This is a genomic window from Phenylobacterium sp. (assembly GCF_030679875.1).
GTDB lineage: Bacteria > Pseudomonadota > Alphaproteobacteria > Caulobacterales > Caulobacteraceae > Phenylobacterium.
The window spans coordinates 109,987-164,618 of sequence record NZ_JAUXSP010000029.1 but is presented as its reverse complement, the minus strand read 5'-3'; the positions used below and the strand labels follow the sequence as shown (position 1 = coordinate 164,618).

Annotated in this window: 54 protein-coding genes, 1 tRNA gene and 1 riboswitch (2 of these 56 only partly in view); of the genes, 26 read left to right on the top strand and 29 right to left on the bottom strand. The window is 67.5% G+C overall.

The window, feature by feature from the left end; all coding sequences use genetic code 11:
• Both uvrA and Q8K84_RS16795 read right to left on the bottom strand, forming a co-directional pair.
• Positions 1–352, bottom strand: partial view of an excinuclease ABC subunit UvrA gene (uvrA, locus tag Q8K84_RS16800; protein WP_305283887.1) — the 5' end (the start) only. The gene continues 2,540 nt to the left of window position 1, outside the view; only the first 352 of its 2,892 coding nucleotides appear in the window; it begins with the start codon at positions 350–352; its stop codon lies off the left edge, out of view.
• Positions 353–457: 105 nt separating this feature from the next.
• A complete protein-coding gene (locus Q8K84_RS16795) occupies positions 458–1,663 on the bottom strand; it encodes a dipeptidase (RefSeq protein ID WP_305283886.1) in 1,206 nt (401 codons plus the stop codon).
• 206 nt (positions 1,664–1,869) lie between these two features.
• Between Q8K84_RS16795 and Q8K84_RS16790 the strand changes: the two genes are divergently transcribed.
• On the top strand, positions 1,870–3,447 hold the full coding sequence (locus Q8K84_RS16790) for an ABC-F family ATP-binding cassette domain-containing protein (RefSeq protein WP_305283885.1): 1,578 nt from the start codon (positions 1,870–1,872) through the stop codon (positions 3,445–3,447).
• Here the strand turns inward: Q8K84_RS16790 and Q8K84_RS16785 are convergent.
• The 5 genes from Q8K84_RS16785 to Q8K84_RS16765 all read right to left on the bottom strand — a co-directional run bounded on the left by Q8K84_RS16785 (position 3,444) and on the right by Q8K84_RS16765 (position 6,573).
• Positions 3,444–3,887, bottom strand: coding sequence for a PaaI family thioesterase (locus Q8K84_RS16785; protein ID WP_305283884.1), 444 nt, complete (start codon positions 3,885–3,887; stop codon positions 3,444–3,446). The genes Q8K84_RS16790 and Q8K84_RS16785 overlap by 4 nt on opposite strands.
• Positions 3,887–4,381, bottom strand: a complete 495-nt coding sequence (locus tag Q8K84_RS16780; RefSeq protein ID WP_305283883.1) for a 6,7-dimethyl-8-ribityllumazine synthase — start codon at positions 4,379–4,381, stop codon at positions 3,887–3,889. Before Q8K84_RS16780 ends, Q8K84_RS16785 begins: the two co-directional genes overlap by 1 nt.
• 87 nt (positions 4,382–4,468) lie before the next feature.
• A riboswitch (FMN riboswitch) is annotated at positions 4,469–4,627 on the bottom strand.
• Positions 4,628–4,697: 70 nt separating this feature from the next.
• A complete protein-coding gene (locus Q8K84_RS16775) occupies positions 4,698–5,141 on the bottom strand; it encodes a flagellar basal body protein (protein ID WP_305283882.1) in 444 nt (147 codons plus the stop codon).
• A gap of 5 nt (positions 5,142–5,146) precedes the next feature.
• Positions 5,147–5,467, bottom strand: coding sequence for a rod-binding protein (locus Q8K84_RS16770; protein WP_305283881.1), 321 nt, complete (start codon positions 5,465–5,467; stop codon positions 5,147–5,149).
• Positions 5,467–6,573: a flagellar basal body P-ring protein FlgI gene (locus Q8K84_RS16765; RefSeq protein ID WP_305283880.1), complete on the bottom strand. Its 1,107-nt coding sequence runs from the start codon at positions 6,571–6,573 to the stop codon at positions 5,467–5,469. The genes Q8K84_RS16770 and Q8K84_RS16765 overlap by 1 nt, the downstream gene beginning before the upstream one ends.
• A 210-nt stretch (positions 6,574–6,783) precedes the next feature.
• Here Q8K84_RS16765 and Q8K84_RS16760 point away from each other — a divergent pair, with 210 nt between their 5' ends.
• Together Q8K84_RS16760 and dksA are read left to right on the top strand one after the other, a co-directional pair.
• A complete protein-coding gene (locus Q8K84_RS16760; protein WP_305283879.1) occupies positions 6,784–7,242 on the top strand; it encodes a flagellar assembly protein FliX in 459 nt (152 codons plus the stop codon).
• 71 nt (positions 7,243–7,313) lie between these two features.
• Positions 7,314–7,739, top strand: coding sequence for an RNA polymerase-binding protein DksA (dksA, locus tag Q8K84_RS16755; RefSeq protein WP_305283878.1), 426 nt, complete (start codon positions 7,314–7,316; stop codon positions 7,737–7,739).
• 47 nt (positions 7,740–7,786) lie between these two features.
• On the opposite strand, the gene Q8K84_RS16750 is transcribed toward dksA, so the two are convergent.
• Complete coding sequence (locus Q8K84_RS16750) at positions 7,787–8,395, bottom strand: TIGR00730 family Rossman fold protein (RefSeq protein ID WP_305283876.1); 609 nt, start codon at positions 8,393–8,395, stop codon at positions 7,787–7,789.
• A gap of 189 nt (positions 8,396–8,584) precedes the next feature.
• Here Q8K84_RS16750 and Q8K84_RS16745 point away from each other — a divergent pair, with 189 nt between their 5' ends.
• Both Q8K84_RS16745 and Q8K84_RS16740 read left to right on the top strand, forming a co-directional pair.
• The gene (locus Q8K84_RS16745) at positions 8,585–9,331 is read left to right on the top strand and encodes a hypothetical protein (RefSeq protein WP_305283874.1); all 747 of its coding nucleotides are present in this window, start codon (positions 8,585–8,587) and stop codon (positions 9,329–9,331) included.
• A gap of 91 nt (positions 9,332–9,422) precedes the next feature.
• Positions 9,423–11,177, top strand: coding sequence for an ABC transporter ATP-binding protein/permease (locus Q8K84_RS16740; protein WP_305283917.1), 1,755 nt, complete (start codon positions 9,423–9,425; stop codon positions 11,175–11,177).
• Between the two features lie 3 nt (positions 11,178–11,180).
• Here Q8K84_RS16740 and Q8K84_RS16735 read toward each other — a convergent pair whose 3' ends face one another.
• Positions 11,181–14,417 carry an efflux RND transporter permease subunit gene (locus Q8K84_RS16735; RefSeq protein ID WP_305283873.1) on the bottom strand — a complete coding sequence of 1,079 codons (3,237 nt, stop codon included), beginning with the start codon at positions 14,415–14,417 and terminating at the stop codon, positions 11,181–11,183.
• 27 nt (positions 14,418–14,444) lie between these two features.
• Positions 14,445–15,506, bottom strand: coding sequence for an efflux RND transporter periplasmic adaptor subunit (locus tag Q8K84_RS16730; RefSeq protein ID WP_305283872.1), 1,062 nt, complete (start codon positions 15,504–15,506; stop codon positions 14,445–14,447).
• Positions 15,507–15,746: 240 nt separating this feature from the next.
• Between Q8K84_RS16730 and Q8K84_RS16725 the strand changes: the two genes are divergently transcribed.
• Complete coding sequence (locus tag Q8K84_RS16725) at positions 15,747–16,187, top strand: VOC family protein (protein ID WP_305283871.1); 441 nt, start codon at positions 15,747–15,749, stop codon at positions 16,185–16,187.
• A gap of 68 nt (positions 16,188–16,255) precedes the next feature.
• On the opposite strand, the gene Q8K84_RS16720 is transcribed toward Q8K84_RS16725, so the two are convergent.
• Positions 16,256–16,331: transfer RNA gene (locus Q8K84_RS16720), tRNA-Asn, on the bottom strand.
• A 382-nt stretch (positions 16,332–16,713) separates the two neighbouring features.
• On the opposite strand from Q8K84_RS16720, the gene Q8K84_RS16715 reads away from it, so the two are divergent.
• From Q8K84_RS16715 to phnE (Q8K84_RS16695), 5 genes are all read left to right on the top strand, one after another.
• Positions 16,714–17,688 carry a sensor histidine kinase gene (locus Q8K84_RS16715; RefSeq protein ID WP_305283870.1) on the top strand — a complete coding sequence of 325 codons (975 nt, stop codon included), beginning with the start codon at positions 16,714–16,716 and terminating at the stop codon, positions 17,686–17,688.
• A gap of 206 nt (positions 17,689–17,894) precedes the next feature.
• Positions 17,895–18,842 carry a phosphate/phosphite/phosphonate ABC transporter substrate-binding protein gene (gene phnD / locus Q8K84_RS16710; protein ID WP_305283869.1) on the top strand — a complete coding sequence of 316 codons (948 nt, stop codon included), beginning with the start codon at positions 17,895–17,897 and terminating at the stop codon, positions 18,840–18,842.
• Positions 18,839–19,693 carry a PhnD/SsuA/transferrin family substrate-binding protein gene (locus tag Q8K84_RS16705; protein WP_305283867.1) on the top strand — a complete coding sequence of 285 codons (855 nt, stop codon included), beginning with the start codon at positions 18,839–18,841 and terminating at the stop codon, positions 19,691–19,693. Before phnD ends, Q8K84_RS16705 begins: the two co-directional genes overlap by 4 nt.
• Positions 19,690–20,568 (top strand): phosphonate ABC transporter, permease protein PhnE, encoded by an 879-nt coding sequence (gene phnE, locus Q8K84_RS16700; RefSeq protein WP_305283866.1) that lies wholly within the window; start codon positions 19,690–19,692, stop codon positions 20,566–20,568. Before Q8K84_RS16705 ends, phnE (Q8K84_RS16700) begins: the two co-directional genes overlap by 4 nt.
• The gene (gene phnE, locus Q8K84_RS16695) at positions 20,568–21,389 is read left to right on the top strand and encodes a phosphonate ABC transporter, permease protein PhnE (protein WP_305283865.1); all 822 of its coding nucleotides are present in this window, start codon (positions 20,568–20,570) and stop codon (positions 21,387–21,389) included. Before phnE (Q8K84_RS16700) ends, phnE (Q8K84_RS16695) begins: the two co-directional genes overlap by 1 nt.
• Here the strand turns inward: phnE (Q8K84_RS16695) and Q8K84_RS16690 are convergent.
• Positions 21,386–22,264, bottom strand: a complete 879-nt coding sequence (locus Q8K84_RS16690; RefSeq protein WP_305283864.1) for a PfkB family carbohydrate kinase — start codon at positions 22,262–22,264, stop codon at positions 21,386–21,388. The genes phnE (Q8K84_RS16695) and Q8K84_RS16690 overlap by 4 nt on opposite strands.
• Before the next feature lie 178 nt (positions 22,265–22,442).
• Here Q8K84_RS16690 and phnC point away from each other — a divergent pair, with 178 nt between their 5' ends.
• The 5 genes from phnC (at position 22,443) to Q8K84_RS16665 (ending at position 25,815) form a co-directional block, all read left to right on the top strand.
• Entirely contained in the window at positions 22,443–23,222 is a 780-nt protein-coding gene (phnC, locus tag Q8K84_RS16685) for a phosphonate ABC transporter ATP-binding protein (protein ID WP_305283862.1), read from the top strand.
• The gene (locus Q8K84_RS16680; RefSeq protein ID WP_305283860.1) at positions 23,222–23,914 is read left to right on the top strand and encodes a hypothetical protein; all 693 of its coding nucleotides are present in this window, start codon (positions 23,222–23,224) and stop codon (positions 23,912–23,914) included. The genes phnC and Q8K84_RS16680 overlap by 1 nt, the downstream gene beginning before the upstream one ends.
• Positions 23,841–24,461, top strand: coding sequence for a phosphonate metabolism protein/1,5-bisphosphokinase (PRPP-forming) PhnN (gene phnN / locus Q8K84_RS16675; RefSeq protein WP_305283859.1), 621 nt, complete (start codon positions 23,841–23,843; stop codon positions 24,459–24,461). Before Q8K84_RS16680 ends, phnN begins: the two co-directional genes overlap by 74 nt.
• 65 nt (positions 24,462–24,526) lie before the next feature.
• Complete coding sequence (locus Q8K84_RS16670; RefSeq protein WP_305283858.1) at positions 24,527–25,501, top strand: sodium-dependent bicarbonate transport family permease; 975 nt, start codon at positions 24,527–24,529, stop codon at positions 25,499–25,501.
• Positions 25,502–25,506: 5 nt separating this feature from the next.
• The gene (locus Q8K84_RS16665; protein WP_305283857.1) at positions 25,507–25,815 is read left to right on the top strand and encodes a hypothetical protein; all 309 of its coding nucleotides are present in this window, start codon (positions 25,507–25,509) and stop codon (positions 25,813–25,815) included.
• Here Q8K84_RS16665 and Q8K84_RS16660 read toward each other — a convergent pair.
• From Q8K84_RS16660 to phnG, 8 genes are read right to left on the bottom strand one after another with little or no spacing between them, the layout of a single operon-like run.
• A complete protein-coding gene (locus Q8K84_RS16660) occupies positions 25,812–26,516 on the bottom strand; it encodes a DUF1045 domain-containing protein (RefSeq protein WP_305283856.1) in 705 nt (234 codons plus the stop codon). The genes Q8K84_RS16665 and Q8K84_RS16660 overlap by 4 nt on opposite strands.
• On the bottom strand, positions 26,513–27,655 hold the full coding sequence (locus tag Q8K84_RS16655) for an alpha-D-ribose 1-methylphosphonate 5-triphosphate diphosphatase (protein WP_305283855.1): 1,143 nt from the start codon (positions 27,653–27,655) through the stop codon (positions 26,513–26,515). The genes Q8K84_RS16660 and Q8K84_RS16655 overlap by 4 nt, the downstream gene beginning before the upstream one ends.
• Before the next feature lie 2 nt (positions 27,656–27,657).
• Positions 27,658–28,362, bottom strand: a complete 705-nt coding sequence (gene phnL / locus Q8K84_RS16650; protein WP_305283854.1) for a phosphonate C-P lyase system protein PhnL — start codon at positions 28,360–28,362, stop codon at positions 27,658–27,660.
• Positions 28,363–28,366: 4 nt separating this feature from the next.
• The gene (gene phnK, locus Q8K84_RS16645) at positions 28,367–29,164 is read right to left on the bottom strand and encodes a phosphonate C-P lyase system protein PhnK (protein ID WP_305283853.1); all 798 of its coding nucleotides are present in this window, start codon (positions 29,162–29,164) and stop codon (positions 28,367–28,369) included.
• Positions 29,161–30,090, bottom strand: coding sequence for an alpha-D-ribose 1-methylphosphonate 5-phosphate C-P-lyase PhnJ (locus Q8K84_RS16640; protein WP_305283852.1), 930 nt, complete (start codon positions 30,088–30,090; stop codon positions 29,161–29,163). The genes phnK and Q8K84_RS16640 overlap by 4 nt, the downstream gene beginning before the upstream one ends.
• Positions 30,087–31,196 carry a carbon-phosphorus lyase complex subunit PhnI gene (locus Q8K84_RS16635; RefSeq protein WP_305283851.1) on the bottom strand — a complete coding sequence of 370 codons (1,110 nt, stop codon included), beginning with the start codon at positions 31,194–31,196 and terminating at the stop codon, positions 30,087–30,089. Before Q8K84_RS16635 ends, Q8K84_RS16640 begins: the two co-directional genes overlap by 4 nt.
• 1 nt (position 31,197) lies before the next feature.
• On the bottom strand, positions 31,198–31,815 hold the full coding sequence (gene phnH / locus Q8K84_RS16630; RefSeq protein ID WP_305283850.1) for a phosphonate C-P lyase system protein PhnH: 618 nt from the start codon (positions 31,813–31,815) through the stop codon (positions 31,198–31,200).
• Entirely contained in the window at positions 31,812–32,285 is a 474-nt protein-coding gene (gene phnG / locus Q8K84_RS16625) for a phosphonate C-P lyase system protein PhnG (protein WP_305283849.1), read from the bottom strand. The genes phnH and phnG overlap by 4 nt, the downstream gene beginning before the upstream one ends.
• A 166-nt stretch (positions 32,286–32,451) precedes the next feature.
• Here phnG and phnF point away from each other — a divergent pair, with 166 nt between their 5' ends.
• On the top strand, positions 32,452–33,159 hold the full coding sequence (phnF, locus tag Q8K84_RS16620) for a phosphonate metabolism transcriptional regulator PhnF (RefSeq protein ID WP_305283848.1): 708 nt from the start codon (positions 32,452–32,454) through the stop codon (positions 33,157–33,159).
• 27 nt (positions 33,160–33,186) lie between these two features.
• Entirely contained in the window at positions 33,187–34,320 is a 1,134-nt protein-coding gene (locus Q8K84_RS16615; RefSeq protein WP_305283847.1) for an alpha-D-ribose 1-methylphosphonate 5-triphosphate diphosphatase, read from the top strand.
• Between the two features lie 203 nt (positions 34,321–34,523).
• Here Q8K84_RS16615 and Q8K84_RS16610 read toward each other — a convergent pair whose 3' ends face one another.
• The 3 genes from Q8K84_RS16610 to Q8K84_RS16600 form a co-directional block, all read right to left on the bottom strand.
• Positions 34,524–37,223 (bottom strand): TonB-dependent receptor, encoded by a 2,700-nt coding sequence (locus tag Q8K84_RS16610; RefSeq protein WP_305283846.1) that lies wholly within the window; start codon positions 37,221–37,223, stop codon positions 34,524–34,526.
• A gap of 166 nt (positions 37,224–37,389) precedes the next feature.
• Positions 37,390–37,989: an NAD(P)H:quinone oxidoreductase gene (gene wrbA / locus Q8K84_RS16605; RefSeq protein ID WP_305283845.1), complete on the bottom strand. Its 600-nt coding sequence runs from the start codon at positions 37,987–37,989 to the stop codon at positions 37,390–37,392.
• A gap of 44 nt (positions 37,990–38,033) precedes the next feature.
• Positions 38,034–38,732 (bottom strand): pirin family protein, encoded by a 699-nt coding sequence (locus tag Q8K84_RS16600; RefSeq protein WP_305283844.1) that lies wholly within the window; start codon positions 38,730–38,732, stop codon positions 38,034–38,036.
• A 102-nt stretch (positions 38,733–38,834) separates the two neighbouring features.
• On the opposite strand from Q8K84_RS16600, the gene Q8K84_RS16595 reads away from it, so the two are divergent.
• Positions 38,835–39,773: a LysR family transcriptional regulator gene (locus Q8K84_RS16595; RefSeq protein WP_305283843.1), complete on the top strand. Its 939-nt coding sequence runs from the start codon at positions 38,835–38,837 to the stop codon at positions 39,771–39,773.
• A gap of 14 nt (positions 39,774–39,787) precedes the next feature.
• Positions 39,788–40,984: a patatin-like phospholipase family protein gene (locus Q8K84_RS16590; RefSeq protein ID WP_305283842.1), complete on the top strand. Its 1,197-nt coding sequence runs from the start codon at positions 39,788–39,790 to the stop codon at positions 40,982–40,984.
• A 4-nt stretch (positions 40,985–40,988) separates the two neighbouring features.
• On the opposite strand, the gene Q8K84_RS16585 is transcribed toward Q8K84_RS16590, so the two are convergent.
• The 5 genes from Q8K84_RS16585 to Q8K84_RS16565 all read right to left on the bottom strand — a co-directional run bounded on the left by Q8K84_RS16585 (position 40,989) and on the right by Q8K84_RS16565 (position 49,042).
• Positions 40,989–41,456: a polymer-forming cytoskeletal protein gene (locus Q8K84_RS16585; protein WP_305283841.1), complete on the bottom strand. Its 468-nt coding sequence runs from the start codon at positions 41,454–41,456 to the stop codon at positions 40,989–40,991.
• 62 nt (positions 41,457–41,518) lie between these two features.
• Positions 41,519–43,372 (bottom strand): acetyl-CoA hydrolase/transferase C-terminal domain-containing protein, encoded by a 1,854-nt coding sequence (locus tag Q8K84_RS16580; RefSeq protein ID WP_305283839.1) that lies wholly within the window; start codon positions 43,370–43,372, stop codon positions 41,519–41,521.
• A gap of 8 nt (positions 43,373–43,380) precedes the next feature.
• Complete coding sequence (locus tag Q8K84_RS16575) at positions 43,381–45,498, bottom strand: 3-hydroxyacyl-CoA dehydrogenase NAD-binding domain-containing protein (protein WP_305283838.1); 2,118 nt, start codon at positions 45,496–45,498, stop codon at positions 43,381–43,383.
• 11 nt (positions 45,499–45,509) lie between these two features.
• Positions 45,510–46,793 (bottom strand): acetyl-CoA C-acetyltransferase, encoded by a 1,284-nt coding sequence (locus Q8K84_RS16570; protein WP_305283837.1) that lies wholly within the window; start codon positions 46,791–46,793, stop codon positions 45,510–45,512.
• A complete protein-coding gene (locus Q8K84_RS16565; RefSeq protein WP_305283836.1) occupies positions 46,790–49,042 on the bottom strand; it encodes an acyl-CoA dehydrogenase in 2,253 nt (750 codons plus the stop codon). The genes Q8K84_RS16570 and Q8K84_RS16565 overlap by 4 nt, the downstream gene beginning before the upstream one ends.
• A 161-nt stretch (positions 49,043–49,203) precedes the next feature.
• On the opposite strand from Q8K84_RS16565, the gene Q8K84_RS16560 reads away from it, so the two are divergent.
• The 3 genes from Q8K84_RS16560 to Q8K84_RS16550 are packed head-to-tail and all read left to right on the top strand — an operon-like array spanning position 49,204 to position 51,876.
• A complete protein-coding gene (locus Q8K84_RS16560) occupies positions 49,204–49,659 on the top strand; it encodes a hypothetical protein (protein WP_305283835.1) in 456 nt (151 codons plus the stop codon).
• 51 nt (positions 49,660–49,710) lie between these two features.
• A complete protein-coding gene (locus Q8K84_RS16555) occupies positions 49,711–50,685 on the top strand; it encodes a bifunctional enoyl-CoA hydratase/phosphate acetyltransferase (protein WP_305283916.1) in 975 nt (324 codons plus the stop codon).
• Positions 50,686–50,700: 15 nt separating this feature from the next.
• Entirely contained in the window at positions 50,701–51,876 is a 1,176-nt protein-coding gene (locus Q8K84_RS16550; RefSeq protein ID WP_305283834.1) for an acetate/propionate family kinase, read from the top strand.
• 62 nt (positions 51,877–51,938) lie between these two features.
• On the opposite strand, the gene Q8K84_RS16545 is transcribed toward Q8K84_RS16550, so the two are convergent.
• A complete protein-coding gene (locus Q8K84_RS16545) occupies positions 51,939–52,583 on the bottom strand; it encodes an OmpW family protein (RefSeq protein ID WP_305283833.1) in 645 nt (214 codons plus the stop codon).
• Positions 52,584–52,759: 176 nt separating this feature from the next.
• Here Q8K84_RS16545 and Q8K84_RS16540 point away from each other — a divergent pair, with 176 nt between their 5' ends.
• The 3 genes from Q8K84_RS16540 to Q8K84_RS16530 form a co-directional block, all read left to right on the top strand.
• Positions 52,760–53,086: a hypothetical protein gene (locus tag Q8K84_RS16540; protein WP_305283831.1), complete on the top strand. Its 327-nt coding sequence runs from the start codon at positions 52,760–52,762 to the stop codon at positions 53,084–53,086.
• Between the two features lie 101 nt (positions 53,087–53,187).
• Positions 53,188–54,036 carry a universal stress protein gene (locus Q8K84_RS16535; protein WP_305283829.1) on the top strand — a complete coding sequence of 283 codons (849 nt, stop codon included), beginning with the start codon at positions 53,188–53,190 and terminating at the stop codon, positions 54,034–54,036.
• Between the two features lie 166 nt (positions 54,037–54,202).
• Positions 54,203–54,632, top strand: the 5' portion of a protein-coding gene (locus Q8K84_RS16530) for an amidohydrolase (RefSeq protein ID WP_305283826.1). It continues 1,046 nt past the right edge of the window; 430 of the gene's 1,476 nt are visible here — the first part of the coding sequence; its start codon is at positions 54,203–54,205; its stop codon lies beyond the right edge, outside the window.

Below are 54,632 nucleotides of genomic sequence, written 5' to 3'. Positions count from 1 at the left end.
GCGCCCACAGCAGGCGCATATAGTCGTGGATCTCGGTGACCGTGCCGACGGTGGAGCGGGGATTGCGGCTGGTGGTCTTCTGCTCAATGGAGATGGCTGGCGACAGGCCCTCGATCAGGTCCACATCCGGCTTGCTCATCAGCTCCAGGAACTGGCGGGCATAGGCCGAGAGGCTCTCCACATAGCGGCGCTGACCCTCCGCATAGATGGTGTCGAAGGCCAGCGAGCTCTTGCCTGAACCCGACAGCCCCGTGAGCACGACCAGCTCCCCCCGCGGGATGTCGACATTGACGTCCTTGAGGTTGTGCTCGCGGGCGCCGCGCACGCGGATGAAGTTCAGCTGATCGGCCATGATTGTCCTGGAAACCCTGCCGGCCGCCCAGGTTCCAGACAGCCGGGTTCTATGTAGTGCCGGGACTCAGAGATAACACGAGAACAAGTGGGGAACAAAGAGCCCTCAGCGGACCGCAGCGGCCTGGGCCTGTTCCATTGCGCGAAAGAGATTGCCGCCCCAGAACTTGTTGAGATCGGCCTGAGAGAACCCGGCGGCGACCAGCCGCTCGGTGAGGGCGGGGAAGGCGGTGACATCTTCGAAGCCCTCGATCCCACCGCCGCCGTCGAAGTCCCCCGAAATGCCCACATGATCGACGCCGACAGTCTCGACCACATGCAGGATGTGCTTCATCAGATCGTCCATGTTCGCCCGGGGAAGGGGATATTGCGCCTCGATGGCTGCGCGCTCTTCCTGATAGGCGGCGCGCTGCTCGGGCTTCACGTCCCGCTGCGGCCCGTACTTCGCCGTCAAGGCGGCCAGGGCGGCGTTGCGCTCGGGGATGCGTGGCGTTTCCACCATATAGCCGGAGAAGGCGTTGATCTGGATGACGCCGCCCTTGTCGGCCAGCTTGCGCAGAAGATCGTCGGGGATGTTGCGCGGGTGGTCATAGACCGCCTTGACCCCGGAGTGGGACAGGACCAGCGGGGCCCGGGACAGGTCCAGCATCTGGTCGAGGGCGAGGTCTGAGGCATGGCTCGGATCAATGACCACGCCCAGGTCATTGGCGTGCCGGACAAAGGCGCGGCCCCTGTCGCTCAGGCCACCCCACTCGGGCCCCTTGGGGTCTGTGGAGGAGTCGGCGAGATCGTTGTTGGCGAAGTGGACCGGCCCCATCATCCGCACGCCGAGCTTGTAGAAGGTCTCCATCAGCGACAGGTCCCCGGCCAGCGGGGCGCCGTTCTCCAGGCTGATGAAGACGAACTTCTTGCCCTCGGCCATGGCCTCGCGGGCCTGGGCCGGCGTGGTCACCAGGGCGAAGTGCTCGTGGTGGCGGGCCGTCATCTGCAGGATTTCGGTGGTCCGAGTCAGGGCGTGGTCCCGGGACCACATGTCGGCCGGGGCGTCACGGCCCCGCTGCGGGGTGAAGACCACGAAGACTCCGCCGTCCACGCCACCCTCGACCATGCGGGGATAGTCCACCTGGGTGCCGTCCACCGCAAAGTCGTGGCGATCCATGATGCTCCAGCCGCTGACTCCGAAGTTCGCCGGGGTGTCAAAGTGGGTGTCGAGCACAATGGCCTGCTCATGCATCTGGGCCGGGGTCTGGGCGTGGGCGGCGCCTGTGGCGGCGAGGAAGAGGATGCTGGCGAACAGGGCGCGACGGGACACGGGACGAAACTCCTTCGATGGGTCGAGGGCGCAGTTAGGGCCAGCCGCTGGAGCGGCGCAATGGCGGGGCGGCCCTGACGGCGGAGATTTGCGCCGCTTTCCCTCATCGCCTATCTAGCGGTCACACGACGAAGGAGTCCCCGACATGCGCCCCGCGACGCCCGCCTGCCTCGCCCTGCTCGCAAACGTCGCCCGGACTGCGCCCCATGCCCTTCGTCACCCTGGATCACATCTCGGCCCGCACGCCTGACGGCCGACTCCTCTTCGACAACCTGACCCTGGCGCTCGGCCAGGAACGCACCGGTCTGGTCGGCGCCAATGGCGCGGGCAAGTCGACCCTTGTCCGGCTGATCCTGGGGGAGGCCGACCCTGCGGCCGGGGTGGTGACAGTGAGCGGACGGATCGGCGTCCTGCGCCAGCGGGCCGGGCCGCCAAAGGGCCGGGTCGCTGACCTGCTGGGTCTGGCTGAGCCCCTCGGACGGCTTGCCCGTATCGCCAGCGGGACGGGCTCGGCCGAGGACCTGGACCGGGCTGACTGGACGCTGGAGACGCGGCTGGACGTGGCCCTTCAGGGAATGGGCCTTGGGGGGCTGGAGCTGGCGCGGCCTGCGGCCAGCCTGAGCGGCGGGGAGGCGACCCGGGCGGCCCTGGCGGGGCTTCTCGTGCAGGCGCCGGACCTGCTGATCCTGGATGAGCCTACCAATGACCTGGACGCCGAGGGGCGCGCCCTGGTGGCGGATGCGGTGGCGGCCCACAGGGGCGGGGTGCTGGCCATCAGCCATGACCGCACCCTGCTGCGGAAGATGGACCAGATTTTGGAGCTTTCGACCCTGGGGCCGCAGCTCTACGGCGGCGACTACGATCTCTATGCCGCCCGCAAGGCCGAGGCGGAAGCCGCTGCGGTTCGGGATCTGGCGAACGCCCATCAGGCGGCCGCCCAGGCGGCCCGGGACACTCAGGTGGATCTGGAGCGCAAGGCCCGGCGGGACGCCGCCGGCCGCCGCTTCGCCGCCCGCCGGAGCGAACCGAAGATCCTGCTCAGCGCCCAAGCCGAGCGCGCGCAGAACAGTTCAGGCCGTCTCGACCGCCTGGCCGAACGCCGCAACGCAGCCGCCGCCGGTCGAGTTGAGGCCGCCAAGGCGAGGGTGGAAGCCGCCCGTCGGCTAGGCTTTGATCTGCCGGCCTGCGGTCTTTCGGACGGCAAGACCGTTCTGAGCGCCCAGGAGCTGGAGGTGCAGACGCCCGATGGCCGGATGCTGGTGAGCGGCCTTGATCTGCAGGTGACTGGGGCGGAACGCCTGGCTCTGTGCGGTCCCAACGGGTCGGGCAAGTCCACCCTCCTGCGGGTTCTGACCGGCCAGCAGCCGCCCAGCCGCGGCGAGGTGCGCCTAGGCGTGACGCCGGCCATCTTTGACCAGCAGCTGCGCCTGCTTCGCCCCCAGGAGACGCTGCTTGAGGCCTATCAGCGGCTGAACCCAGACGCCGACCGCAACGCCGCCCAGTCCGCGCTCGCCCGCTTCCTGTTCCGGAACCGCGCGGCCGAACGGAGTGTCGCCGACCTGAGCGGCGGGGAGCGCCTGCGCGCGGCCCTGGCCTGTGTCCTGATGCGACCGGCCCCGCCGCAGCTGCTGGTGCTGGACGAGCCCAGCAACCACCTCGACCTGGACTCCCTGGCGGCGGTGGAGGCCGCGCTCGGCGCCTATGACGGCGCGCTGCTGCTGGTCAGCCACGACGCCGACTTCCTGGCGGGAGTCGGCGTCGATCGGCAGATCTCGCTTGGCTAGCCTCCCGTCGGCGCAGGCGTGCGGCGAACAAGGCGGAAGACCCCGTTGGCGCGCGCACAGGGGACTCCGTCAGCCCGGGCGAAGGCCTGGGCGAAGGCCAGGGTCCCGCCGATCCTGACGAACTCGGTCTCGAAGGTCAGCCACTGGCCGATCTGGGCGGCCTCCAGGAAGTCCACGGTCATGTTCACGGTCAGCATCGAGGTCTCGCCGCCGGCGGCCTGGACGCATGACAGCCCCATGGCGTTGTCACAAAGGGCCATGATCAGCCCCCCGTGCACAAAGCCGCGGCCATTGACGTGAGGTTCTCGGGCCCAGAGGCCAAGAATGAGCGCCTGCGCGGTGGTCTGGGCGTAGATGGGCGCCCAGGGGTCGGTGAGGGGACTTGTCCGCCCGTGAAGGGAAAAGCCTTCCGGCGGCGGCGGAACTGCGAGGGCTTCCATCACGCGGCCGCCAGACGGGCGAGGCTTTCCAGCGTGCCGGCGCAGGCCTCCGCGGCCTCCTGCCCCTTGATCTTGAAGTGGGCGCCGAAGAAGTCCTGGTGAACCTGATGCTCGTGGAAGTGATGCGGCGTCAGCACCACCGAGAAGACCGGGGTCTCGGTGGCGAGTTGCACCTGCATCAGGGCGGCGATCACGGTCTGGGCGACGAATTCGTGGCGATAGACACCCCCGTCCACCACAAACCCTGCCGCCACGACGGCGGCATAGCGGCCTGTGCGGGCCAGGCTCTGGGCGTGCAGCGGAATCTCGAAGGCGCCAGGCGTCTCGAAGCGGTCGACGCGCTCGGGACCAAAGCCCCGCTCGCCGATGGCCTCGACGAAGCCTTCATAGGCCTGATCGACGATGTGCCGATGCCAGAGGGACTGGACGAAGGCGATGCGCGCGGCGCGGAAGGCGCCGTTGGCGGTGGGAAGTTCGAAGGCGGCTTGGGTCATGGTCGTTTCCCTGACGGGTGGATGAACCACGACTCAGGGGCGCGCTGAGCGACCATGGGGGCGCGGGCGCCCCCAAAGGTGTCGCCCAACGGTTCTCATAACCGGACTCTAACCGTCGGCCCCGGGATCACACCGGGTCTGCTCGTCCCTGGCGACACGAAGCCGCCAGGCGCCCGCGGGCTCGTCCAGGCCGTGAGGCCCGGCATTACCGCCGGTGGGGAATTACACCCCGCCCTGAGAACGTAGATCGCCGGAACCCCCGGCGACGGGACGATCTTAGCCGGACAGGTTTGCGTTAAACAAGCGTTTGATCGGCTCAGGCGCGCTGGTTGAGCGTGATGGCCGAAGCCGCCTTGTTGGCGGCCTGACCGGAGCGGGGGCCATAGCCGGCCGCCTCGCCGCGCTGAACGGCCACTTCGTCGGCGATGGCCTTGACCAGGCCCTCGGTGATGGTCCGGGCCGCGGCGATGGCCCGGCCCTGGCGGGCCAGGACGGCGTCGAAGGCCTCGGTGGCGCGGATCAGGCGGGCGCGCTGGGCGATGGGCGCTGTGGCCACCAGCTCAGGGTTGGCGCGGATGCGCGCAGATTCATGACGATAGATGTTCGCCAGCCGGGTGGTTTCTTCAAGCTGATCGGCCGCCTTGTGGGGGCGACCTTCCTCGAAGGCCTGGGCGCTTTGGGCGACCAGCTCCGTCAGACGCTCGGTGAGCAGGCTCAACTGTTCGACGCGGTCCTGCGCGTCGGTCGCGGCGATCGCCATGGCGGCTACTCCTCCAGGCCCTGTAGTTTCAACATTTCGCGGGCGACCGTGTCGGCCAGCCCGATCCCGCCGCTCTTGGTGGTTTCCCGGGCGAAGGCCTCGGTGAGGAACGAGCGGAACTGGTTCTCGGCCTGACCGCCGCCAAAGGGGGCGGAAACCTCGGTGGCGGTGAACATCTGCTGCATCATGATCGACAGGAAGGCGGCCTCGAAATCCTCGGCGGTCTTCTCGATCTGGCCGCGCTTGGCCAGGGCGGCGGTGTCCTGGGCGCCGGTCGCGGCGCCTGCGCCGGGGGTGATGGCGGTGATGGGGGACAGGGCGTTCATCACATCACCTCGATGTCGGCCTGCAAGGCGCCGGCGGCCTTGATGGTCTGCAGGATGGAGATCATGTCCCGGGGCGTGACCCCCAGGGCGTTGAGGCCCGCGACCAGGTCCGACAGGGCCGCCCCGTTGCGGACGGTGATGAACTGCTTGCCCCGCTCTTCCTCGACCTCAACGGCGGACTGAGGCACGACAACGGTCTGGCCCTGGCTGAAGGGCGCCGGCTGGACCACGTCGGGGAATTCCTGCACCCGGATGGTCAGGTTGCCCTGCGCGATGGCCACGGTGGAGACACGGACCGCCTCGCCCATGACGATCACGCCGGACACCTCATCGATCACCACCTTGGCGGCGTTGTCGGGCTGCACCGACAGATTCTCGATCTGCGCCAGGAAGGCGGTCATGTCCTGACCGGCCGGCGGCCGGACCGCGACGATGGTCGGGTTCTGGGCATGGGCGGTTCCAGGGAACTGGCGGTTCACCGCCTCGGCGATCCGGCGCGCGGTAGTGAAGTCGGGGTTGCGCAGGGTCATGCGCATCTGGCCCATTGAGGCCAGCTGGAAACCCAGCTCGCGCTCGACAATGGCGCCGCTGGCGATTCGGCCCGCGGTCGGCACGCCCTTGGAGATGGACGAGCCTGAGGCGCCGCCGGCGGAGATCGAGCCGGTTTGAATCGTCCCTTGGGCGACGGCATAGGCCTCGCCGTCGGCGCCCATCAAGGGGGTGACCAGCAGGGTGCCGCCCTGCAGGCTCTTGGCGTCGCCCATGGCCGAGACCGTCGCGTCAATGGGCGAACCCGCCGCCGAGAAGGCCGGCAGCCTGGCTGTCACCATGACGGCGGCGACGTTCTTGGTGTTGAGGTTGGCGTCCCGGGTGTTGACCCCCAGCCGCTCCAGCATCGACTCCAGGCTCTGGCGGGTGAAGGGAGCGTTGCGCAGGGAATCGCCGGTGCCGTTCAAACCCACCACGATCCCGTAGCCGACCAGCATGTTGTCGCGGACACCCTCGAACTCGACGATGTCCTTGATGCGCGAGCTGGCCAGGGCGGGGCCGGCCGCCAGGCTAAGGCAGAGGAGGACGGCGCTGAAGAGGCGAAGGGGATGGGACATGAACGCTCGCCGGGACAAGGAAGGGTCGGCTCCCTCCTTGCCAGCCCCATGCCATGACCGAGTTTGAATAAGTTGTTGCAAAAACAACGGGTTGAGGATTTGTCGGAGCTGGCGACGACCGCCCGGTGCAGAATTTGCCCGGCATTAACCATACCCTAAGTGGCGAGGCCGACACTCTGGCTTGAGCGTGCAGTGGGTTAAGTGGGGCGCATGAAAGTCTCGGGTTCAGGTTCGGCGGGGCCGGCGTCCGGCGCAGGTCGCGCCAAGGGCGCTTCAGGCGGCGAAGGCTTTCGGATTCCCAGCACGTCAGGCGCTGCCTCAACCGCCGCAGCGGGACCGGCAGGCCCGGTGACTCCGGTCGGGGGGCTAGGCGCGCTTCTGGCGCTCCAGGAGACGGGCGGGCCCCTGGAACGCCGCCGGCGTGCTGTCAGCCGGGCGGGGCGAATCCTGGATGTTCTGGACGAGGTGAAGCTGGCCCTGGTCACCGGCGAGTTGTCCCTCAGTCAGCTCGAGCGTCTGACCCGGGCTGTGCGGGAAGAGCGCGCGGCTACCGAAGACGCCGCGCTCGAAGACGTTCTGAACGAGATCGAGACCCGGGCTGCGGTCGAACTGGCCAAACTGGAAATGGCCAGAAACGCTGTTCTGCCAGCGGCGGGGGAGTCGCGTTGAATGTCCCAGAACTTCTGCTATATAGCCGCCTCCCAAGTTCCGGGAACTGTCCAGGGGCGTGAGGTATCGTTATGACGGCCACTGTCATGGCATTAGAGAGTTCTTATCGTCCATCTGAGGACGAAGAGTTCATGAATGAGCGCCAAGTCGAGTATTTCCGGCAAAAGCTCATGACTTGGAAGGAAGAGATTTTCCGCGAGAGCCGGGAAACCCTTTCTCACCTCCAGAACGAAACTGAAAATCTGCCTGACGATGTGGATCGAGCATGGTCAGCCACTGATCGTGCGCTGGAGCTTCGCACCCGCGATCGCCAACGCAAGCTGATCTCCAAGATTGACGAGGCCCTGCGCCGGATCGAGGACGGCAGCTACGGCTACTGCGAGGAAACCGGCGAGCCCATTGGTCTTGCGCGGCTTGAGGCGCGCCCCATCGCGACCCTGAGCCTGGAGGCTCAGGAGCGTCATGAGCGCCGCGAGCGGGTTCACCGCGACGATTGAGGCCGCCTGAGGCCGCCTTTGGCCCAGGGGCGTCAGGTATGGACGGCTCAGGTCACCCGGGTTGTGGTCAGGGCGGCGACCTCTTCGTCGCCCTCGGCCAGCCGGCCGTCCAGCCGCGGCAGGATTTCGGGCACCGTGCTCGCCACCGCCCAGCTGTCCATGAAGTCAGGCGGCGTGAGATTCGCCGCCACCGTGTGGGCCAGCAACTGAAACAGCGGCTCCCAAAAGCCATCAGGGCTGTAGAACACCACCGGCTTGCGATGCAGGTCGAGGCGGCGCCAAGACAGCAGCTCAATGATCTCCTCAAGGGTGCCAATGCCGCCGGGCAGCACCACAAAGCCGTCAGACCGTTCAAACATGATCTGTTTGCGCTCGTGCATGGAGCGCACGACGATGGTCTCCACCACGTCCAGGGCCCGCTCCCGGCTGGTCAGGAACTCCGGGATGATTCCCAGGACCTCTCCGCCGGCCTCGTGCGCTGCCCGGGCGCAGGCGCCCATCAGCCCTACGCCGCCGCCGCCATAGATCAGCCGACGACCTTCGGCGGCCAGAACGCCGCCAAACTGTGCGGCGTCGGTCAGCAGGGCAGGCGCTGCGGCGTCCGAAGAGCCGCAGAAGACACAGACGGACTCGATGCTTGGGGGCGAAGCGCCCATAGGGTGTTGGCTCCGAAAGTCTTGGCGGCGCACGCGTGTGTCGCGCAGGAACAAAGTGTAGGCGGTTCGACCGGCAAACGCGCTCAACAGATTCATCTGAGCGCGATAGCTGGTCGGGAATCCGCTTAGCTAGGGTTTGATATGATGCGATTCAAGCGATCCCTCCCAAGGCGCGCAGCGCTGGCGGTCATGAGCCTTGGCCTGCTCAGCGCCTGTGGTGAGGGCCAGGTGGGACCCGTCTCACCCCTGAACCGCGAGCCCGCAGCGCCGAGTTCCTATCTCGCTCCGCCTCAGGCCCAAGCCCTCAGGACCGAGGGCGACGGGCGTATCCTGGTCGGGACCGCGGCGGCGGGGGCCCGGGTGAGACTGGCGACCCCCGAGGGGCAGGTCTATCTCACCGACGCCGACAGCCAGGGCGCCTGGCGGATCGCCCTGCCTCCCAGTCCGGCGCCTCAGATTTTCGGCCTCTCAATGATCCTTCGCGAACGCACGGTCCAAGCCGAAGGCTACCTGTTGGCGCTGCCCGACGCGCGGCTGGTCCTGCTGCGGGCCGGGGCAGGGGCCATTGTGGTTCAGGGCGCGCCTGCCCAGGGCGTGAGCGCCTTCGACTTCGACGAAGAGGGCGGAGCGGTGATCTCCGGCGCGGCCCCAGCCGAGGCGATATTGTCGGTGCGAATTGACGGCCGGACGGTGTCCACCAGCGGTCGCGCCGACGCTGCTGGCCGGTTCAGCCTGCCGTTCGGCGCGCCGGTGCCCCCTGGCCCTCACCAGATCCGGGTCCAGGGCGAGTCGCTCGACCTGAGCGCTGCGGTGGACGCGAGCCCGGCTCAAGCGCCTGAAGCTGGCGCATTCCGCGCCTCGTCCACGGCCTACGGGCTGCGGATTGACTGGCTGACCCCTGGTGGCGGCCTGCAGTCGACCCTGCTGCTCGATTGATCGGAGTTATGGCTTGAACCCTCCTGGACTGGCCCGCGGCCGTGGCGGCGGCGATCTAGACCCCGCGCCGGGCTTCCGCTTCTGGCCGGCCATGGCTGACCTCGGCGCCCTGGTCATGCGCTCTGGGGCGCCGCAGCTGCGTCTTCGCCTGGCCGCGTCCGTGTTCCTGGTCCTGATGGGCAAGGTGGCGGCGGTCACCGCGCCGGTCATGCTGGGCGAGGCGATCAACACCCTGTCGGTCCCCGGGGGAGTCGTGGTGGTCGGCGCCAGCTTCGTCGGGCTGGCGGTGGGATTCGCGCTCCTGCGCCTGCTGTCAGCCTGCGCCCCCTTCGCCCGGGATGCGGTCTTCACCGTCGTCTCCCAAGCGACCATGGCGCGGGCCGCGGTGGAGGGCTTCGGCCATGCCGTGTCCCTGTCGCTGGACTTCCACCAGAGCAAACAGACCGGAACCCTGGCCCGCGTCATCGAGCGGGGCGCGCGGTCCACTGACTTCCTGATCCGCAGCGTGGTCTTCAACCTCGGCCCCACGGCGATTGAGCTGTTGCTGGCCATGGGGGTGATGATCGTGCGGCTGGACTGGCGCTTCGCCGCCACCGCATTCCTGACCGTCGTGGTCTATGCCGTGGTGACGTTCAAGATCACCGACTGGCGGCTGTCCCACCGACGGGAGCTGAACGAGGCTGACGCCAGCGCCGCCGGCCTCTCCGTGGACACCCTGATCAACTTCGAGACGGTGAAGACCTTCGGCGCCGAGACCCGCGCGGTGGACACCTATCGCGGCGCGCTGAACCGCTATGTGGGGGCGGCGGTCAAGGCCAACACCTCGCTGTCCCTGCTCAACGCGGCCCAGGCGGTGATCCTGAACCTGGGGCTGGCGGTGATGACCGTCCTGGCCGGGCTGGAGGTGGCCGCCGGGACCATGCGGATCGGTGACGTCACCATGGCGATCCTGCTGCTCATCGGCATCTATGCCCCCCTGAACATGCTGGGATTCAACTATCGGGAAATCCGCCAGGCCTTCATCGACATGGAGCAGCTGGTGGCCCTGACCGGACGGACGCCGGACATAAAAGACTCGCCGCAGGCCAGGGTGCTGCCGCCGGCCGCGCCGGACGGCGCGCGGCTGGAATTCCGCGATGTCGGATTTCGTCACGACGCCCGCAGTCAGGGCTTGCTGAACGTCAGCTTCGTGGCCGAGCCGGGCGCCACGGTGGCGCTGGTGGGTCCGTCAGGGGCGGGCAAGACGACGGCGGTGCGGCTGGCCCTGCGATTGATCGACCCGCAGGAAGGCGCTGTGCTGTTGGACGGGCTGGATCTGCGTCAGGTACGCCAGGACGCCCTGCGCCAGGCCGTGGCCCTGGTGCCCCAGGATGTGGCCCTTTTCAACGACACCCTGCGGGCCAACATCGCCTTTGGCCGGCCGGAAGCGAGCCTGGCCGAGATCGAGGCCGTCGCTCAGGCCGCCGAGCTCGCCCCCTTCATCGAATCTCTGCCCGAGGGCCTGGAGACCCGGGTGGGCGAGCGGGGTCTGAAGCTGTCGGGTGGAGAGCGCCAGCGGGTCGGGATCGCCCGCGCCCTGCTGGCCAATCCGCGCCTGCTGATCCTGGATGAGGCCACCAGCGCCCTGGACGGGCGTACCGAGGAGGCCATCCAGGCGACCCTGCGGAAGCTGAGGACCGGACGTACGACCCTTGTGGTGGCGCACCGACTCTCGACGATTGTCGACGCAGACTTGATCGTCGTCCTGCGCCGGGGCCGCATCGTCGAACACGGGACACATGAGGCGCTGCTGTCGGCCGCAGGGGAGTACGCGGCCTTGTGGCGGCGCCAGACGCGACAGCGCTGATCCCTATTCGGCGGCGCGAGGCAGGGCGTCTTCCTCCGACGTCCGAGCCTGCCGGGGCCGGAACCCCAGTTTTCGCCGCCCCCAGCCGCCAGCCCGGCGAAGCCGCTCGCCATAGACCTTGGGCGCCGCCAGCATGACCGGCGTCAGGACCAGGGTCAGCAGGGTGGCGAAGGACAGGCCCCAGACGACGGCGGCCGACAGCTGGACCCACCATTCCGAGCCCGGCGCCCGGTACTCGATGTGGCCGGCCCGGAAGTTCGGGTGCAGCTGGAACATCAGCGGCAGCAGACCGACCACAGTCACGACCGTGGTCAGGATCACGGGACGGAACCGCTGGGTGGCGGCGCGAACAGCGGCGTCGTCGGCGCCATAACCCGATCGGCGCAACTGATAGTAGGTGTCGACCAGCACGATATTGTGGCCCACCACGACCCCGGCCAGAGCGACGATGCCCGTGCCCAGCATGATCACCGACACATAGTTGAAGGTGCCCAGGAAGTTGACCTGCACCCCCAGCAGCACGCCCACCGTCGACAGGGCCACCGCTGAGAGGGTCACCAGCACTCCGTAGAAGCTGTTGAACTGCCACAGCAGGATGACGCCCATCAGGAACAGGGAGACCGCCATGGCGACCACGAAGAACTGGGCGGCTTCCTGGCCTTCCTCGTCGGCGCCGGTGAACTTCCAACGGACATCTTCGCTAATTTCGGCCTGTTCCAGCCAGGGGCGCAACTCGGCGATCTTCTGGTTGGCGGCGACGCCCTCAACCGCATTGGCCTGGATGATGACCAGCCGCTGACCGTCCCGTCTCTGGATGCTGGTCACCTGTTGCGCGGGGGCCTGTCGGATGAAGTAGCTGGCCGGAATCGGGCCAAGCGCGGTGGAGATCTTCAGATCGTCGAAGGCTGCGATGTTGCGCGAGGCCGCCGGGAAACGCACCCGGATATCAAGCTCGTCGTCGGCGTCGTCTGGCCGGAAGCGCCCGACCAGGACGCCGGTGGTGACGAACTGGATCGCCTGACCCACCGACAGCACGTCCACGCCGTAGCGGCCCGCCGCCTGGCGGTCGACCGCCAAGTTCAGCTCGATGCCCGGAGATGTGCGGTTGTCCTCCAGCTCGAACAGTTCTGGATCGCTGGCCAGTCGGTTGCGGATCATATCCGCCGCCGCGTTGAGCGCCTCGGGGTTCTGGCTACGCAGCTCGACCTGGACGTCCTTGCCCGTGGGCGGCCCGCCCTGGGGTTCGCGCACCTCGATCAGGACGCCGGGCAGGTCCGTCAGACGGGTGCGGATATCGTTGACGATGTCAGCGCCGCGCACGTCGAGCTCGCCGCGCTCTTCAAAGTCGACCAGATCGACCTGCAGCCGCCCGACGGTGTCATTGGGAGGACCACCGCCGCCGCCGCCGCCGGAGCTGGCGGCGCCAGAGCGGGTGTAGATGGAGGCGACGCCAGGAACGTCCAGCAGACGCTCCTCGACCTGCCGCACGAGGACGTCATGGGCCTCGGGCGAGAGGTTGCCTCGGGCTTTCACATAGACCTGGGCCCATTCCGGATCCTCATCCAGGAAGAACTCTGTGCGGTGTGTGGACATGGCGAACCATCCGACGATCGCCACGACGATCAGCAGGGTGGCCGCGAAGGTGCGGGTAGGGGCGGCGCCAAGGGTCCAGAGCGTACGGGCGTACCAACCCATGAAGCCCGACATCTCCCGGGGATCGCCCCGTTCGGACTTCTCGATTTCCGCAAGGTGAGCCTCGTCCACGGCGGCCTTGCGGCCAAAGATGGAGCCGAGCGCCGGCGTGAAGATCAGGGCCACGAAGATGGAGGCGCCCAGGACGTACATCAGGGTCAGGGGCAGGAAGCTCATGAACTTGCCCGGGATCGAGTTCCAGAACATGAACGGCAGGAAGGCGCAGAGCGTGGTCAGGGTGCCGTTCAGAACAGGGAAGAACATCCGCTTGCCGGAGGCGGCGAAGGCCTCCTCCTTGGGCATGCCTTCGGCCATCTTCCGGTCCGCGTACTCGACGACCACGATGCCGCCGTCCACCAGGATGCCCACGGCCAGCACCAGGCCGAACATCACCATTTGATTGAGGGTCACCCCAGAGGCGTTGAGCATCAGGAAGGCCAGCATGAAGCAGGCCGGAATCGCGGCGCCGACCATCAGGCCCTGGCGGATTCCCAGGGCCGCGACGATGATCATCATCACCAGGATCGTGGCGATCAGCAGGCCCGATTCCAGCACCACCAGGGTGCGATGGATGAAGTCACTCTGGTCGAAGGTGTAGGAGACCTTGATGGTCTCGGGCCAGCGGCCCTGTTCCTGGGCCACAACGGCGCGGACGGCATCGACGGTGTCCAGAATATTGGCCCCGCTTCGCTTGGAAACCTCCAGCGACATGGCGGGCTCCCCGTCGAAACGGGTGATGAAGTTGGGCTCCTTGAAGGTGCGCCGAACCTCGCCAATGTCCGCCACCGTGATGACCCGGTCGCCGCTCTTCTTGATCGGCAGGCTCAGAATGTCCTGCGGGTCCTCGACCACGCCGGGCACCTTGACGGCGAACTGACTGCCCCCGGAGCGCAGGCTTCCGGCGGCGACCAGCTGATTGTTGCGACTGATGACCTGGGCCAGCTCCCCGGTGGTGACATTGTACGCCTCCATCCGAAGGGGATCGATGATGACCTCCAGCATCTCCTCGCGGCCGCCGGTCAGATTGACCTCCAGCACGCCGGGCGCAGACTCCACACGGTCCTTCAGGCTGCGCGCGATCCGATAGAGCTCGCGCTCCGGGGCGGCGCCGGAAAGGACGATGCCGAGCACCGGCTCGCCGCTGAAATTCGCCTCCTGGATAATCGGCTCTTCGGAGTCGGGGGGAAACCGACCTCGCGCCAGATCAACCTTGGCCCGGACCTCGGCCAGGGCCTTGTCCTTTTCGAAGTCGACCTCGAACTCCAGGTTCACCACCGCCACGCCTTGACGGGCGACGGAGTTCATCTGCTTGAGCCCTTCGATCGATTGCAGTTCGACCTCAAGGGGCTTGACCAGCAGCCGCTCTGAATCCTCAGGGCTCACGCCGGGGTAGGGGACCACCACCGAGACGAAGGGAAAGTCGATGTCGGGATTGGCCTCCCGGGGCATGGCCAGGTAGCCGAAGAACCCGAAGATGCTGGCGATCAGGGTGACGCCCAGCACCACCTTCCGCCGCTTGATGGCGCCGTCGATCAGCGGACCGATCATACTCTCAAGCCTCCTGTGCGGCGCGCCCTACCGGGCGAGCGCCACGCGAACCTTCTGGCCCTGGTCCACATAGGACTGGCCCACGGTGATGACGCGGGCTTCGCCGCTGAGGCCCCGCACCCAGACGCCGTCGGGTCCCTCCTCGGTCACCTGGACCGGGGTAAAGATCACCACATCGTCCGGGCCCACATGGCGCACGCCTTGTCGGCCCTCTGCGTCCAGCACCATGGCCGAGGGCGGGACGAGGTGCGCCGGACCCGAGGCCGTCGTGATGCGGACATCGGCCGAAAGGCCAGAGCGGACAGCCTGCTGGGAATTGCTGGCGATCACCTCGAGCCGATAGGTACGGGTCTGGGGATCGGCCTCGCGGCCCACATAACGAACCTGGCCCGACAGGGTCTCCCCGGACACCAGGGTGGCGGTGGCGGGCTCGCCGCTGCGAATCCGGCCAGCCTGGGTCTCGGGCACATTGCCGACGATGAGGATCGGGTTCAGCTCAATGAGAGTCCCGCAGGCCTGGCCCGGCGACAGATAGGTCCCGATCTCAGCGTCGCGGTTGTCGAACACCCCGGCGAAGGGCGCGCGGATATTGACTTGCTCCAGGGCGATCTCGGCCTGGCGGACGGCGGCGGCTGCGGCGTCCAGACTCGCCTGATCCTGCAGGACCTGGGTCTCTGAGCGATAGCCCTTCTCGGCCAGGGAGGCCGAGGCCCGCCGTTGCAGTTCCCGCGAACGGAGGGCGGCCCGGGCCTGGTCGAGGGCCGCCTGGCGGGCGTCCACTGACAGGCGGCAGAGCACCGTGCCCTTCTGGACGAAAGCGCCTTCCCGGGCCGGTGTCGCGGCCACGACGCCCGAGGTTTCGGCGCGCACCACGACGCTGCGCGCCGCCTCGGTCCGACCGCGCAGGGTGACCACATAGGGACGGGTCACTTCCGGGGTCAGGGTCACTTGCACCTGAGGCGGCTGGTCATTCGCCTTGGGAGGCTCGGCCGGGGCGCTGTCGCCGCTCAGTAGGGACATGGCGACGAAATAGACCACCAGCACGCCGAAGACGGCGAGGATGAAGATGTGAGACGCCTTGAGACGCATGCAGTCGTTTCCCCCGGCCTCCCCCCGGCGCAAGCGCCTGCGGAAGCCGCATTCCCACGTTCTTTAGGATTCCGCGCCGGTTGTGCGGCGCTCGCCACGCACGTGCAAATGAATTCGCAGACAGGATGCGATCTGGGCGTCGACTGTGCCTGACGAACCGCAGCTGAGGGCATAGAATGACGCGATCCCCCGCCAGCGCCCGATCCGGCGCCCCGAGACTGACGAAAGACGAGCCCCTTGATGAAATACCTTCACACCATGGTTCGCGTGCGTGACTTGGATGCGTCCCTGGACTTCTATTGCGCCAAGCTTGGCCTGGTCGAGGTGTCGCGGTTTGAGAACGCCGCCGGGCGCTTCACCCTGGTTTTCCTCTGCGCCCCTGGAGATGAGGGCCATGCCCGCGCTGAGCGCACGCCGACGGTCGAGCTCACCTACAACTGGGATCCCGAGGACTATCAGGGGGGCCGGAACTTTGGCCATCTGGCCTATGCGGTCGACGACATCTACGCCGTCTGCCAGCGGCTTATGGATGGCGGCGTGGTGATCAACCGGCCGCCGCGGGACGGGCATATGGCCTTTGTCCGTTCGCCTGACGGCATTTCAGTGGAGCTGCTGCAGGCCGGCGCGGCGCTGGCGCCAGCCGAGCCCTGGGCGTCCATGGCCAATGAGGGCCAGTGGTAAGTCTGACCAGCGGCAAGCTGAAAGGTGGGATGATGGCGTCCGCCGCGGAGGCGGCGGACGAAGAACGGTGGCTCCCCGAGCAGGACTCGAACCTGCGACAAGTCGGTTAACAGCCGACTGCTCTACCAACTGAGCTATCGGGGATCAGCACCGTAGGGCGGCGGCTATACGCCGGGGCGGCGAGCGGTGCAAGTCTCCGGCGCCGCCCTATCCACAGCCGAAGTCAAAAAAAGAGCCCGGCCGAAGCCGGGCTTGAGAAGGTTGGTGATGGTGGGGTGTCTTCAAGGAAGACCATGTCAGGTTGGGTGTTTATGGTTAAGGCAAGGTTAACGCCGTGCCCGTTGACGCCGGGCTGAGGGCCGTGTCGGCGGGCGGATAGACATCCTTTCAACAAGGCCGTACAGCCAGGAACAACCTCGACCGGCTTAGTGGCTGTGGGCGTGCGTAAGCTGTTGATCCAGGCGTGGTCTTCGGATCTGCGATCCTGCTCGGCCCAAGCCGCCGGTGGCGGTAGAACTTTCGAGGCATGATGAGGCTCTTCCAGCAGAATCCGATTCTGGGCTATGCGCTCGCGGTGTTGAGCGCTGGACTCGCATTCTATGTCCGATGGGCGCTCGACGGGGTGCTGCCGCCGGGCTTTCCCTATCTGACCTTCTTCCCGGCGGTGATTCTCACGGCCTTTCTGGCGGGGATGTGGCCCGGCATTCTGTGTGCGGTGCTCTCTGGCCTGGCCGCCTGGTGGTTCTTTATCCTGCCCATCGGTTTCAGCCTGACGGGCGCCAGTGCGCTCACCCTCGTCTTTTTCGTCTTCGTCGCGGCGGTCGACATCACGGTGATCGAGTTGATGCGGCGGGCCCTGGCCGATCTTGGCAGGGAGCAGGCTCTGACCGCTCAGCTCTATGAGCGCCAGCGGGTCATGTTCCAGGAACTGCAGCACCGCGTGGCCAATAACATGACCTTCGTCGCGGCCCTGCTGCAGATCAAGAAGCGGACCATCGACAATCCTCAGGCGGCCGAAGCCCTGGACGAGGCCCGCGAACGCCTGGTGACCATGGCCCAGATTCACCGGCGGCTGTACGATCCTGCGACCCTTGAGCTTAGCGTTGCGGCGTCGTTGACGGCGCTTTGCGATGACCTTGTCCAGGCCGCAGGCGTTCGCGACGTGACCTGTTCGATCGAGGCCGAGGGCGTGGAACTTGACACCCCCCGACTGGTCACACTGTTCCTGCTGGTGGCCGAGGTGGTGACCAACTCCCTGAAGCACGCCTTCAACGCCGGTCCGTCTGGGCGCATCAGGGTGTCGCTTTTGCCGCAGGGCGGGGGCTTCGCCGTCCTTGTCATTGGCGATGACGGGCCCGGCTTCCCCGCAGCTAGCCCCGAACTGCAAGGCCGCCCCAGTCTGGGTTTCGGCATCATGCACAGCCTGGCGGGTCAGCTCGATGGGCGGTTGGATTTCCCGCAGGGCCCCGGCGCCACGGTGCGTCTCGTTTTTCCGACCTAGGCTCATCGGTTGAGCGCATTCCGACCGTCAGGTCGGACTTCACCTCTTACCGAGTAGGCTCGAGGGACCCCTGACCCGACAAGTGCGGCGGCCATTGGCCCCCCGTTGTCTGGCCATGTCACCACGGCTTCATGTGCAGGTGCGAAACCTCCGGCACGGCGCGCAACATTCTGCAGCGCCGCGGCATGACAGCGTAGAGGTTCTCCATGCGGCGACGATCAGGTGCGATCCTGGCGGCGATCGGCCTTGGGCTTGCAGGCTGCGGCGGCGAAGCCAAGACCACGGACGGCGCCTGGCAGGGCGAGATGAAAGAAGTCCGGATGGCCGTCCGCGGGTCGGAGGACGACCCCATGATCACCCGGCGACTGACCGCCTATAAGACCTATATCGGCAAGGCGACGGGCCTGCCGGTCAAGCTCTACGAATCCTCGGACTACAACGGCACGATCCAGGCGCTATCCAGCGGTCAGGTCGATATCGCCACCATGGCCGGCGGCGGCTACGCCAATGTCGACGCCCAGATCGGCGACCTCGCCCAGCCCATTCTCACTGTCCGTCAGGCCGAGGGGGACACAGGGTATTATTCCGGCCTGCTGGTCATGGCCGACAGTCCCTATCGCTCGATCCAGGACCTCAAGGGCAAGACCCTGGGCTATGTGGATTTCAACTCCACCTCCGGCTACCTCTATCCCCGCGCGGTCATGCGCGAGCAGGGCATCGACCCCGACACCTTCTTTGGACGGTCCAGCTTCGCAGGCGGCCATACCCAGGCGGTGATGGCCCTCGACAACGGGCAGTTCGACGCCACCATCATCCAGGCCGGGGGCGGGGATCCGGAGCATGGCTTCACCACCGGCGCCCACTACACAATGGCTCGTCGCGGCGTGGTCGAGCTGGCGGACTTCCGGATCATCTGGGCCGCCGGGCCCATCCCCAACAGCGCCGTGGTGGTCCGCACTGATCGCCCCCAGCCCTTCATCGATGCGGTGCGCGGCGCCATGGCCGCCTTGCCCTATGACGATCCGGAGGTGTGGCGCGACATTGGGCAGCCGGACGGCGCGGCCTATACGGCCGTCACCCGCGAGCACTACGCCCCGATCATCAAGTTGCGCACCGATGACATCGCCGCGCGCCGCAGCGGAGAGCGTCGATGAAACGGCTGGTCCTTGCCGCGGGCGCGGTGCTGCTGAGCGCCGCCCAGGCCCAGGCGCCCACCCTGCCGCTGCGTATCGCCGAGGTGACCGGTGAGGCGGGCCCTTGCGCGCCGCTTGCCGCGGACGCCCCCGCTGGACAGCGGGCCTATGTGGGGCTGTTGGCCAAGCGTCTGGATACCGAGGTCTTGACCTGTCCGGTGGAGAGCGCCGCCGCCGCCGCCGAGGCCCTGGCCGCGGGAGGAGTTGATTTCGCCCAGCTTGACGCCGCCGCCTTCGCGCCGGTCTCGGGCCCGGCGCGCAGCATTCTGTCGGCCCGGGCCGTGGGCGACCTGAACCGGCTCCCCGTGGTGGTCGCCGTGCCTCGCAAGGCGCCGGCCCAGAGCCTGGCCGACCTGAAGGGGGCGAGCCTGGTGTTCGGCGGTCCCATGAAAGCCTCCCTGGAGGTCCCGCGTCGAGCCCTGGCGGACTACGGCGCGAGCGAGGCCTTTTTCGGCCCGCAGATGGTCGCCCTGGACTATGAAGACGCCGCAAGCCGACTGCGGGCGGGGCAGGCTCAGGCCATGGCTCTGCATGCCGGAGCCTGGCAGAAACTCTGTCGCGGCGACCAGCCCGGCGAGGACCTCTGCCAGGACCTGCGGGTCGTCTGGCGCCAGCGCCCGGTGGCGGGTCAAGCCTGGGCCGTGCGGACCGACATGAGCGATGACCGACGTTTCCGGCTCATCGGCATCCACGTGGCCCTGCACAACGAGGCCAATTCGGCCTTCGCCTGGGCGGCCGGGGAGGGCGCCGAGGAGTTCGAACCCACCGAGGCCAAGGCCTTGATCCACCAGGGCCCGACGGTCGGTTCATGAACACCGCGGTCGAGATTTTTGAACAGGAGCGTCGGCGGATGCTGGTCCGCCAGCGTACGCAGGCCGCGGTGGGGCTGGCGATCTTCACCGTCCTGTTGCTGGTCTCCTTTCAGCGCAGCCAGTTTTTTGGCTCCGACATCGGCGGCGATCCCCTGGGGCGCATGGCCGACTTCCTGCAGCGGATGAATCCCGGCCTGAAGCCCGAGCTCCTGCTGGAGGATCGGCAGACCCGGGGGTCATTGCATTCGTGGTTCTACGCCCTGCCCACCTGGCTGCACGCGGCCTGGCAGACGGTGGAAATGGCGATCCTGGCCACGGCGCTGGGCTCCATCCTGGCGCTTGGGGCCTCGTTCCTCACCGCTCAGAACCTGATGCCGTTCGCGCCCGTGCGCTTTGTCGTCCGCCGCATTCTGGAGGCGATCCGGACCCTGCCGGACCTGATCATGGCCCTGATCCTGGTGGCGGCCTTCGGGGTCGGGCCCCTGGCGGGTGTGCTGACCCTGACCATCTCGACCCTTGGGGGATTGGGCAAGCTGTTCGCCGAGATCAACGAGGAGATCGATCCCCGCCAGCTGGAGGCCCTGCAGGCCGCCGGGGCCGGGCCGCTGAAAAAGATCCGCTACGGGGTCATGCCCCAGGTGCTGCCCAACTACGCCTCCTACGCCCTGATCCGGCTGGAGGGGAACCTGGCCGGCGCCGCGGCGCTCGGCATTGTCGGCGCGGGCGGCATCGGCATCGAGCTGCAGCGGGCCATCACCTACACCGAGTTCGACACCTATCTGGCGATCCTGCTGATCATCATCGCCATGATCTTCGTGATCGACCTCTTTTCCGAGGCGGTTCGTCATCGCCTCATCGGTCTGGAGAAGGCCTGATGTCCCGGCAAGCCTACGATCAGGCCCTGGCCATCGCCCCGGACGCCCTGCGCGCGCCCTGGACCCGCCGGGTGCGGGACGCCTTTCTGCTGATCCTGGCCCTGGCGGCCTTGGTGGGTATGGCCATCGATCTGGAACTGGCGCCAGGCGCCCTGATGACGGGCTTCGCCAAACTCGGCCGTTTCCTTGGCGAGATGGTCCCGCCCTCCTCGGGCGGCCAGTCGGCGCGGATTCTGAAAGCCCTGGCCGAGACCTTCGCCATGGCGTTCGCCGGAACCGCAATCGCCGCCGTCGTGGCCCTTCCCCTGGGCGTCATCGGGGCCAAGACGGTGGTGTCCAACCCTGTGCTGCACTTCGTCTTCCGGCGGTTCCTGGATATCTTTCGCGGCGTGCCCGCCCTGGTCTGGGCCCTGATCCTGGTTTCGGCCTTCGGTCTTGGTCCCTTTGCCGGGGTGGTCGCCCTGGCGCTTGCAGACATCCCGAACCTCGCCAAGCTGTTCTCTGAATCGTTGGAAAACACCGATCCCAAGCCCATTGAAGGGGTCCGTTCGGCCGGCGCCTCGCCCTTGGCGGTGATGCGGTTTGGCCTGGCCCCCCAGTTCGCGCCGGTGGCCACCAGCCAGACCCTGTTCTTCCTGGAGGGCAACTTCCGCAACGCCGGCGTGCTGGGGATCGTCGGCGCCGGCGGTATCGGCTTCGAGCTCGACGAGCGGATCCGCATCTTCGCCTTCGACGAAGTGGCCTTCATCATCCTGCTCTACATGGTCGCCGTGGCCTGCCTCGACACCCTGTCGCGGTCACTTCGCAACCGACTGGCCTAGGCCCCAAACGGCCGATAGACGCCGGCGGTCGCGTCCACCGGCGCCGAGCTCGCCAATCCTACGGTGACGGCGCCCCAGGCGCAGGCCTGTTCGAGCGCGCGCTCCATGCCGGCCCCGGCGCTGAGGGCCTCCAGCAGGCCGGCGGCGAAGACGTCGCCCGCGCCGGTGGAGTCCGTCACCTTCGCCGGCGGCGGACGGACAGAGATCAACGCCCCGGCGCTATAGGCGCTCGCGCCCTCCGCGCCATGGGTGACAACGATGGCGGAGAGGCGGGGCCCGAAGACGGCGCTGGCCGCCCCGAACGGCGTGGCGAGGACCTCCGGAGCCAGGTCGTCGGCCGAACAGACCACGACGTCGGCTGGCCCGGCATAGGCTGGTGCTGGCCAGTGAACCACCACCGGGCCGCGGCTGACGGCGGCCCAGGCCTCTGCGCCGGGGAAGGCTGCGCGCACGTAAACCCCGTCTGGCTGGATATCCGGGTGATCAAGCGGGGCGGGCAGGGAGGGCAGGGTGAGGTGGGTGCGGTCGAGGTCGAGGCCCAACACCAGCCGCTCGCCGTCTGGGTCGATCAGGATCAGGGTCGTGCGACTTTCCCCCGGTCGGCAGCCCACCAGGGCGACATCAAGACCGGCGGCCTTCGCCATCGCGATCGCCTGGTCGCCGGCGTCGTCTGCTGCCACCAGGCTCGCCAGCTTTACTGTGTGACCGGCCTTCATGAGGGCGACCCCCGCATTGGCGCCGCCGCCGCCGAGGCGGGGGGCGAGCCTGGCTCCGAGGCTCCGGCCGGCCACGCGTCCTCCAGGCTCCAAACGGCCCTCCAGCCAGACAGGCCGGTCGAGGGCCAGCGCGCCGATCACCAGGAAGTCCGCCATCATGTCGCCTCCGCCTTCTCACCTAGGGCAGGCGGGTGACGCGGGCGAGACACCCCATCACGGTCTCGCCGACAAATCCCCCCTTGGTGGGTCTGGGGGTCTCGCGGGCCGTCACGCCGGGGTCACCGGGCGGCCCTAGGCTACGACCTACAAGAGCTTACCGCCGAACCCTGGAGGCAGGATGCTGGAGCTGCGCAACGTGACCAAGCGGTTCGGGGAGGTCAGCGCCGTCGACGGCGTCTCCTTCAAATGCGACCGCGGCGAGTTCATCGGGGTGATCGGGCGCTCGGGCGCCGGCAAGTCCACCCTGTTGCGCATGATCAACCGCCTGGCCGATCCCACCTCGGGCCAGATTCTGTGGGACGGCGAGGATGTGGGCAGGCTCAAGGGCAAGCCCCTGCGCAGCTGGCGCCGTCGCTGCGCGATGATCTTCCAGCAGTTCAATCTCTGTCCGCGTCTGGATGTGATCACCAATGTGCTGGTGGGGGTTCTCGCCGAGCGGCCGACGGCGACGTCGCTTCTGAAGATCTTCCCCGCCGAAGATCGCGCCCGCGCCATCCTTGAGCTTGATCGCCTCGACATGGCCCAGGCGGCTCTGCAACGGGCCGCCACCCTGTCGGGCGGGCAGCAGCAGCGGGTGGCCATTGCGCGCGCCATGCTGCAGGAGCCGGACATGCTGCTGGCCGACGAGCCGGTCGCCTCGCTGGATCCCATCAACACCGAGGTGGTGATGGAGGCGCTTGAGGATGTCTGCCGCGAGCGCGGCATTCCGGTGATCGTCAATCTGCACAGCCTGGATATCGCCCGGCGCTACTGCACGCGCATCATCGGCATGTCGAAAGGCAAGATCATCTATGATGGCCCGGCCTCGGGCCTGACCCAGGATGTGGTCGATCGGATCTACGGTGTGCGGACAGGCCGAGCTGGCCGGGATTTCGCCCCTGCCGTGGTGGCCGCCTGATGGGTCTGAAGCTCGCCGACCGGCCCCTGTCGCCAGGCTATCGCTATTTCGAGCGCTTCACGCCGCCGGCCGGACCGGCCGAGAAGGCGCGCGGCCCTGAGCCCGCGATCAACGCCCAGGCTCAGGTGCACGACAGCATTCTTGGCCCCTGGTGCCGGGTGGGCGCGCGGACCAGCCTGTCGGAAACGGCCATGGGGGCGTTCAGCTACATCGTGAACGACTCCAGCTCAGCCTATGCGGAGATCGGAAAGTTCTGCTCCATCGCCCGGGACGTCCGGGTCAATCCCGGTAATCATCCCACCTGGAAAGCCGCCCAGCATCACTTCAGCTATCGGGCGATCTCGTATGAGCTGGGGGATGAGGACGACCAGGACTTCTTCGAGTGGCGCCGCTCGCACACCGTGACTCTTGGCCACGATGTGTGGCTGGGCCATGGGGTGACCGTGCTGCCGGGCGTCACCATCGGGACGGGCGCAGTTGTCGGGGCCGGCGCGGTGGTGTCCAAGGATGTGGCCCCCTTCACCATCGTGGGCGGGGTGCCGTCCAAGCCGATCCGCGAGCGCTTCCCCAAGGCGGTGCAGGACGGCCTTCTAGCGATCGCCTGGTGGGACTGGGACCATGAACGCCTCGCCGACGCCCTCGACGACTTCCGCGCCCTCGACGCCGACGCCTTCGTCGAAAAATACGCCTGAGCCCGGCCTGCTGATCCTGGTGGTCGGCCCCTCCGGGGTTGGCAAGGACACGCTGATCGACGGCGCCCGCGCGGCCCTGGCCCAAGATCCCGACGTGGTTTTCGTCCGCCGCGACATCTCGCGCCCGGCCGAGGCCGGCGGCGAAGACCATCAGCCGGTCAGCGAGTCTGAATTCCGCCGTCGCGAGGCCGCCGGCGCCTATGCCCTGTCCTGGCGGGCCCACGGCCTCTGCTATGGCGTGCCGGCGGACATTCTGCACGATCTGGCCGCTGGCCGCCGCGTGGTGGCCAATGTGTCCCGTGGCGTGATCGACGAGGCCCGGCGGCGGGTCGGCGTCGTGCGCGTCGTGTCGGTCAGCGCCGATCCTGACCAGCTCACCGAGCGCCTGCGTCGCCGTGGCCGCGAATCCGAGGCTGAGATCACCGATCGCATCGCCCGCGCCCAAGCCTACAGCGTCGCCGGCGAAGACGTGGTCGCGCTGCGCAATGACGGCTCACAAGAAGCCGGCGTCATGGCTATGATGAGCGCCATCCTCAGGGATGATTGAGCCTGGAGCCGGCAAGGCGACCTGCTAAGAGGGCCGGCCTCCGGACCCCCGCCTAGGAGCCGCCCATGGTCGACTCGCTGCAACTGGCCCTGACCAACCTGCTGACGCCGGCTATCCTGTTCTTCCTGCTGGGCTTTGGGGCGGGCTGGTTCAAGTCCGACCTGACGGTGCCGGAAGGGGCGGCCAAGACCCTGGCTCTGGTCCTGATGCTTTCCATCGGGTTCAAGGGCGGGGTGGAGGCGGCCAGGGCGGGCTTGAGCCCGGACTTCCTCAAGGCGGCCGGCGTCGGCCTGATACTGAGCTTCGGCCTTCCCATCATCGCCTTTGGCATTCTGCGGCTGATCAGCCGGTTGGACCGCACCACGGCGGCGGCGACGGCGGCCCACTATGGCTCGGTCTCCATCGTCACCTTCGTAGCGGGCACGGAGTTCCTGCGGGTCAGCGGCGTGCCGTTTGGCGGCTACATGGTGGCGGTGGTGGCCCTGATGGAGACCCCGGCCATTCTCTCGGCCCTGATCCTGGCGGGCGGCGGGGCGGCCGGGCGCCAGGGTCTGCGAGGCGAACTGTTCCGTGAGGTGGCGCTGAACGGCTCGGTCGTCCTGCTGATCGGCGCCTTCCTTGTGGGCCTGCTCAGCGGCGACGCCGGCATGAGCAAGATGGAGGTCTTTGTCGGGCCGGTCTTCCAGGGCGTGCTGGTGCTCTTCCTGCTGGATATGGGGCTGGTGGCGGCCCGGCGGCTCAGCGCGGCGCGGTCGCTCACCCTTCCGCTGGTGGCCTTCGCCCTGCTGATGCCGTTGCTGTCCTCGGCGCTATCTCTCGGCCTGTCCCTGGCCCTTGGCCTGTCGCCCGGCAACGCCGCGGTCCTGGCGATCCTGGCGGCCAGCGCCTCCTATATCGCTGTACCGGCCGCCATGCGGATCGCCCTGCCGGATGCCGACCCTGGCGTCTACCTGACCCTCTCCCTGGCGGTGACCTTCCCGTTCAATCTGGTCTTCGGCATTCCCCTCTACACGGCGGCCACAGCCGCCCTCATCGGGTGAGATCCATGCAACTGTCCAAGCGCAAGAAGCTGGAGATCATCGTCGAGGCGCCGGTGCTGCGCCGGGTCGAGGCCTTCCTCGCCGAGGCTGGGGTGCGGGGCTGGACGGTCCTGCCGAGCCTCGCGGGCGCCGGCGACAGCGGTGAATGGCGCAGCGGCGATTTCACGCCAGGCCAGGAGAAGCGGCTGATCTTCGCCCTGGTGACCGCCGAGGTGGCCGAACGGGTCCTGGCCCGCCTGGCCGACTTCTTCACCGACTATCCTGGGGTCGCGGCCGTTTCCGATGTCGAAGTGATGCGTGGCGAGAAGTTCTAGGACCGCGCCGCCTCGCGGGCGAAGCCGAAGCGCGACATGACCTCGAACGGCGCGTCGCGGTCGGCCTGGCGGTAGATGGCGACACTGTCGAAGCGGTGCGGCCCGGTCACATAGGCGAAGAGCTGCAGCAGCGTCTCCAGCACCCGGGCCCGCACGGCGTCGTCGGCGATGCTGCTGGTCAGCGTCATGTGGAAGCGGAAATCATTGAAAATATAGGGATAGCCCCATTCCAGCATGCGGGCGTCCTGGGCCGATGTCAGCTCAGCCTTGCGCCGACGGGCGAGGTCGGCCTCCGACAGGGGGGCGCGGAACGGGTCGAACTCCTGAACACAGGCCTCCGCCAGGGCGTCCATGGCAGGGCAGGGGTCGTTCAGCCGAAACGCCAGAAAGCGCCCGAGCGCCTGGGGCGAAATCGAAGCCTCGAATGCGGCCCGGCGGCCGGCGAAACCTTCGGCGAAGTCCAACAGATCGCGCTCGCTGGCGTCCTCGGCGAGTTCAAACGGGGCCTTGAGGGTGGCGTGGAAGCCATAGCCCCGGGGGCTGGCGGTCAGGGCGTCGAGGTCGAGATCGGCCAGGGCCGGCGTGGCTGGCCGGACGCAATCGACCTTGCGGTGCGGATCGCGGCCAAGCCAGGCGCAGGCCAGGTCCCAGAGATCGCCGTGCGGATCGGGCGCGTAATAGACAGCGTAGCGGGGGCTCATGCCACCCGCGCGCCCTGGCGCCAGACCTCGACCGGCACGGGCCAGCCCTGGCTGCGGCGGGACACCCTGACGAGGTCAGCCCGCTGGCCCGCGACGATGTCGCCCCGGTCGTCGAGGCCCAGGCTGCGGGCTGGCCCTGAGCTGACCGTGGCCATGGCGGCCTGCGGCGACCAGCCCAGGTCATCGATCAACATGAAGGCGGAACGGAGCATGGAGAGGGGCACATAGTCCGAGGCGAGGATGTCGAGCACGCCGGCCTGGGCGCTCTCACGGGCCGACAGATTGCCTGAATGCGAGCCGCCGCGCACGAAGTTCGGCGCGCCCATGGCCACGAACATGCCGAGCTCCTGCGCCCTTTGCGCTGCGGCCAGGGTGACGGGGAACTCGGCGATGACGCAGCCGTCGTCGTGCGCCTCCTCCACATGTTCAAGGGTCTCGTCGTCGTGGGCGGCCAGGGGGAGGCCGTATTCGCGGGCGAAGGCCACCACCTTGCGGCGATTGTCATAGGCGACGCCTGGGTCGCGGCCAGAGTGCCGGCGGGTCATGATCTCTTCGACCTCGTCGGAGCTGCGACCGGCCGCGACCATGCGCGCCTGGAGGCGCTCCACATTGGCTGTCTGCCGCTGGCCGGGCGTGTGGTCCATGACCGACAGCAGCTTCAGCCGCCGATTGTCGGCGTGCGGCTCCAGCAGGGTGAGCAGCTCGGGGTTAGTCACCTCGCAGCGCAGGTGCAACAGGTGATCGGCGCGCAGGGCGCCATCGGTCTGCGCCTGGTCCATCCCGCCGATCATCGGACCGAGGGCGTCCTTGCGGTCCAGGCCGTCCTTGCGCCCGTGCAGGCTGAGCGAGTCCAGCACGGTGGTGATGCCGGCGGTGACGCATTGGCCGTCGTGGGCGAGCGCCGCCCCATAGGCGTCCCAGAGGGCGCCGGGACGGGGCTGATAGTGTTTCTCGAGATTGTCGGTGTGGATGTCGATCAGGCCTGGGATCAGGACGTCGCCGGTCCAGTCGAGAGCCCCGGCGGGCGCCGAGTCCCGGGCCTCCACGACGGCGATGACGCCGTCGCGGAGAACCAGTTCAGCGGCGATCTGGCCCGTGGGCGTGATCACCTTGTCGGAGTAGATGCGGATCTCGGTCATGGTCAGGCCGCCGCCTTGGATTGCGAGACTTCAAACAACCGGCTGGCCACGGCGTCGCGGACGTCGAGGTCGTGGAAGATGCCGATCATCGCCGCGCCCTCGGCCAGGGCCTCGTTGATCAGCCGCACGACGATGGCCCGGTTTTCCGCGTCCAGGGAGGCTGTGGGCTCATCCAGCAGCAGGACCGGGTATTTCCGGATGAAGCTGCGGGCGATGTTGACCCGCTGCTGCTCGCCGCCGGAGAAGGTGGCCGGCGGCAGGTCCCAGTGGGCCTGTGGCAGGCGGAGCGCCGACAGCAGTTCGCTGGCCCGGTCCTTGGCCTCTTCGAACGAGACGCCGTTCTCCAGCAAGGGCTCCATCACCAGCTGCAGGGTCGGCACCCGGGGGATGACCCGCAGGAACTGGGAGACATAGCCCAGGGTTCGCCGGCGAACCTCGAGCACCTCGTGGGGGCTGGCCTGGGTGATGTCCACATAGGCGCCGTCGTGCCAGACCTTCACCGCCCCTTGCGTCGGCAGATAGTTGCCGAAGATGGAGCGCATCAGGGTGGACTTGCCGACGCCGGACTCTCCGGCCAGCACCACGCACTCGCCGGCGGCGACCTGCAGGGTCAGGTCCTGGAAGACCGGGATGGTGGCCGATTCCGCATTGTGCAGAACAAAGGTCTTGGCCAGGTCTTCGACGATGATCAGGGGTTTGTCGGTCATGGCTCTAGATCTGCAGGACGGAGGAGACGAGGAGCTGGGTGTAGGGGTGCTGGGGATCGTCCAGCACCTGGTCGGTCAGGCCGGTTTCCACGACCTCGCCGCCCTTCATGACCATCAGGCGGTCGGCCATCAGGCGGGCCACGGCCATGTCATGGGTGACGATGATCACGGCCAGGCCGAGGTCTCGGACCAGCTCACGGAGCAGGTCGAGCAGGCGGGCCTGGACCGACACGTCGAGACCGCCGGTCGGCTCGTCCATGAACACCAGGCGCGGGCCGTGGATCAGGTTCCGGGCCACCTGGATCCGCTGCTGCATGCCGCCGGAGAAGTTGCGCGGCTTGTCGTCGATGCGGCGGGTGTCGAGCTCGACCCGGTCCAGCCAGTCGATGGTGGCCTGGCGCATGTCGCCGTAGTGGCGTCCACCGAGGTTCATCAGCGGCTCGGCCACATTGGCCCCGCCGGAGACCCGCATGCGCAGGCCATCGCGGGGGTTCTGGTGGACGAAGCCCCATTCCTCCCGCTGCATCCGGCGGCGGTCGGGTTCGGACAGGCCGTAGATGTCAGTCAGGCCGAAGCGGCGGGTGTCGAAGCGGACCTCGCCTGCGGTCGGCGTCAGCTTGCCAGAGATGCAGTTGAGCAGGGTGGTCTTGCCAGACCCGCTCTCACCGACGATGCCGAGCACCTCGCCCGGGCGCAGATCGAAGGCCACGTCGCGGCAGCCCAGGACATGGCCGTACCACTTGGTCAGGCCCTCGACGCTGAGCAGGGGGGCGGGCGCAATTCTGCCCGAGATGGCGTTCATTGGGCGGGCTCCTTAAGTGCGGCGTCCTGATCCAGGCTGTGACCAGCCATGGGGCCGACATGGCCGGCGGCCCGGCGTTCGGCGCAGTGGTGGCTGTCGGAGCAGACGAACATCTTGTCGCCGGCGTCATCGAGGATGACCTCGTCCAGATAGGAGTCCTTGGCGCCGCAGAGGGCGCAGGTCTCTTCCCAGGTCTGGGTCTCGAAGGGGTAATCCTCGAAATCCAGGCTGCGCACGCGGGTGAACGGCGGCACGGCGTAGATACGCTTTTCACGACCCGCGCCGAACAGCATGACCGCTTCGTTCTTGGCCATTTTCGGATTGTCGAACTTGGGGATCGGCGAGGGCGACATCAGGTAGCGCTCCTCGACCATCACCGGATAGCCGGCGGTGGCGGCGATGCGCCCGTAGGTCGAGACGTTCTCGTAGAGGGAGACGTACTGCAGGCCGTATTCCTCATAGGCGTGCATGGCGCGGGTCTCGGTCTCCCGGGCCTCCAGGCCGCGCAGGGGTTCGGGCTGCGGCACCTGATAGATCAGCACCTGGCCCTCTTTCAGGGGCTTTTCCGGGATCCGGTGACGGGTCTGGATGATGGTCGCCTCACCGGTGTCCTCGGTGGTGGCGACGTCAGCCACATTGGCGAAGAACCGGCGGATGGAGACGGCGTTGGTGGTGTCGTCAGCGCCCTGATCGATGCACTTGTAGACATCGTCGGGTCCGATGATCGCCGCGGTCAGCTGGATGCCGCCGGTGCCCCAGCCATAGGGCACGGGCATTTCTCGCGAGCCGAAGGGCACCTGGTATCCGGGGATGGCCAGGGCCTTCAGGATCGAGCGGCGGATCATCCGCTTCGTCTGCTCATCGAGATAGGCGTAGTTGTAGTAGCGCTCGGGCGCATTGGCGCGAGCCGGGACGGGGGTGCTCATTCTGCGGCTTCCTTCAGAGCGGCGCGACGCTCGCCGTGTTCCTTGCGGAGCCGGCGGATCAGTTGCAGGTCGGCCTGGAAGTCGACGTAGTGGGGCAGCTTCAGGTGCTGCACGAAGCCCGAGGCTTCCACATTGTCGGAGTGGTAGAGGACGAACTCCTCGTCCTGCACCGGCGCGTCGGCCTGTTCGCCGACTTCACGGTGACGCAGGGCGCGGTCGACGATGGCCATGCTCATGGCCTTGCGCTCGCAGTGGCCGAAGGTCAGGCCGTAGCCGCGGGTGTATTGCGGCGGACGCTCGGCAGAGCCTGCGAACCCCGACAGCATGGTGCATTCGGTCAGGGTGATTTCGCCGATCTCGATGGCGAAGCCGAGCTCGTCAGGCACGAATTCGACGGCCACTTCCCCTAGGCGGATTTCGCCGCAGAGGGGGTGTGTCGAGCCCCAGCCCCGCTGCGAGGAATAGGCCAGGCTGAGCAGGAAGCCCTCGTCGCCCCGGGCCAGGGCCTGGAGGCGCTGGTCGCGGTCGGCGGGGAACTTCATCGGCTCGCGGGTCAGGTCGTAGGGCTCAGCCGGTTCGTCCGCGCGGACGTCATGCTCCAGCAGGTCCTCATGCCGGAACACCGAGGCGATGTTGGGCATGGGATAGGCCTGGGGCTCCTCGGCCTGGGGCGCAGGCTCAGGGGCGACGCCGCCTTCAGCCGCCAGGGCGAAGTCCAGCAGGCGGTGGGTGTAGTCGAAGGTGGGGCCAAGCACCTGGCCGCCGGGAATGTCCTTGAAGGCGGCCGAGACGCGGCGACGCACCGCCATGGCCTCGGTCTCCACGGGCAGGGAGGCGCCGAAGCGGGGCAGGGTGGTGCGATAGGCCCGCAGCAGGAAGATGGCCTCGGGCAGGTCGCCGCGAGCCTGCTTGATGGCCAGGGCGGCCAGGTCGCGGTCGTAGCAGGAGCCTTCGCTCATCACCCGGTCGACGGCCAGCGAGAGCTGTTCGCGAACCTGCGCCACCTCCAGCTCACTGACGCCAGGATCGCCACGGCGATCTTCGGCCAGCCACTGGTGCGCGTGGGTGATCGCCTTCTCGCCGCCTTTGACGGAAACATAGGCCATGTCAGCCTCCCTTGATCTGAGCGGTTGTGGTGCGCGGCAGGGCGAGCAGCTGGTCACCGGCGACCAGCAGCACGTCGACGCCGAACTGGAACTGCGCCTGGTTGGTCTCGATCTGCGTCCAGAAGTCCTGGGGCAGCCCCTGGGGCGCGATGTCGGTGGTGGTCTGGATGCCCGGTCCGCTGAGGGTCACGGTAGGCCCGCCGTCGAGGGACGGGAGCTGCAGGATCACCGTGGTGGAGCGGTCGGGATACTTGGCGTCACCCTGGTTGAAGGCGGCCAGGTTCGGAGCCTTGGCCAGATCTGTGACCAGGGCGAAGGCCGACTCCTGCCCGGCTGTGGTCAGCGGGCAGCCGCAGTGAAAGCGGATCCAGGCCTCGGCCCCTGAATCGGCGAGCGCCGGGTCGAGCCAGACCAGGGTCTCGAAGTCGAACAGGGTCAGGGCCACGGCGCCGGCGGCCTTTTCCAGACCGGTCGGGGCCTGGGGCGCGCGGTCGAAGCGGGTGATGCGGCCCGGACGGGCCATGCATTCCATCACCTCGCGGAACACCGCCTGGCTCTCGCGAACCGGGTCAGTGAAGGCCGGGGCGATACGGCTGAGATCAAGGGTTGCGACGCTCATTGGGGGCCTCGGGTGCGAACCATGGTGAAGAAGTCGACCTTGGTGGCCGCCGCCTTGCGGGCGGCGGTGTCGCGGCGCGCAGCCTGGGCGCGGGCCAGCTTGGCGACCACGGCGCCCTCGACCGCCGGGCGAAGCGCCGGGGCCTGCATCATGGCGTCGACGGCCGCGGCCAGTTCGGCGTGGCGACGGTCGCGGCCGGCGACATAGCCGATCCCAGTCTCGCCGCTCTCCAGCCGCACCGCCGCGCGGGTGACCGTCATCTCGCCCATGTTGAAGGCGTCACCGGCCCCGCCCATGCGGCCCCGCACCAGAACAAGGCCTGTCTCCGGCGCGCGCAGCGCCGAATAGGCTGGAGGCGCTGAGAGGGCGTCCCAGGCTGCGGCCACCTCGGCCGGATTCGCCTTGGCCAGGATGGACAACCAATTGCGGCGCTCGTTGCTCGCCGTCGCTTCGACCGGTTCTGTCGGCATGCCTCACCTCGACAAGTAAGTAAAATGTTGTATTCGTCCTATGCATTGGGTATTCGAAAGCCCAATTGGCGACAACAAGCCAAGTATGAAAGTTATTTTACAGTAGTAAAACTTGTCTAGGACATCCGACGTAGACTGATGACGAGGTGGTGGAATGTCAGGTGGAATGCCGTTGTGGCGCGAGATCGCCCAGTCCCTGGAACAGCAGATCCGGTCGCGTGAGCTGACGCCGGGCGACAAGTTACCGACCGAACACGAGCTGTCGCGTCAGTTCATGGTCAATCGACACACGGTGCGCCGCGCCCTGTCTGACCTGCAGGAAAAGGGGATCGTGGAGTCGACCCAGGGACGGGGCAGCTTCGTGCGCCGGCCCTCGCGTCCGGCGCGGCTCCAGAAGCGGCCCCGCTTCACCGAGGCGGTCCTGAGAAGCGGCGCGGAGCCGACCACCCAGATCATCAAGCTGGAGGTTCGTCCGGCGACCAGTCCGGTGGCCGAGGCCCTGGGCCTGAAGATCGGCGCGCCGGTGATCTTCATGGAGCGGCGACGTTTCGTCGATGGTGAGCCGACGGCGCTTGGCCTTCACCACTTCAGCTTCGAGCGCTTCCCGACCTTCATCGAGATGTACAAGGTCCGCAGCACCATCACCCAGACCCTGCGCGACAGCGGCGTGCCCGACTATACGCGGCGAAAAACCTCCATTTCAGCGCGCCTGCCCACCCCGCAGGAGGCCGAGCAACTGCACGTTCCCCGGCACGTCCCGCTGCTGATCCGCAAATACCTCAATGTCGATGGTCTGGGCCGCCCGCTGGAGTTCGGGGAATCCCGCTCCACCGCGGAGATCGAAATCATCTTCCAGGACCCAGAGCGGGACTGATTGTCTCAAGTTTTCCAGGAGAAGAGTGTGGAACTGGCGTTTCGAAACGCCCGTGTGGTCACGGGCGAAGATGACTTCATCGGATCGGTTCTGGTGCGCGACGGCGTCATCGTCCAGGTCGACCGCGGGGGCGGCGAGGTTGGGGAGGACTTTGAGGGCGATGTCCTGATGCCCGGGGTCGTCGACCTGCACACCGACAGCCTGGAAAAGCACTATTTCCCCCGGCCGAACATCGACTGGAACCCGGTCTCGGCGGCGGTGACCCATGACGGATGTGGCCTGTCGGTGGGGGTGACCACGGTTCTCAACTCCCTGACGCTCGGCTCCTTCAACCCCTCGGCGGCCCGCAGCACCGACAATCTGAAGCGCCTGGTAGATGGCCTGCACGACGCCCAGACCCAGGGCATGCTGCGGGCCGACCACAAAATCCACTGGCGATGCGAGACCACGGCCGATGACCTTCGCAGCCGGTTGGAGGTCATGGCCGATCATCCGATGACGTCGCTGTTCTCCCTGATGGATCACACCCCGGGCCAGCGACAGTATCGCAATCTCGAAAAGCACATGGCCAACTGGCAGGCTAACGGCATGAGCGAGGCGGCCGCCCTCGACCGACTGGCGCAGGTCCGCGAACGCCAGGGGCGCAACGCCGAGGGCAATCGCACCCACGTGGCTGAAATGGCCAGGGACCGTCTGATCCCCCTGGCCAGCCACGACGACGAAAGCCTGGCCCATGTGGACGAGGCCGCTGATCTGGGCGCCACGGTGGCCGAGTTTCCGGTCACGGCCGAGGCCGCCCAGCGAGCGCGCGAGCGGGGCATGGTGGTGGTGATGGGCGGTCCGAACCTGATCCGCGGCGGCTCCTATTCCGGCAATGTGCCGGCGGCCGAACTCGCCGAGGCCGAACTGCTGGACGCCTTCGCCTCGGACTATGTGCCCCGCAGCCTGGTGGAGTGCGCCTTCGCCATGACGCGGGCGCCCTTTGGCTGGAGCCTGGCCCGGGCCGCGGCCCTGGTCACCGCAGCGCCGGCCCGGGCTGTCGGCCTCTCAGATCGCGGGGAGATCGCCGCCGGCCAGCGGGCCGATCTGCTGCGCGTGCGGCTGGCGGGGGGGCTCCCCCTGGTGCGAGGGGTATGGACCAAGGGCGTCCGGGCGGCCTGAGACCCACGCCCGGACGGCGATGGATGGCTCCGAGGCGTTCACGCCGCTGTCGTCGCTGATGGCGCTCGGCGCTCGGCGCTGGGCGTCTCCCGCACTTCCGCCCCAAGCCCGAACAATGAAAAGGCGCCCCGGCCGTGACCGGGGCGCCGAAGTTCGTGTCCGGGCGCTGGCCGCAGTCGCCTGCGGCCAGCTTGGGCGGGGGACTAGAACGAGGCGCGGACGCCCAGCAGATACTTCCGGCCAAAGCCCTCGATCTCATAGGGACGATCCTCGCGCCCCTGGTAACGCACGCCCTCTTCGTTGGTCAGATTGTTGGCGTCAAAGAAGACCGAGTAGGTGTCGTTGACCTGGTAGCGGGCGGAGAAGTCCAGACGCTGACTGTCCCCCCAGTAGAGGTTGGAGTTGGCCGACGAGCCCGAGGGGAAGACTTCGTCCAACCAGTCCGTGCGGTGTTGATAGGTCAGACGCGAGGACAGGCCGTACTTCTCATAGAACAGGGTGGCCCCGGTGATCACGTCCGAGGTGCCGGGGAACTCGACGGTCTCGCCGTCCGGGGTCTCGAACTCACCTTTGGTGAATGACACGCTGCCCTGGAAGCCGAAGCCTGAGGCCCAGCCCGGCAGGAAGGCCCAGGGCTGGGTGTAGACGAACTCCAGCCCGGTCAGGTAGCCGTCGCGGCCGTTCTGGAAGGACGACAAGGTGTAGTCGCTGCGATCGACGCCGCCGAAGTTGTAGCTGTCGTCCCCGATGATCTGAGACGAGCTGAACAGCACCTTGTCGACTTCGCGGTGGAAGAAGCTGACCGCCAGCAGGGAGGCCGGGGCGAAGTACCATTCAGCTGAGAGGTCGACCCCGTAGGCCTTCTCCGGCGTCAGGAAGGGGTTGCCGCCGGAAACGGTCTCACTGGTGTCGTTGACCGTCACCGTGGCGCGCATGTCCTCAAGGCTCGGGCGAGCTGCGCCGGTGATGAAGGCGGCGCGAAGCTTGATGCTGTCTGAATAGTCGAACCCGTAGTGCAGGCTCGGGAAAATGTTGGTTTCTTCAGTGCCGAAGGCGAGGGGTGTCAGGGTGTTGCCGACGAGGGCCAAGCCCTGAGATTCGATCTCGGTGCGCTCCACCCGGACACCAGCGGTCAGGGTGTGGCGATCCCACTTCCAGCGGTTCATCACATAGGCCGCTGCGACGGTTTCATCGACCGAATTGCTCAGCCTTGGGTCGATGTCATAGACGGCGAAATTACCCGTCCCAGCGGCGTTAGCGGCCCGGGCGGCGTCCATAAGGGCCAGCACGCCTGCGACCATCCGACGAGTGTCGATGTGAACGCCGGTAAAGCCCCGATCCATATCTTGGTCGTAAGGTGTTGAGCCAAACAGGGTGCGCATGTCCCACGGCATGCCCAGTAGGGCGCCGTTGGTTTCCAGGGGGAAGCCGGTCCGATTGCCGGCGGCCACCGTGCCATTGGGGCGCACCAGGTTGGTGACGTCGTTCTCCTGCGCCCGGTCGTCATACTGGAAGCCGGCGCTGAAGGTGGCCTGGGCGCCGAAGCTGTCCCAGTCTCGGCTGCCATCAAACTTCACGGTGACCGCCTCGGTCTCAAGCCTGCCGGTAGATTCGCTGGCGAAGGACTCCGGCAAGGACATCTGGTTGAGAGAGGTGCGCTGCTGGCCGCGGGCCGGCTGGCCATTGGCCAGCGTCGTGTCATAGAGCGTGTGCAGCGGGATGCCGCCAGCGACGGCGTTGACCTTCACGGTCATCGACGGGAGGAAGGCGGTGTTGGCGATCGAGGGTCGCGACGTCGAGGTCGAGGTCTGTTGACCGACACTCGGATAGAAGTTGTTAAACTCGGTGGCGGCGTGGGCCAGGTCCCAGCTGAGGTCCCAATTGTTGACCCGATGGTCACCGTGCAGGACGTTGAACTGCACGCCGTTTGTATAGATGCCATAGGCGAACGACGCGGTCATCGGCACGCCGATCAGATCGGCGGTCTCAAAGTCGCGCGTCCCCGAGAAGGCGTTGGCATAGGTGAAGACGTACCAGTTTCGCTCTTCAAAATCCTCGAACTCAGTCGTCAGATGCGAGAGCGAGATATAGTGATCGTCGTTGGGTGAGTATTCGATCTTTCCGGAAAACGACTCGGTGACGCGCTCGATCACATACTTGGTCCAGCGCTGCGAGGACAGGCCGATGTCGTCAAAGCGCGGCTCGGAGTTGTCGGTGTGCTGCTCGAAGGAGTAGTGGGAGCCGATCAGGCTGGCGCCCCAGGTCCCGTTGGACCAGGACAGGCGGCCGGAATACTGCTTCACCGGGCCATCGCCCATGTCGACGAAGCCGCCGCCCACGTCGAAGCTGCCGTGGAAGCCGGGCTGCGACAGCGGAGAGAAGGTTTCGATGTTCACCCGGCCCGCCAGAGCCTCGGCGGGCATGTTGGGCAGCAGGGTCTTGTTCAGCACGACCTGGCTGATCTGGGCGGCTGGCACGGAGTCGAACCGGAAGATGCGGTCTTCGGCGCCGATCAGGTTGACGCCGTCGAGCGCCATGGTGGTCCAGCGGGTCGGTGCGCCGCGGATCTGGATGTAGCGCTCCTGGCCCTGGTCGCGCTGCACGCCGACGCCGGGCAGGCGGGCGAGCGCGCCGGCCGCGGTGGCGTCGGGGAAGCGGCCGATGGTGTCGGCGGCGATGACATTGACGATATTGTCCGATGCCTTCTGGATTTCCAGGGAGGCCTCAATGGACTCGCGGATCGGGGTAGCCGTGACCACCAGCTCGCTGACCTCGGCGTCGTCGGCCAGGGCGGGTGTGGCTGCCGCCGCAAGGATGGGTAGCGAGGCCGAGAGGGCCAGAAGAGCGCGGCGCTTGCGAGCGCCAGCGAGGCGCGCCGGTTGGCGCAGATGGTTGGATGACATGGTCCGTCCCCCTTGTTGCTGTGATCAGCGGACGGGGGCCTGAACTAGGGCAGGTGAGTGTCATCCATTCTTGGGTTTCGTGATGTCTCCGTGTTGGTGACCAGACTTGTCGGCTAGACAGGCGCGGCGCGCGCCAGCCCTGGTGGGGACAAGCGCGCGCCCTGATTTAGCCCTGCAGCTTCTTGGCCACCTCGGCGATGCGGCGGCCCTGATAGCGGGCGCCGTCCAGCTCGGTCTGGCTGGGCTGGCGCGAACCATCGCCGCCGGTGATGGTCGTCGCGCCGTAGGGGCTGCCGCCGGTCACCTCGTCCAGGCGCATCTGAGCCTGATAGCCATAGTCCATGCCGACCACCACCAGGCCGAAATGCATCAGGTTGGTGATGATCGAGAACAGCGTCGTCTCCTGGCCCCCATGCTGGGTGGCCGTAGACGTGAAGGCGCCACCGACCTTGCCGTTCAAGGCGCCGCTGGCCCACAGGCCGCCGGCCTGGTCGAGGAAGTTGGCCATCTGCGAGGCCATGCGACCAAACCGCGTGCCGACGCCGATGATGATGGCGTCATACTCCGCCAGGTCCTGGATGGAGGCTACCGGCGCCGCCTGGTCAAGCTTGTAGTGGGCCGCCTTGGCGACCTCTTCGGGGACAAGGTCAGGAACCCGCTTGATGTCCACCTGGACGCCGGCCTGGCGGGCGCCCTCGGCGACGGCCTCGGCCATGGTTTCGATATGGCCATAGGCCGAATAGTAAAGGACCAGAACCTTGGTCATTGTGGCTCTCCTGCAGATGAGGTTTGGGGGTGGGGACGCCGCCTTCAGGCCGCGTCCACCAGGACGAGTTCGGAGTCTTCGAGCGCCGTGATGGTCAGGGACGTCTCGCCGGTGATGGCCGCGCCGTCGCGGGCCTCCAGGGTCACGCCATTGACCTCGACCCGCCCGCTGGCCGGCACCAGATAGGCGTGACGCCCGGCGTCCAGGGCGTGCTCGGTGGTCTCACCGGCCTTCAGGGTGGCGCCGAGCACGCGGGCCGCCGTGCGGATCGGCAGGGCGTCGGCATCTTCCTCGAAACCGCTGGCCAGGGTCACGAAGCGGCCCGAGCGGTCGTCCTTGGGGAAGGGCTTGGCGCCCCAGGCGGGCGCGCCGCCGGTGCGGGACGGCTCGATCCAGATCTGGAAGATGCGGGTGGTGTCGCTCTCCAGATTGTACTCGGCGTGGCGGATGCCGGAGCCCGCGCTCATCACCTGGACATCGCCGGCCTCGGTGCGACCCTTGTTGCCCAGGCTGTCCTGGTGGGTGATGGCGCCGTCGCGGACATAGGTGATGATCTCCATGTCAGCGTGGGGGTGGGGCGGAAACCCTGAGTTCGGCGCGATCTCGTCGTCGTTCCACACCCGGATCGGGCCCCAGCCCATGCGTTTGGGGTCATAGTAGTTGGCGAAGGAAAAGTGGTGGCGCGCCTTCAGCCATCCATGGTCGGCGCCCCCCAGTCCGTCGAAACCTCTGCGTTCGATCATCTTGAAAACCTCCGCGCCCAGCAGGGCGCTCTTGCCTGAGACCAAGATAGGAGGGATGATCGAGATATAAATAGAAACTATTGAAAGACAAAGTTTCGGATTATGGCTCAATTGCCAGACCTGGAGGCCATGGCCATCTTCGCCAAGGTGGTGGAGCTGAAGTCCTTTTCCGCCGCCGCCGACGACCTGAAACTGTCCAAGGCGACGGTGTCCAAGGCGGTGACGCGACTGGAGATCAGGCTGGGCGCCCGCCTGTTCAATCGTACGTCCCGGCGGCTCTCCCTGACCGAGGCCGGGCTGCGGCTGGCTGAACCGGCTGCACGGCTGTTGGCCGACGGCGAGGCGGCCGAGGATGAAATCCTCGCCCAGTCAGCCCAGCCCCGGGGCCTGGTGCGCCTGGCTTCACCAATGTCGTTTGGCCTTCTGGAGGTCGCGCCGTTGTTGCCCGACTTTCTGGCCGCCTATCCGGAAGTTTCGGTCGATCTGCATATGAGCGACGAGGCGGTCGATCTGGTCGGACTGGGCTTCGACATGGCCCTGCGGATCGCCGCCCTGCCAGATTCATCCCTGATCGCCCGGCGGATCGGCCCCGTCGCCCGGCACGTGGTGGCCGCGCCGTCCTATCTCGCCGCCCGGGGGCGCCCGACACATCCAGCCCACCTCGCCGAGCATGCCTGCCTTGGCTACGCCTATCTGCCGACGCCTGAGACGTGGCGTTTCGTCAACGATGCGGGGGAAGAGGCCTCGGTTCGCCCCGCCGGCCCCCTTCGGGCCAACAACGCCGAGGCCCTGCTGCCCGCCCTTGAGGCGGGTCTTGGTCTGGCGCTGCAGCCAGACTTCATCGTCGGCTCAAGCCTTGCGGCGGGCCGGCTTGAGGCGGTGCTCACCGAGTGGAGCCCGCCGCCGGTGGCCCTGCATCTGGTGATGCCGCCAGGGGGCCCCCGCCCGGCCCGGGTCGAGGCCATGGCCCAGTTTCTGGTCTCGCGGCTGTCGGAGCGATGCGCGGGGCGTGGTCTAGTCTCGACAGATGGCGCAGCTTGAGTCACTGGAGTTTCATGTGGACAAGCCTGAGCCTCAGCGGCCGAAGCGGCCGGCTGACTGTCGCCCTGACGCTCGCCATGTCTCTGGCGTTGGCGGGCTGCGGCTCAATCTCTCGCTCAGACACCGGACTGGCCGGGTTGAGGGCCACCCAACCGACCTCGGCTCTCGACTCCTTCCGGTTCGCCGCCAATGATGAGGTGGCAGGCCAAGCCTTTCTGGGCGTCTGGGAGGCCGAGCGGGAGGCCCGCGGCGCGACGGCCGTGAGCGCCCTGGCTGTGTCAGGCGGCGGAGCCAATGGGGCCTATGGGGCCGGCGTTCTCGTCGGATGGACCGAGGCTGGTCAGAGGCCAGATTTCGACCTGGTGACGGGGGTCAGCACCGGCGCCCTGATCTCCCCCTTCGCCTTCCTGGGACCAGACTGGGACGAGCGGCTCACGGCGGCCTATCGGGACGAGGATGTTTCGCGGCTGGCTTCGGGCGGGTGGGGGGCGCTTTCCCGACCCAGTCTCTACAGCGATCGCTCGCTCCGATCCCTGGTCGGCAAATATGTCGATCCGGCGCTGCTGACCGCCATCGCCGCAGAACACCGCGCCGGGCGCCGTTTGCTGGTGGCCACGACCAATCTTGACGCCCAGGCGACGATCCTGTGGGACATGGGCGCCATAGCTCTGGCGGGTCAGGCGCCAGGGCAGGAAGCCGCCGCCCTGGCGCTTTTCCGCAACGCGCTAGTGGCCTCGGCCAGTATCCCGGGGGTGTTTCCGCCCGTCATGATGGACCTCGACGAGGGCGGATCGGGACGGGCGGAGATGCATGTGGATGGGGGCGTCTCCACCCCCTTCGTTCTGGCGCCCTCCAGCCTGACCTTCTGGACGCCGGAGGGAAATATGCGGCCTCAGGCCCTGTATGTGATCATCAATGGCGAGATTGAGCCGCGTCGAACCGTCACCAAGGGCGCGACCTTGCCGATCCTGATGCGAAGCTTTGACACCCTGTCCAAGTCCGATCTGCGGGCGCACCTGATTGCGGCCGTCGCCTTTGCGGATCGGAATGGCGCGCGACTTCGCTACGCCGCCATTCCCACAGCCCTCGGGGCCGACAGCCTGGCGTTCGATGCGGAGTCCATGCGGCGGCTGTTCGAGGCCGGGCGCGCCGCCGCGGCCACCGGGACGGCCTTTGATGAGATCAACCCGGAGCCGCCGCCAGCCCCCTGAAGTTTCAGGCGGCGCTGGACACGGCTGGCGCGGCCGGGACCGCGGCGGGCGCATCGGCTTCGGCCTTGGCCAGGCGCACGCTGCGGCCTTCGAACACCGCACCGGTTTCCATCGCCAATTGCTCGTGGGCGATGTCGCCCTCCACATGGGCTGTCCCATAGAGACGCACCTGACGCGCCTTCATCGGGCCCTTCACATGGCCGCGGATCTCGGCCACCACGGCCACCACGGAGCCCTCGATCCGACCTTGCGGCCCAAGGCTGAGCTTGCCCACCCGCACGTCGCCGCGCACCAGGCCATCGATCTGCACCTCGGCCTCGCCGGCCACATTGCCTTGAATACAAAGGCCTGGGCCGATCAGCGAAGGCGCCTTGGGCTTGGCGGTCGCGGGCGCGGCGGCGAGCGCATTGCGGGCGAGGGGCGTCTCCTCCGCCTGCGGGCGAGGCGAGGTCTTGTTGGCTTTCTCGAACATGGCGGCGTCCCTTCTCGGTACGATTTGAGTGGGGCGCTGCAAGCCGCGGGCCGCGGTAGAGCTTAACCCCCCGCCATGGCCCCGCGCACCAGCCGGGCGTAGAGCCTCTCCTCCAGGCTGGAGGGCCGGTCGAGGCCCAGTCGCTCCAACGCCTGGCGGACCTTGGCGTCAGGCCGTCCCGCCGTCAGACCGCGCAGGGCGAGCGCGGCGATCTCGCTCTTGGAGACCGAAGCGGCCTTGATCTTCTGCAGCGCGGGAGCCAGGGCCTGCTCCACCACGGTCATCTCGGTGCCGAACGGGAAGGGCGGCAGGTCGCCGGCCTCGCGGAACGGGGCCAGCCGCGCCGCGAGGGCGTCCGCGGTGTTTCCAGCGGCAAAGGCGCTGATCTGGTGGTCGCCGGCGAGCTTGCCTGCGGCCTTGGCCTGGTTGGTCAGGGGCTCGTGGAAGCCCGCATCGGCCACCTCCAGCATTGCGGCGATCACCTCGGCGTCGCGGGCGCCGCGCAGGTCGGCGACGCCATACTCGGTCACCACCATGTCGCGCAGGTGCCGCGGAATGGTGGTGTGTCCGTAGGACCAGCGGATGTTTGACTCCGGGCCATCACGCCCCTGGCGGCTGGCCGGAAGGGTCATGATCGAGCGGGCGTCCGGCAGGGCGAAGGCCTGGGCGACGAAGTTGTACTGGCCGCCCACCCCGCTCACCACGCGGCCGTCCTCCAGGGCGTCAGAGGTCACCGCGCCCAGCAAGGTGGCGATCATGGCGTTGTTGACGAAGCGGGCGCCCTTGCGGTCGGCGACGCGCTTGTCGAAGTCGGCGCCATGGAGCTCGTTGACGAAGCCCACATCTGTCATGCGGAACTTGGCGCGCTCCTCCAGGGGCATGTCGCGCAGGGCGGCGTAGAAGTCCCGGGGCGCCAGGAAGAAGGCCGCGTCCAGCACCGCGCCGTCGACCTCCCGTTTCAGAACACCGGCCCGGTAGAGCTCCAGAAAGGCGTCCACGAACATCTCGGTGGCGGCATAGATCCCTTCCTCGAAGGGGCCAGTGTGACGTTCCAGCCGGTCGTCAGGGGGTGTCAGGCTCTTGAGGATGGCGGCGAACCTCGCCGGCTGCCGGTGGCGCAGGATCAGGGCATGGGCCACCGCATGGCCCATGGACCCGATGCCGATCTCAAGCGTCCCGCCGTCGGGGATCAGGCTCGCGACATGGAAGCCCATCGCATAGTGGGTCAGGCTCACCGGCTGCTTGGGCGGGCCAGGCAGGGGGAATTCGACCTCCGGGCTCTCCAGCATCATGGCGAAGGCTTCCGGCGGCAGCTCGGCGGCCCCCGGCATATAGGGCAGCTCAGAATTGACCTGACCCACCAGGATGAGGTCGCTCCGGCCTTCCGCCTTGGCCTTGAGCAGTTCCAGGGTCAGGTCTGTGTTGCACGACAGGCTGTAGCTCTCGCCGCCGTCCCGTTCTCCCTTGGCCACCAGCTGGGCCACCACATTGCAGCCGCGCTCCAGGATGTAGCGGCTTGCATGGGTATAGTTGGCGCTGATGTAGTTCTGCTGCACCTCGGGATCGTTCAGCCACATGCCGGCCTGCAGGAAGAATTCGTCGACCTCGATATTGGGGGGCAGGCCGCCGCGGCGCTGGGCCTGGGCGTAGGCAAGCTCGGGATAGCCGCCGAGCGTTCGCTTCAGGATCGGCCCCATGAAGCGCTTCTCCAACAGGCTGCCGGGCTCGGGTGGGGTCAGGGTGAGCGCCGTGAATATCCGCAGCGAGATCGAGGGGTCGGTGGCGGCCCGGGCATAGAGGGCGTTGGCGATGTGGTTGGCCTTGCCCAGCCCCAGGGGCAGGCCCAGCACCACCTTGCCATCGAGGCGTTCGATGATGGCCTTGGCGACCGCGTCGGCCTGTGTCATCCGCAACATTGATGCGCTCACGTGAGGCGATCCCAGCCTTGGTCGGGACGGAAGCGTTCGCCGTGCGTCGCCGCCAGCGCCTCCATGCGCGCCTTCAGAGCCTGCGCCCCGTGGCTGCGGGCATAGTGGATCGGTCCGCCCCGGAACGGCGCGAAGCCCGCGCCAAAGATCATGGCCCCGTCAACGATGTCCTCGTCCTCCACCACGCCCTCCCGGAGGCATTCCAGGCAGGCGTCGATCATCGGCAGGATCAAACGGTCGGTCATTTCCTGGGTGGGCTTGGCGAAGGACTTGGCCTTCTGCGGCTCGCCATCCTTCCAGGCATAGACGCCCTTGCCGGTCTTGCGACCCAGATCACCGGCCGTGACCTTGGCGCGCAGCGTGTCCGGGGGGACGGGCAGGGGCTTGTCGAGGCTGGCCTTCAGGCTGTCAGCGACCGCCATGCCCACATCCAGGCCCACCTGGTCGGCCAGTTCTGCCGGTCCCACCGGCATACCGAAGGCCTCGGCTGCGGCGTCGATGGTCTCAGGCGCATGGCCCTCCTGCATCATCACCATGGCTTCGAGCATGTAGGGCGTCAGCGCCCGGTTCACGAGGAAGCCGGGCGCGCTGCGCACAGGGGCTGGCAGGCGGTCGATGGCGCCCAGGAAGGCCTTGGCCATGTCGAGGGTCTCGGTCGCCACGCCTTCGTGGGTGACGATTTCGACGAGCTGCATCCGCGAGACCGGATTGAAGAAGTGGATGCCGATCAACCGCTCGGGCCGTTCGAGACCTTCGACCAGATCCTCCAGGCGGATCGAGGACGTATTGGTGGCCAACACCGCGCCGGGCTTCATGCGCGGCTCGAGGTCAGCGTAGATTTTCCTTTTTAGATCAAGTTTTTCAGGCGCCGCCTCGATGATCAGGTCAGCGTGGCGAACCCCCTGGCCGTCGGGATCGGGGATCAGCCGGTCGAGGGCGTCCCGGGTCTTGGCGCTGTCATGACCCAGTTTCGGATAGAGGGTCGCGGCCCGGCCGATGGCCTGGGCGATGATCTCAGGTTTGAGATCGGCTAGGGTGACCTTGATCCCGTGCCACGCCGCCCAGGCGGCGATGTCGCCCCCCATGGCGCCGGCGCCGATGACATGCAGATGGCCGGGCGCCTGGGCCTCGACCTCGGTCAAGCGCTTCATCGTCTCGCGCAGAAAGAAGACCCGGATCAGGTTCTGAGCCGCATCGGTGGTCATGAGATGGGCGAAGGAGGCGATCTCGGCCTTTCGCAGGGCCTTCAGGTCGTCCCCATGACGCTCCCATAGGTCCACCAAGGCGCCCGGGGCAGGATAGTGTTCTGGCGGCGCCTGCTTGGCGGCCTGGCTGCGCATGCGATCTGCGGCGGCGCGGCGCGGAATGTCGGCGTGAAGGATGCGATCGGTCACCTGATGGCGCAGCCGGCTCAAGCGGCCAGGCTTGGAGGCGCGGAACTCGCCGCGGGCCACGGCGGCGACGGCGGCCTTCACGTGGCGCTCTTCGGCTACGGCGTCGGCCAAACCGATAGCCTTGGCCTCGCCCGGACGCTTGGCCTTGCCGGTCAGCATCATCTGCATGGCTTCCAGCGGATCGATCAGGTCCAGCAGTCGAGCTGTGCCCCCCAGGCCCGGATGCAGACCGAGCTGAACTTCTGGAAAGCCCAGACGGGCGTCCTCGCCCACCACAATCCGATGGTCGCAGGCCAGCGCGATCTCCAGGCCCCCGCCCAGGGCGTAACCATGGATCACCGCCACCGTCGGCGTGCTGAGCCTGGCGAGGCGATCCACCACCTCGTGGGCGCGGGTCATCCGCTGTTCCACCTCGGTGGCGTCGCGGGCGCCGACAAAGGCCTTCACATCGGCGCCGGCGAAGAAGCCGCCGGCCTTGGCCGAGCGGATCACCAGGGCCTTGGGTGCGTCCTGCTCCACCTTGGCCAGGATTTGGTCGAGCTCTTCCAGCACCTCTTCGGAGACAGTGTTAGCGCTGGCGCCGGGCTGGTCAGCGACCAGCCAGTCGATCCCGTCTTCATCCCGGGTCAGCCGCCAAGCCTTCCAGGGGCCAGGGGCGCCGGTGTCAGGGCCAAGCTCCATCAGCCGGGGCTCCAGGGTCTTCCAGGCGATATCCGTCATTGATGTCTCCTTCAGACCGCTTGGATCAGCATGGCGCCGCCCTGGCCGCCGCCGATGCACTCGGTGGCGACGCCCCGGGGCTGGGCCAGGCGCTTCATGGCGTTGGCCAGGTGCAGGACGATGCGCGCCCCGCTGGCGCCGACGGGATGGCCCATGCCGATGGCGCCGCCGTCGACGTTCAGCCGTTCCCGGTCGATCTGGCCGAAGTTGCCGTCCAGACCGAGCACCTGTCGGCGGAAGTCATTGTCCTGCCAGGCCGCCAGGCAGGCCAGGACCTGGGCGGCGAAGGCCTCGTTGATCTCCCAGATCGGCACGTCGGCCAGGGTCATGTCGTGGGCGCGCAGCAGCTTGGTGGCCGACATCACCGGGCCAAGCCCCATGATCTTCGGGTCCAGCGCAGACCAGCGGCTGTCAACGATCTCGGCCAGGGGCTCCAGGCCGTGTTCCTTCACCGCAGCTTCAGAAGCCAGGACCACCCAGGCGGCGCCATCGGTGATCTGCGAGCTGTTGCCTGCCGTCACCTTGCCAAACGGCGGCTCGAAAGCCGGCTTCAGCTTGGCGAGCTTGTCGGGGCTGGAGTCGGGCCGCACGCCATCGTCGCGGTCATAAAGCTCACCGTCGCGGGCGAAGGCGGGCTCCAGCTCACCCTTGAACCAGCCCTCTTGATGAGCCCTGGCCGAACGGAGCTGGCTTTCAGAGGCGTAGACGTCGGCGTCGTGGCGGGAGATCTCGAACATCTGCGCCAGAATCTCGGCGGTCTGGCCCATGTTCAGGTCTGTGATCGGGTCGGTCAGGCCCCGCTCCAGGCCGATGACGGGGCTCAGGAAGTCTGGCCGGAAGCCCATGGCGGCCTTGGCCCTCGCCAGGGGACTCCGCGCCCCGTTCAACTCGGCGAACCAATCGGTGGCGTCATGGCTCAGCACCAGCGGCGCGTGACTGAGGGCCTCCGCGCCGCCGGCCAGGATCAGGTCGGCGGTTCCCTGCTGGATGTAGCGGAAGGCGGTGTCGATGGACTGCATGCCCGAGCCGCAATTGATCTGCACGGTGAAGGCGACCATGGCCTCGCCCATGCCCAGGCGCAGCGCCGCCACCCTGGCCGGGTTCATCTCGTCGGCCACCACATTCACGCAGCCCAGGATGACCTGGTCGAAGGCGCTCGGCGCGAAAGGCTGACGCAGCAGCAGGGGCCGCCCGCACTGGACGGCCAGATCCACCGGGGTGAAGGGACCAGGCCGCCCCCGGGCCTTGATGAACGGTGTGCGGGCGCCGTCGACAATATAGACCGGCCGGCTCATTCGGCGGCCTCGACGCGCACCTGCTCAGCCGGGGTCGCCATGCCGGTGATCTCTTCAGGCGAGAAGTCATCCACGGCGACCACCTTGGCCACGGCGATGGCCACCTCAGCCAGCCTGTCGTGGTCTTCGCGGCTGATCAGGCCCTGGTCGAGGGCGGCGTCCGGGTCGCGGACCCGCAGCTTCTTCAGGCGGTCGCGGATCGGCTCGGTGGAGACCACGAGATCCAGGGCGCGCTCCAGTTCGGCCACGGCGTCGTCGCCGACGCCCAGATAGACGCCCTCGGTGAGGCGATCGCGGGTGGCCGACGGCTCCAGGATCAGTCGGGCGCAGGCGCGGGTGACCCGGTCGCTGGGACCCCGGCGGATCACACCGAACGGCAGGACAAACAGGCCCAGTAACCAGGCGACGGGCTGGTTGGGGAAGTTGTCGAGGATCTCCTTCAGGCGGCGCTCGATGGTCAGAAAGCCGTCCTGCATGATCCATTCGACCAGGGGCAGATCAGCTTCCTGGCGGCCGTCTTCCTCCCAGCGCTTGAGGGTCGCGCTGAGCAGGTAGAGCTCGGCCAGGATGTCGCCGAAGCGGGCCGACAGCATCTCCTTGCGCTTCAGCGAGCCCCCCATGGTCAGCAGCGCGGCGTCTGAGGCCAGCGCGAAGCTCGCCGCATAGCGGCTGAGCTTGCGATAATAGCGCTTGGTCGGACCGGTTTCGGGCGCAGGTCCCAGCAGGCCGTCGCTCCAGGAGCGGATGAAGGCGTTCTTGGCGGTGCGCAGGATGTGACCGGCGTGGGCCCAGACGGTGACGTCGAAGGCCGCCAGCCCGCGTTGGGTGTCCTCGTCAGCCAGGGCCTCCATCTCCTTGAGGATGAAGGGGTGGGCGCGGATCGCGCCCTGGCCGAATACGATCAGACTGCGGGTGAGGATGTTGGCGCCCTCCACCGTGATGCCGACGGGTACGGAGCGGTAGAAGGTTCCAAGATAGTTCTTCGGCCCGTCGATCACCGCCTTGCCGGCATGGACGTCCATGGCGTCATTGGCGCTGATACGCATGCGCTCGGTGGCGCTGTTCTTCATGATCGCCGAGACCACCGAAGGATGGTGGCCCAGCGCCAGGCCTGCGCAGGTAAAGCGGCGGGCGGCGTCCAGCAGATAGGCGTTGGCGGCGATGCGCCCCAGCCGCTCCTGCACGCCCTCAAACTCGCCGATGGGAATCCGGAACTGGGTGCGGACGCGGGAATAGGCGCCGGTGGTGCGCGCGGCCATGGCGGCGCCAGCGGCCGAAAGGGAGGGCAGGGAGATGCCACGGCCGGCGGCGAGGGCCGCGTTCAGCATCATCCAGCCCTTGCCGATCTGCTCCTGGCCGCCAAGGATGGCGTCGATCGGCAGGAAGACGTCATGGCCGGAATTGGGACCGTTCTGGAAGGCCTGCATGGCCGGGATGTGCCGCCGGCCGATTTCGATCCCTGCGGTGTCGGTGGGCGCCAGGATAACGGTGATGCCCAGGTGTTCCTCACCGCCCAGCAGGCCGTCGGGATCCTTGACCTTCACGGCCAGCCCAAGGACGGTCGCGATGGGACCCAGGGTGATGTAGCGCTTGGCCCAGTTGAGCCGTAGGCCCAGCACCTTCTGGCCCTTGTACTCGCCCTCGCAGATCACGCCGGTGTCGGTCATCGCCGTCGCGTCCGAGCCGGCCTCTGCGCTGGTCAGCCCGAAGGCCGGAATGTCGCGGCCATCAGCCAGCCGAGGCAGCCAGAAGGATTTCTGGTCGTCGGTCCCGAACTTCATCAGCAGTTCGCCGGGGCCCAGGGAATTGGGCACCATCACGGTCACGGCTGCGGCCACCGAGCGCGTGGAAATCTTCCGCACCACTTCGGAGTGGGCATAAGGGCTGAAGCCGAGGCCGCCGAATTCCTCGGGGATGATCATCCCGAAGAAGCGTTCGCGCTTGATGAAGTCCCACGCCTCCGGCGGAAGGTCACGATCCTCCCAGTTGATTTTCCAATCGTCCAGCATGGCGCAAAGCTGATCGACGGGGCCATCGATAAAGGCGCGCTCGGCGTCGGTCAGCCTCGCGGGCGGAATGTCCAGCATGGCCCGCCAGTCGGGATCGCCGGAGAAAAGGTCTGCATCCCACCAGACATCGCCTGCAGCGATCGCCTCGGCCTCGGTGTCGGACATCTCGGGCAGGACGCCCTTGGCCATGTGGTAGATCGGCCGCGTGACGAAGTCGCGGCGCAGGGCTGACCTGTCCATGCAACACCTCCTGGGTTTGGGTTCAGTAAGGCCAACGCGTCAGAGCCGGTTCGGTTCGTGACCAGGGAGCCGGCGCTTCCTGAGGAAAAACGATCCCCCAGATCGAACGGCTGGCGGGCTGTGCGTGTTCTGAGGTGAACACCCCAGTCTCAGGAGATCTCATGCCCCCCGCCCCAGATCAGCCCGACTTCGAACCCCAGGACCAGGCCGAGGTCTTCGATGAAGACAATACCGTCGGCGCCGGCGATGACCTGCCGCCAGCCGAGATGCGGACCTTCGAGGAGATGGCGGAGGTCCGCGACGAGACCGCCGCTATCGGTGACGCCGATGACGATGAAGCTCAGTTTGCCGACGACCTGGATGACGGAGAGATCGTCGCCCTCGGCCAGGATGAGCAGGACGGTCTGGCCCGGGACGGCGACCGGCCGGTGTTCGACGCCGCCCAGGACGGGGGAGGCCCCGGGATGGGCGAGAACGAGGCGCCGCTGCTCGACGCAGGCGACATGGCCTCTGCGCCAGACACCGCGCGCGCCGACCGGACGAGCCTGGAGTCAGACCAGCTGAACGAAGCCGATCTAACCGACCTGGGCTATCGGGACGGGCCGGCTAAGGAATGATCCGGGGTGGGCGGCCGCCCTTGACCGTGACAGGTTGCGGCCGCCGCCCCTCTGACGGAGTTCTCTGTTTTGACCATGCCAATTTCAACCGACAGCGTCCCAGGATCGCAACTGGAGCGCCTGTTGGCTCTGGCGGATCGACCTGAACCGGTGCGCACCGTTGTCGTCCATCCCGTGGACGACCTGTCCATCGCCGGGGCGGTTGAGGCGGCCGCGCGCCAACTCATCGTCCCGATCCTGATTGGCCCCAAGGCGCGAATCCATGCCGCTGCGGCCGCTGCGGGGGTCGATATCAGTGGGTTCGAGTTGCATGACGCGCCCCATAGCCATGCCGCCGCCGCCCTGGCCTGTCAGATCGCCGGGCGAGGAGAGGCCGAGGCGGTGATGAAGGGCGCCCTTCATACCGACGAACTGCTCGAGGCTGTGGTCGCCAAGGACTGTGGCTTGCGGACCGAGCGACGCATGAGTCACGTCTTCATCCTCGACGTCCCCACCTATCCCAAGCCCCTGCTGGTGACTGACGCGGCCATCAACATCGCCCCGGACCTGGCCACCAAGCGTGACATCGTCCAGAACGCCATCGACTGTGCGTTGGCCATGGGGGTCGAACGGCCAAAGGTCGCGATCCTGGCGGCGGTGGAGACGGTCAATCCCAAGATGATCTCCACCCTGGACGCCGCCGCCCTCTGCAAGATGGCTGATCGTGGCCAGATCGTCGGCGGGCTCCTGGACGGGCCGCTCGCCTTTGACAACGCCATTTCCCGAGAGGCCGCGGCCCAGAAGCATATTGTGTCCGAGGTGGCCGGCGACGCTGACATCCTGCTCGTCCCCGATATCGAGGCCGGCAACATGCTGGCCAAGCAGCTCTTCTATCTGGCGCGCGCCCAGTCGGCGGGGATCGTCATGGGGGCCCGCGTTCCGATCATGCTGACCAGCCGGTCCGATGGCGTGTTGTCGCGCCTGGCCTCCTGCGCGGTCGCCCTGCTGGTGGCCAAGGCAGAGCGCTCCAAGCCCCAGCCAACCTAGATACAGGCCAGGCCTATGCAGATCCTCGTGCTGAATGCTGGCTCGTCGAGCCTGAAGTTCGCTGTTTATGAAAGCGCGGGCGAGGCTTTGCAGATCAGCATGACCGGCGCGGTCTCAGGCCTCCCTGATCGGCTGCAGTTCAGAGTCCGCGACGCCGCCGGCGCGGTCCTGGCGGAGGCCGAGTGGCCTGAAGGCGAGGGCGAACTGAGTGCGGCCCTGGCGCGAACCCTTGATTGGCTGGCGGGAGAGGGTGGGGTGGGCGCGCCCACCGCCATCGGCCACCGCATCGTCCATGGGGGGCTGGACTTCGCAGCCCCCATTCGTCTCGACGAAGAGACCCTGAAGCGGCTTGAGGGCCTCTCACCCCTGGCGCCTCTGCACCAACCCTTTAACCTCGCCGCCGTGCGCGCCGCCCAGGCCCGGTTTCCAGGCGCGGCGCAGGTCGGGTGCTTCGACACCGCCTTCCATGCCGATCAGCCACGGCTGGCCCGGATCTACGCGCTTCCGCGGGACCTCACGGAGGCAGGGGTTCTCGCCTATGGCTTCCACGGACTGTCCTATGACTTCATCGCCAGCGCGCTGCGCGCCCGGTTTGGCGACACCTGTGGCGGGCGGGTGATTGTCGCCCATCTGGGCAGTGGGGTTTCTCTCTGCGCCCTGGCGCAGGGCAAGAGCCTCGCCACCACCATGGGTTTTTCCGCCCTCGATGGGCCGCCCATGGCCACCCGGTCAGGCGCCGTGGATCCTGGCGTGCTGCTCTATCTGATGGAGACGCGGGCAATGTCGGCCGCCGACCTGACGGATCTGCTCTACCGCCGGTCTGGTCTGTTGGGGGTTTCCGGTGAAAGCGGCGATGTGCGGGTTCTACTGGCCAGCGAACGGCCCGAGGCGCGCGAAGCCCTGGATCTGTTCGTCTATCGCCTGGCTCGCGAGATCGGCGGCCTGGCGGCCGCGCTCGGCGGCGTGGACCGAATCGTCTTCACCGCGGGCGTGGGGGAGAATTCTGCGGAGATCCGGGCCGGGGTGCTGAGCGCCTGCGCCTGGCTTGGGGCGGAACTGGACGTCGAGGCGAACCAGGCCGGGGCCGAGGTGATCACTGTGGCCAGCAGTCGTGTGACGGCCATGGTCTTGCCCACTGACGAGCAGGTCGTCATCGCCAACGCGGCCCGCGCCATGCTGCCGAGGTCCTGAACGCGCGAAAGGCCCCGACGGCGAACGCCGGGGCCTACCGTGGAACTGGTCTGCGACCTGTTCTAGAACTTGTAGCCGAAGCCCGCCGACACGACCCAGGGATCGAGCTTCACGGTCGACTTCACGCCATTGCGGTTATCGGTGGCGTCGGTCTCGAAGAACACCTTCTTCACGTCAAGATTGGCGCTCCAGGGCCCGCTCATGGCGACGTCCACGCCGGCCTGGAGGGCGAAGCCGAAGCCGTTGTCGATGTCGAGATCGAAGCCGTTCTTGTCCGACCCGTTGTAGAAAATCATGTAGTTCACGCCCGCGCCCACATAGGGGCTGACCTTGGCCGCCGGGGCGAAGTGGTACTGAAGGGAGACCACCGGGGGGAGGACCCAGGTCTCCTTGACCTTCAGGTCGGTGGCCGGGCCCTTGGCGGTGACCGTGTGCTTGGTGGTGCCGGCGATGACCTCGACAGCGACATTGTCGGTGAAGAAGTAGCTCAGACCGATGGTCGGCATAACGTCGGCGTTCACCTCGGCGCGCAGGCCCGTCGGGGCGCCGGCCAGGGTGGTGATGGGATCTCCAGCCTCTGGGTCGACCGAGGTCACCCGGACATTGAGCATCTTTGTCCCTGCGGTCTTCGGCTGGAACTCCTGGGCCTGGGCGGTCCCGGCCAGCGCGAGGGCGAGGCCGGCGGCAAGAACGGCGGTGGTTTTCATGACTATCCCCTTATTGACGGTATGACCGTGGCCGGGTGATGCGCCTGCCCGCAAAGGGGCTCCTTGATCTGGCTCAAGCTGAACTGTGGGGCGACCTTGCGGCGGTTTGATGCTGGTCAAGGCGACGCCCTGTGGGATGGCGCCTGATGACGTGCGCAACCCCAAGGAGCCGCCCCATGTCGAAATCCATCAGCAAAGACCTCCGCGAAGACGTCAAGGATTTGCGGGAGAACATCGACGAGACCCTGGAAGACGTCGCCCGGGCCCTGCGTTCAGCGGCGGAGAGCCTGTCTGACGAAAGCGAGGAGGCCATCGCCAAGGCCGCCGTGGCGGTGCGCAAGGCCGCTGACGCCTTGTCGGAAAAGGCCAAGCCGGCCAAGGCCATGGCCGAGAAGGCTGTCCAGGAGGTCAAGGAGCATCCGATCGTGTCGGCAGGCGCAGCCTTGACCGCCGCAGCGCTGCTGATCAGCCTGCTAGTGGCTGAGCGCCGCAAGAAGGGCTGAGACCGCCGCAGCCCGGGCTGCGGACATCATCGGCTCTCGCCTTCAGGCCCTCTTCGGGCTCGGGGGCGAGAGCCCCTGTTGCTTGGACTGGAGATTTCGCCTTGGCCTACAAAGACATCCTGCTTCATCTTGAGACCTATCCTGATCCCACGCCGGATCTCGCGCTCGACCAGGGTCTGGCCCTCTGCGCGGCGCTCGGGGAGCAGGTCACCGCCCTGGCGCCGCAAGTCTCCATACCGTTGAAAACCAACCGCCTCGCCGACTTCGCCCTGAAGCTTGGCGACATGGCCAAGGCCGAAGAGGCCCGCAGCCGGCAGAACGCGGAGAACCTTCTCGACAGGTTCGAGACGGGCGCCAAGACCCTCGGCGTGTTCGGAGGACGCCTGTCGCCTGCGGCCGAGGTGTTTCAGACACCGGAACTGACGGCCAGGCTGGCCCGCACCCGAGACCTGTGCGTCATCCCCTATGGCCGGGAAGCCGCCGCCTATCAGGGCGTGGCTGAGGCGATGATCTTTTCGTCTGGTCGCCCTGTGGTGATTTTCCGTCCGAATGAGACAAGGCCCGCCCAGGGAGGGCTGGGTACGGTCGTGGTGGCCTGGGACGGCAGCCGTTCTGCTGCGGCTGCGGTGGCGGCCGCCCTTCCTGCCCTGGTTTCGGCGCGCAAGGTGGTGGTTCTCACGGTCTTGAACGAGAAGGCCAGCGCCGGGGCTGGCGCAGCCCAGGATCTCATTCGCTATCTGGGGCGCCATGGAATTGTTGCGGAATCGCAGGAATTCGACTCAGCGGGCGCCAAGATCGGCTCAGTGCTCGATCACGTCGCCCTAAGGTCCGAGGCCGACCTTCTGGTCATGGGGGCCTTTGGCCACTCGCGAGCCCGGGAGTTTGTCCTGGGGGGCGCGACCCGCAGCATGCTGGAGTCGCCCCCGGTGCCGGTGCTACTGGCGCACTGAGAGGCGCCATATTCGGCGGCGTGTGGGCGGTAATTCCCCCTGCACGCCGCCATTTCTGGATTCCGCGCCGACCGTCCGCGCCGACTTGCATTGGTCCGGCATCGGCAGAGGATGTCTGGCCAGCGGGGCTGACGCCCCTGAAATCCCAGTCCTTCGGAGTCCGCCCATGCGCCGCGCCGCTTTCAAGATCGCCCTGATGGGGGCCGCCAGCCTGTCACTCATGCTGTCGACCGCACCCGCCAACGCGCAGGTGACCCCCGAGGACAAGCAGACCCTGATCGCCAGCGTCGAAAGCGGCGCCCCGCGCATGGCTGATGTCGCCCATCAGATCTGGGAGTTCGCAGAGGTCGGCTACCAGGAGACCAAAAGCTCGGCCCTGTTGCAGTCAGAGCTGAAGAGCGCTGGCTTCGCGGTGGAGCCGGGGGTGGCCGGCATGCCGACCGCGTTCGTGGGGAGTTTCAAGAACGGCCCGGGCCCGGTCATCGCCATCCTGGCGGAGTTTGACGCCCTGCCGGGGCTGGCCCAGGAGGCGCGGCCCGAACCCGCGCCGATCGCCGGTCAGATCGCTGGCCACGCCTGCGGCCACCATCTCTTTG

Coding starts and splice junctions, on each gene's coding strand:
- Q8K84_RS16740 (WP_305283917.1), top strand. CDS start 9,423: ATGGCTGACCTCGGCGCCCTGGTCATGCGCTCTGGGGCGCCGCAGCTG.
- phnD (WP_305283869.1), top strand. CDS start 17,895: ATGCGGCGACGATCAGGTGCGATCCTGGCGGCGATCGGCCTTGGGCTT.
- Q8K84_RS16575 (WP_305283838.1), bottom strand. CDS start 45,498: ATGACGGATATCGCCTGGAAGACCCTGGAGCCCCGGCTGATGGAGCTT.
- Q8K84_RS16760 (WP_305283879.1), top strand. CDS start 6,784: ATGAAAGTCTCGGGTTCAGGTTCGGCGGGGCCGGCGTCCGGCGCAGGT.
- Q8K84_RS16705 (WP_305283867.1), top strand. CDS start 18,839: ATGAAACGGCTGGTCCTTGCCGCGGGCGCGGTGCTGCTGAGCGCCGCC.
- Q8K84_RS16550 (WP_305283834.1), top strand. CDS start 50,701: ATGCAGATCCTCGTGCTGAATGCTGGCTCGTCGAGCCTGAAGTTCGCT.
- wrbA (WP_305283845.1), bottom strand. CDS start 37,989: ATGACCAAGGTTCTGGTCCTTTACTATTCGGCCTATGGCCATATCGAA.
- Q8K84_RS16790 (WP_305283885.1), top strand. CDS start 1,870: ATGCCCTTCGTCACCCTGGATCACATCTCGGCCCGCACGCCTGACGGC.
- Q8K84_RS16585 (WP_305283841.1), bottom strand. CDS start 41,456: ATGTTCGAGAAAGCCAACAAGACCTCGCCTCGCCCGCAGGCGGAGGAG.
- Q8K84_RS16545 (WP_305283833.1), bottom strand. CDS start 52,583: ATGAAAACCACCGCCGTTCTTGCCGCCGGCCTCGCCCTCGCGCTGGCC.
- Q8K84_RS16670 (WP_305283858.1), top strand. CDS start 24,527: ATGGTCGACTCGCTGCAACTGGCCCTGACCAACCTGCTGACGCCGGCT.
- phnE (WP_305283866.1), top strand. CDS start 19,690: ATGAACACCGCGGTCGAGATTTTTGAACAGGAGCGTCGGCGGATGCTG.
- Q8K84_RS16715 (WP_305283870.1), top strand. CDS start 16,714: ATGATGAGGCTCTTCCAGCAGAATCCGATTCTGGGCTATGCGCTCGCG.
- phnC (WP_305283862.1), top strand. CDS start 22,443: ATGCTGGAGCTGCGCAACGTGACCAAGCGGTTCGGGGAGGTCAGCGCC.
- Q8K84_RS16785 (WP_305283884.1), bottom strand. CDS start 3,887: ATGGAAGCCCTCGCAGTTCCGCCGCCGCCGGAAGGCTTTTCCCTTCAC.
- phnG (WP_305283849.1), bottom strand. CDS start 32,285: ATGCCGACAGAACCGGTCGAAGCGACGGCGAGCAACGAGCGCCGCAAT.
- Q8K84_RS16775 (WP_305283882.1), bottom strand. CDS start 5,141: ATGGCGATCGCCGCGACCGACGCGCAGGACCGCGTCGAACAGTTGAGC.
- phnK (WP_305283853.1), bottom strand. CDS start 29,164: ATGAACGCCATCTCGGGCAGAATTGCGCCCGCCCCCCTGCTCAGCGTC.
- Q8K84_RS16750 (WP_305283876.1), bottom strand. CDS start 8,395: ATGGGCGCTTCGCCCCCAAGCATCGAGTCCGTCTGTGTCTTCTGCGGC.
- dksA (WP_305283878.1), top strand. CDS start 7,314: ATGACGGCCACTGTCATGGCATTAGAGAGTTCTTATCGTCCATCTGAG.
- Q8K84_RS16680 (WP_305283860.1), top strand. CDS start 23,222: ATGGGTCTGAAGCTCGCCGACCGGCCCCTGTCGCCAGGCTATCGCTAT.
- Q8K84_RS16725 (WP_305283871.1), top strand. CDS start 15,747: ATGAAATACCTTCACACCATGGTTCGCGTGCGTGACTTGGATGCGTCC.
- phnH (WP_305283850.1), bottom strand. CDS start 31,815: ATGAGCGTCGCAACCCTTGATCTCAGCCGTATCGCCCCGGCCTTCACT.
- Q8K84_RS16745 (WP_305283874.1), top strand. CDS start 8,585: ATGAGCCTTGGCCTGCTCAGCGCCTGTGGTGAGGGCCAGGTGGGACCC.
- Q8K84_RS16590 (WP_305283842.1), top strand. CDS start 39,788: ATGTGGACAAGCCTGAGCCTCAGCGGCCGAAGCGGCCGGCTGACTGTC.
- Q8K84_RS16735 (WP_305283873.1), bottom strand. CDS start 14,417: ATGATCGGTCCGCTGATCGACGGCGCCATCAAGCGGCGGAAGGTGGTG.
- Q8K84_RS16690 (WP_305283864.1), bottom strand. CDS start 22,264: ATGATGGCGGACTTCCTGGTGATCGGCGCGCTGGCCCTCGACCGGCCT.
- Q8K84_RS16580 (WP_305283839.1), bottom strand. CDS start 43,372: ATGTTGCGGATGACACAGGCCGACGCGGTCGCCAAGGCCATCATCGAA.
- Q8K84_RS16635 (WP_305283851.1), bottom strand. CDS start 31,196: ATGGCCTATGTTTCCGTCAAAGGCGGCGAGAAGGCGATCACCCACGCG.
- phnN (WP_305283859.1), top strand. CDS start 23,841: ATGAACGCCTCGCCGACGCCCTCGACGACTTCCGCGCCCTCGACGCCG.
- Q8K84_RS16765 (WP_305283880.1), bottom strand. CDS start 6,573: ATGTCCCATCCCCTTCGCCTCTTCAGCGCCGTCCTCCTCTGCCTTAGC.
- phnL (WP_305283854.1), bottom strand. CDS start 28,362: ATGACCGACAAACCCCTGATCATCGTCGAAGACCTGGCCAAGACCTTT.
- Q8K84_RS16640 (WP_305283852.1), bottom strand. CDS start 30,090: ATGAGCACCCCCGTCCCGGCTCGCGCCAATGCGCCCGAGCGCTACTAC.
- Q8K84_RS16610 (WP_305283846.1), bottom strand. CDS start 37,223: ATGTCATCCAACCATCTGCGCCAACCGGCGCGCCTCGCTGGCGCTCGC.
- phnF (WP_305283848.1), top strand. CDS start 32,452: ATGCCGTTGTGGCGCGAGATCGCCCAGTCCCTGGAACAGCAGATCCGG.
- Q8K84_RS16770 (WP_305283881.1), bottom strand. CDS start 5,467: ATGAACGCCCTGTCCCCCATCACCGCCATCACCCCCGGCGCAGGCGCC.
- Q8K84_RS16665 (WP_305283857.1), top strand. CDS start 25,507: ATGCAACTGTCCAAGCGCAAGAAGCTGGAGATCATCGTCGAGGCGCCG.
- Q8K84_RS16570 (WP_305283837.1), bottom strand. CDS start 46,793: ATGAGCCGGCCGGTCTATATTGTCGACGGCGCCCGCACACCGTTCATC.
- Q8K84_RS16730 (WP_305283872.1), bottom strand. CDS start 15,506: ATGCGTCTCAAGGCGTCTCACATCTTCATCCTCGCCGTCTTCGGCGTG.
- Q8K84_RS16660 (WP_305283856.1), bottom strand. CDS start 26,516: ATGAGCCCCCGCTACGCTGTCTATTACGCGCCCGATCCGCACGGCGAT.
- Q8K84_RS16595 (WP_305283843.1), top strand. CDS start 38,835: ATGGCTCAATTGCCAGACCTGGAGGCCATGGCCATCTTCGCCAAGGTG.
- Q8K84_RS16560 (WP_305283835.1), top strand. CDS start 49,204: ATGCCCCCCGCCCCAGATCAGCCCGACTTCGAACCCCAGGACCAGGCC.
- phnE (WP_305283865.1), top strand. CDS start 20,568: ATGTCCCGGCAAGCCTACGATCAGGCCCTGGCCATCGCCCCGGACGCC.
- Q8K84_RS16600 (WP_305283844.1), bottom strand. CDS start 38,732: ATGATCGAACGCAGAGGTTTCGACGGACTGGGGGGCGCCGACCATGGA.
- Q8K84_RS16655 (WP_305283855.1), bottom strand. CDS start 27,655: ATGACCGAGATCCGCATCTACTCCGACAAGGTGATCACGCCCACGGGC.
- Q8K84_RS16540 (WP_305283831.1), top strand. CDS start 52,760: ATGTCGAAATCCATCAGCAAAGACCTCCGCGAAGACGTCAAGGATTTG.
- Q8K84_RS16780 (WP_305283883.1), bottom strand. CDS start 4,381: ATGACCCAAGCCGCCTTCGAACTTCCCACCGCCAACGGCGCCTTCCGC.
- Q8K84_RS16565 (WP_305283836.1), bottom strand. CDS start 49,042: ATGGACAGGTCAGCCCTGCGCCGCGACTTCGTCACGCGGCCGATCTAC.